This window comes from Hoeflea prorocentri (genome assembly GCF_027944115.1).
In the GTDB taxonomy this organism is placed as follows: Bacteria; Pseudomonadota; Alphaproteobacteria; order Rhizobiales; family Rhizobiaceae; genus Hoeflea_A; species Hoeflea_A prorocentri.
Genome location: NZ_JAPJZI010000001.1, coordinates 628,147 through 685,242 on the forward strand (window position 1 = coordinate 628,147; position 57,096 = coordinate 685,242).

General features: G+C 57.9%; 54 protein-coding genes and 1 pseudogene (2 of these 55 cut by a window edge). 33 read left to right on the plus strand and 22 right to left on the minus strand.

The features are described 5' to 3' along the window. Positions 1-333, minus strand: the beginning of a protein-coding gene (locus OQ273_RS02865) for a long-chain-fatty-acid--CoA ligase (protein ID WP_267988966.1). It extends 1,248 nt beyond the left edge of the window; 333 of the gene's 1,581 nt are visible here — the first part of the coding sequence; its start codon is at positions 331-333; its stop codon lies off the left edge, out of view. Further along, positions 330-1,484: an acyl-CoA dehydrogenase family protein gene (locus OQ273_RS02870; RefSeq protein WP_267988967.1), complete on the minus strand. Its 1,155-nt coding sequence runs from the start codon at positions 1,482-1,484 to the stop codon at positions 330-332. The genes OQ273_RS02865 and OQ273_RS02870 overlap by 4 nt, the downstream gene beginning before the upstream one ends. Positions 1,485-1,601: 117 nt before the next feature. On the opposite strand from OQ273_RS02870, the gene OQ273_RS02875 reads away from it, so the two are divergent. From OQ273_RS02875 to OQ273_RS02905, 7 genes are all read left to right on the plus strand, one after another. Beyond that, a complete protein-coding gene (locus OQ273_RS02875) occupies positions 1,602-2,504 on the plus strand; it encodes an SDR family NAD(P)-dependent oxidoreductase (protein WP_267988968.1) in 903 nt (300 codons plus the stop codon). Between the two features lie 89 nt (positions 2,505-2,593). Next, positions 2,594-3,043, plus strand: coding sequence for a MarR family winged helix-turn-helix transcriptional regulator (locus tag OQ273_RS02880; RefSeq protein WP_267988969.1), 450 nt, complete (start codon positions 2,594-2,596; stop codon positions 3,041-3,043). A 29-nt stretch (positions 3,044-3,072) separates the two neighbouring features. Then, positions 3,073-4,248, plus strand: coding sequence for a CaiB/BaiF CoA transferase family protein (locus OQ273_RS02885; RefSeq protein WP_267988970.1), 1,176 nt, complete (start codon positions 3,073-3,075; stop codon positions 4,246-4,248). Next, positions 4,245-5,222 (plus strand): NAD(P)H-dependent flavin oxidoreductase, encoded by a 978-nt coding sequence (locus OQ273_RS02890; protein WP_267988971.1) that lies wholly within the window; start codon positions 4,245-4,247, stop codon positions 5,220-5,222. The genes OQ273_RS02885 and OQ273_RS02890 overlap by 4 nt, the downstream gene beginning before the upstream one ends. 120 nt (positions 5,223-5,342) lie before the next feature. Further along, entirely contained in the window at positions 5,343-6,401 is a 1,059-nt protein-coding gene (gene dctP / locus OQ273_RS02895) for a TRAP transporter substrate-binding protein DctP (protein WP_267988972.1), read from the plus strand. A 61-nt stretch (positions 6,402-6,462) separates the two neighbouring features. Further along, entirely contained in the window at positions 6,463-6,957 is a 495-nt protein-coding gene (locus OQ273_RS02900; protein ID WP_267988973.1) for a TRAP transporter small permease, read from the plus strand. Positions 6,958-6,971: 14 nt separating this feature from the next. Then, positions 6,972-8,309: a TRAP transporter large permease gene (locus tag OQ273_RS02905; RefSeq protein ID WP_267988974.1), complete on the plus strand. Its 1,338-nt coding sequence runs from the start codon at positions 6,972-6,974 to the stop codon at positions 8,307-8,309. 22 nt (positions 8,310-8,331) lie between these two features. Here the strand turns inward: OQ273_RS02905 and OQ273_RS02910 are convergent, their stop codons facing one another. Then, positions 8,332-9,351, minus strand: coding sequence for a LacI family DNA-binding transcriptional regulator (locus OQ273_RS02910; protein WP_267988975.1), 1,020 nt, complete (start codon positions 9,349-9,351; stop codon positions 8,332-8,334). Between the two features lie 12 nt (positions 9,352-9,363). After that, positions 9,364-10,404 (minus strand): LacI family DNA-binding transcriptional regulator, encoded by a 1,041-nt coding sequence (locus tag OQ273_RS02915; RefSeq protein ID WP_267988976.1) that lies wholly within the window; start codon positions 10,402-10,404, stop codon positions 9,364-9,366. A gap of 118 nt (positions 10,405-10,522) precedes the next feature. On the opposite strand from OQ273_RS02915, the gene OQ273_RS02920 reads away from it, so the two are divergent. The 5 genes from OQ273_RS02920 (at position 10,523) to OQ273_RS02940 (ending at position 15,635) form a co-directional block, all read left to right on the plus strand. Continuing rightward, on the plus strand, positions 10,523-11,605 hold the full coding sequence (locus tag OQ273_RS02920) for an ABC transporter ATP-binding protein (RefSeq protein ID WP_267988977.1): 1,083 nt from the start codon (positions 10,523-10,525) through the stop codon (positions 11,603-11,605). A gap of 27 nt (positions 11,606-11,632) precedes the next feature. Continuing rightward, positions 11,633-12,961 carry an extracellular solute-binding protein gene (locus OQ273_RS02925; protein WP_267988978.1) on the plus strand — a complete coding sequence of 443 codons (1,329 nt, stop codon included), beginning with the start codon at positions 11,633-11,635 and terminating at the stop codon, positions 12,959-12,961. Between the two features lie 78 nt (positions 12,962-13,039). Further along, a complete protein-coding gene (locus OQ273_RS02930; RefSeq protein WP_267988979.1) occupies positions 13,040-13,951 on the plus strand; it encodes a carbohydrate ABC transporter permease in 912 nt (303 codons plus the stop codon). 3 nt (positions 13,952-13,954) lie between these two features. Continuing rightward, positions 13,955-14,893 carry a carbohydrate ABC transporter permease gene (locus OQ273_RS02935; RefSeq protein WP_267988980.1) on the plus strand — a complete coding sequence of 313 codons (939 nt, stop codon included), beginning with the start codon at positions 13,955-13,957 and terminating at the stop codon, positions 14,891-14,893. A gap of 4 nt (positions 14,894-14,897) precedes the next feature. Continuing rightward, positions 14,898-15,635 carry a cytochrome b561 domain-containing protein gene (locus tag OQ273_RS02940; protein ID WP_267988981.1) on the plus strand — a complete coding sequence of 246 codons (738 nt, stop codon included), beginning with the start codon at positions 14,898-14,900 and terminating at the stop codon, positions 15,633-15,635. Here the strand turns inward: OQ273_RS02940 and OQ273_RS02945 are convergent. From OQ273_RS02945 to OQ273_RS02960, 4 genes and pseudogenes are all read right to left on the minus strand, one after another. Further along, complete coding sequence (locus OQ273_RS02945) at positions 15,627-15,959, minus strand: antibiotic biosynthesis monooxygenase (RefSeq protein ID WP_267988982.1); 333 nt, start codon at positions 15,957-15,959, stop codon at positions 15,627-15,629. The two genes, OQ273_RS02940 and OQ273_RS02945, sit on opposite strands and share 9 nt — an antisense overlap. Continuing rightward, positions 15,956-16,861 (minus strand): annotated as a pseudogene (locus tag OQ273_RS02950) (NAD(P)-dependent oxidoreductase); the annotation flags it as partial. The gene OQ273_RS02945 and the pseudogene OQ273_RS02950, both read right to left, overlap by 4 nt. After that, a complete protein-coding gene (locus OQ273_RS02955; RefSeq protein ID WP_333781678.1) occupies positions 16,840-17,343 on the minus strand; it encodes a gluconokinase in 504 nt (167 codons plus the stop codon). The pseudogene OQ273_RS02950 and the gene OQ273_RS02955, both read right to left, overlap by 22 nt. Further along, positions 17,340-18,092: an SDR family oxidoreductase gene (locus OQ273_RS02960; protein WP_267988984.1), complete on the minus strand. Its 753-nt coding sequence runs from the start codon at positions 18,090-18,092 to the stop codon at positions 17,340-17,342. Before OQ273_RS02960 ends, OQ273_RS02955 begins: the two co-directional genes overlap by 4 nt. 87 nt (positions 18,093-18,179) lie before the next feature. Here OQ273_RS02960 and OQ273_RS02965 point away from each other — a divergent pair, with 87 nt between their 5' ends. Both OQ273_RS02965 and OQ273_RS02970 read left to right on the plus strand, forming a co-directional pair. Next, positions 18,180-19,127, plus strand: a complete 948-nt coding sequence (locus OQ273_RS02965; protein WP_267988985.1) for a 2-hydroxyacid dehydrogenase — start codon at positions 18,180-18,182, stop codon at positions 19,125-19,127. A gap of 9 nt (positions 19,128-19,136) precedes the next feature. Further along, positions 19,137-20,165: an L-idonate 5-dehydrogenase gene (locus OQ273_RS02970; RefSeq protein WP_267988986.1), complete on the plus strand. Its 1,029-nt coding sequence runs from the start codon at positions 19,137-19,139 to the stop codon at positions 20,163-20,165. Between the two features lie 58 nt (positions 20,166-20,223). Here OQ273_RS02970 and OQ273_RS02975 read toward each other — a convergent pair whose 3' ends face one another. Further along, positions 20,224-20,646, minus strand: coding sequence for a GlcG/HbpS family heme-binding protein (locus tag OQ273_RS02975; protein ID WP_267988987.1), 423 nt, complete (start codon positions 20,644-20,646; stop codon positions 20,224-20,226). A 65-nt stretch (positions 20,647-20,711) separates the two neighbouring features. Between OQ273_RS02975 and OQ273_RS02980 the strand changes: the two genes are divergently transcribed. Beyond that, positions 20,712-21,611 carry an SMP-30/gluconolactonase/LRE family protein gene (locus tag OQ273_RS02980; protein ID WP_267988988.1) on the plus strand — a complete coding sequence of 300 codons (900 nt, stop codon included), beginning with the start codon at positions 20,712-20,714 and terminating at the stop codon, positions 21,609-21,611. A gap of 66 nt (positions 21,612-21,677) precedes the next feature. On the opposite strand, the gene OQ273_RS02985 is transcribed toward OQ273_RS02980, so the two are convergent. Further along, positions 21,678-22,691 carry a LacI family DNA-binding transcriptional regulator gene (locus OQ273_RS02985; protein WP_267988989.1) on the minus strand — a complete coding sequence of 338 codons (1,014 nt, stop codon included), beginning with the start codon at positions 22,689-22,691 and terminating at the stop codon, positions 21,678-21,680. Between the two features lie 124 nt (positions 22,692-22,815). Between OQ273_RS02985 and OQ273_RS02990 the strand changes: the two genes are divergently transcribed. The 6 genes from OQ273_RS02990 (at position 22,816) to OQ273_RS03015 (ending at position 29,676) form a co-directional block, all read left to right on the plus strand. Beyond that, positions 22,816-24,348: a sugar ABC transporter ATP-binding protein gene (locus OQ273_RS02990; protein ID WP_267988990.1), complete on the plus strand. Its 1,533-nt coding sequence runs from the start codon at positions 22,816-22,818 to the stop codon at positions 24,346-24,348. Further along, complete coding sequence (locus OQ273_RS02995) at positions 24,335-25,357, plus strand: ABC transporter permease (protein WP_267988991.1); 1,023 nt, start codon at positions 24,335-24,337, stop codon at positions 25,355-25,357. Before OQ273_RS02990 ends, OQ273_RS02995 begins: the two co-directional genes overlap by 14 nt. A gap of 70 nt (positions 25,358-25,427) precedes the next feature. Continuing rightward, positions 25,428-26,438: a substrate-binding domain-containing protein gene (locus OQ273_RS03000; protein ID WP_267993014.1), complete on the plus strand. Its 1,011-nt coding sequence runs from the start codon at positions 25,428-25,430 to the stop codon at positions 26,436-26,438. A gap of 142 nt (positions 26,439-26,580) precedes the next feature. After that, positions 26,581-27,336: an ATP-binding cassette domain-containing protein gene (locus tag OQ273_RS03005; protein ID WP_267988992.1), complete on the plus strand. Its 756-nt coding sequence runs from the start codon at positions 26,581-26,583 to the stop codon at positions 27,334-27,336. Further along, positions 27,336-28,454, plus strand: a complete 1,119-nt coding sequence (locus OQ273_RS03010) for an ABC transporter permease (protein WP_267988993.1) — start codon at positions 27,336-27,338, stop codon at positions 28,452-28,454. The genes OQ273_RS03005 and OQ273_RS03010 overlap by 1 nt, the downstream gene beginning before the upstream one ends. 82 nt (positions 28,455-28,536) lie before the next feature. Then, complete coding sequence (locus OQ273_RS03015) at positions 28,537-29,676, plus strand: substrate-binding domain-containing protein (RefSeq protein WP_267988994.1); 1,140 nt, start codon at positions 28,537-28,539, stop codon at positions 29,674-29,676. Positions 29,677-29,786: 110 nt separating this feature from the next. Here OQ273_RS03015 and iolB read toward each other — a convergent pair whose 3' ends face one another. Beyond that, on the minus strand, positions 29,787-30,596 hold the full coding sequence (iolB, locus tag OQ273_RS03020) for a 5-deoxy-glucuronate isomerase (RefSeq protein WP_267988995.1): 810 nt from the start codon (positions 30,594-30,596) through the stop codon (positions 29,787-29,789). A gap of 170 nt (positions 30,597-30,766) precedes the next feature. Next, the gene (locus tag OQ273_RS03025; RefSeq protein ID WP_267988996.1) at positions 30,767-31,879 is read right to left on the minus strand and encodes a Gfo/Idh/MocA family protein; all 1,113 of its coding nucleotides are present in this window, start codon (positions 31,877-31,879) and stop codon (positions 30,767-30,769) included. A gap of 114 nt (positions 31,880-31,993) precedes the next feature. Here OQ273_RS03025 and OQ273_RS03030 point away from each other — a divergent pair, with 114 nt between their 5' ends. After that, positions 31,994-32,956, plus strand: a complete 963-nt coding sequence (locus OQ273_RS03030) for a sugar phosphate isomerase/epimerase family protein (RefSeq protein WP_267988997.1) — start codon at positions 31,994-31,996, stop codon at positions 32,954-32,956. A gap of 41 nt (positions 32,957-32,997) precedes the next feature. Here the strand turns inward: OQ273_RS03030 and iolD are convergent, their stop codons facing one another. Beyond that, the gene (gene iolD / locus OQ273_RS03035; RefSeq protein WP_267988998.1) at positions 32,998-34,887 is read right to left on the minus strand and encodes a 3D-(3,5/4)-trihydroxycyclohexane-1,2-dione acylhydrolase (decyclizing); all 1,890 of its coding nucleotides are present in this window, start codon (positions 34,885-34,887) and stop codon (positions 32,998-33,000) included. Positions 34,888-35,113: 226 nt separating this feature from the next. On the opposite strand from iolD, the gene iolC reads away from it, so the two are divergent. After that, entirely contained in the window at positions 35,114-37,006 is a 1,893-nt protein-coding gene (iolC, locus tag OQ273_RS03040) for a 5-dehydro-2-deoxygluconokinase (protein WP_267988999.1), read from the plus strand. An 80-nt stretch (positions 37,007-37,086) separates the two neighbouring features. On the opposite strand, the gene iolG is transcribed toward iolC, so the two are convergent. Continuing rightward, entirely contained in the window at positions 37,087-38,073 is a 987-nt protein-coding gene (gene iolG, locus OQ273_RS03045) for an inositol 2-dehydrogenase (protein ID WP_267989000.1), read from the minus strand. Between the two features lie 212 nt (positions 38,074-38,285). Here iolG and OQ273_RS03050 point away from each other — a divergent pair, with 212 nt between their 5' ends. Beyond that, positions 38,286-39,092, plus strand: coding sequence for an SDR family oxidoreductase (locus OQ273_RS03050; protein ID WP_267989001.1), 807 nt, complete (start codon positions 38,286-38,288; stop codon positions 39,090-39,092). A gap of 10 nt (positions 39,093-39,102) precedes the next feature. Here OQ273_RS03050 and OQ273_RS03055 read toward each other — a convergent pair whose 3' ends face one another. The 5 genes from OQ273_RS03055 to OQ273_RS03075 form a co-directional block, all read right to left on the minus strand. Continuing rightward, positions 39,103-40,134, minus strand: coding sequence for a LacI family DNA-binding transcriptional regulator (locus OQ273_RS03055; RefSeq protein WP_267989002.1), 1,032 nt, complete (start codon positions 40,132-40,134; stop codon positions 39,103-39,105). Positions 40,135-40,475: 341 nt separating this feature from the next. Next, positions 40,476-41,393, minus strand: coding sequence for a sugar ABC transporter substrate-binding protein (locus tag OQ273_RS03060; protein WP_267989003.1), 918 nt, complete (start codon positions 41,391-41,393; stop codon positions 40,476-40,478). Between the two features lie 45 nt (positions 41,394-41,438). Continuing rightward, the gene (locus tag OQ273_RS03065) at positions 41,439-42,461 is read right to left on the minus strand and encodes an ABC transporter permease (protein ID WP_267989004.1); all 1,023 of its coding nucleotides are present in this window, start codon (positions 42,459-42,461) and stop codon (positions 41,439-41,441) included. Then, complete coding sequence (locus OQ273_RS03070) at positions 42,448-43,230, minus strand: ATP-binding cassette domain-containing protein (protein ID WP_267989005.1); 783 nt, start codon at positions 43,228-43,230, stop codon at positions 42,448-42,450. Before OQ273_RS03070 ends, OQ273_RS03065 begins: the two co-directional genes overlap by 14 nt. Before the next feature lie 245 nt (positions 43,231-43,475). Continuing rightward, entirely contained in the window at positions 43,476-44,651 is a 1,176-nt protein-coding gene (locus tag OQ273_RS03075; protein ID WP_267989006.1) for a Gfo/Idh/MocA family protein, read from the minus strand. A 130-nt stretch (positions 44,652-44,781) separates the two neighbouring features. Between OQ273_RS03075 and OQ273_RS03080 the strand changes: the two genes are divergently transcribed. Further along, positions 44,782-45,969 carry a phytanoyl-CoA dioxygenase family protein gene (locus OQ273_RS03080; RefSeq protein ID WP_267989007.1) on the plus strand — a complete coding sequence of 396 codons (1,188 nt, stop codon included), beginning with the start codon at positions 44,782-44,784 and terminating at the stop codon, positions 45,967-45,969. Between the two features lie 65 nt (positions 45,970-46,034). Continuing rightward, entirely contained in the window at positions 46,035-46,997 is a 963-nt protein-coding gene (locus OQ273_RS03085; protein ID WP_267989008.1) for a Gfo/Idh/MocA family protein, read from the plus strand. Positions 46,998-47,063: 66 nt separating this feature from the next. On the opposite strand, the gene OQ273_RS03090 is transcribed toward OQ273_RS03085, so the two are convergent. After that, positions 47,064-48,026 (minus strand): aldo/keto reductase, encoded by a 963-nt coding sequence (locus OQ273_RS03090; protein WP_267989009.1) that lies wholly within the window; start codon positions 48,024-48,026, stop codon positions 47,064-47,066. A 481-nt stretch (positions 48,027-48,507) separates the two neighbouring features. Here OQ273_RS03090 and OQ273_RS03095 point away from each other — a divergent pair, with 481 nt between their 5' ends. Then, positions 48,508-49,635 carry an aminotransferase class V-fold PLP-dependent enzyme gene (locus tag OQ273_RS03095; RefSeq protein WP_267989010.1) on the plus strand — a complete coding sequence of 376 codons (1,128 nt, stop codon included), beginning with the start codon at positions 48,508-48,510 and terminating at the stop codon, positions 49,633-49,635. Here the strand turns inward: OQ273_RS03095 and OQ273_RS03100 are convergent. Further along, positions 49,628-49,807, minus strand: a complete 180-nt coding sequence (locus OQ273_RS03100) for a hypothetical protein (protein ID WP_484496882.1) — start codon at positions 49,805-49,807, stop codon at positions 49,628-49,630. The genes OQ273_RS03095 and OQ273_RS03100 overlap by 8 nt on opposite strands. Positions 49,808-50,057: 250 nt before the next feature. On the opposite strand from OQ273_RS03100, the gene OQ273_RS03105 reads away from it, so the two are divergent. Genes OQ273_RS03105 through OQ273_RS03130 form a run of 6 tightly spaced genes read left to right on the plus strand, consistent with a single transcriptional unit; the run spans position 50,058 to position 56,630 of the window. Beyond that, a complete protein-coding gene (locus OQ273_RS03105) occupies positions 50,058-50,927 on the plus strand; it encodes an alpha/beta fold hydrolase (RefSeq protein WP_267989012.1) in 870 nt (289 codons plus the stop codon). Continuing rightward, positions 50,920-51,828 carry a VOC family protein gene (locus tag OQ273_RS03110; protein ID WP_267989013.1) on the plus strand — a complete coding sequence of 303 codons (909 nt, stop codon included), beginning with the start codon at positions 50,920-50,922 and terminating at the stop codon, positions 51,826-51,828. The genes OQ273_RS03105 and OQ273_RS03110 overlap by 8 nt, the downstream gene beginning before the upstream one ends. 4 nt (positions 51,829-51,832) lie before the next feature. Next, complete coding sequence (locus OQ273_RS03115) at positions 51,833-52,624, plus strand: SDR family oxidoreductase (protein WP_267989014.1); 792 nt, start codon at positions 51,833-51,835, stop codon at positions 52,622-52,624. 24 nt (positions 52,625-52,648) lie between these two features. Continuing rightward, positions 52,649-54,301: a thiamine pyrophosphate-binding protein gene (locus OQ273_RS03120; protein WP_267989015.1), complete on the plus strand. Its 1,653-nt coding sequence runs from the start codon at positions 52,649-52,651 to the stop codon at positions 54,299-54,301. Beyond that, a complete protein-coding gene (locus OQ273_RS03125; RefSeq protein WP_267989016.1) occupies positions 54,298-55,128 on the plus strand; it encodes an aspartate dehydrogenase in 831 nt (276 codons plus the stop codon). Before OQ273_RS03120 ends, OQ273_RS03125 begins: the two co-directional genes overlap by 4 nt. An 8-nt stretch (positions 55,129-55,136) precedes the next feature. Continuing rightward, positions 55,137-56,630, plus strand: a complete 1,494-nt coding sequence (locus tag OQ273_RS03130) for an aldehyde dehydrogenase (RefSeq protein ID WP_267989017.1) — start codon at positions 55,137-55,139, stop codon at positions 56,628-56,630. Here OQ273_RS03130 and OQ273_RS03135 read toward each other — a convergent pair. Then, positions 56,627-57,096, minus strand: the 3' portion of a protein-coding gene (locus OQ273_RS03135; protein WP_267989018.1) for an IclR family transcriptional regulator. Its footprint extends 340 nt past the window's final position; the window shows 470 of its 810 coding nt (coding positions 341-810); its start codon lies beyond the right edge, outside the window — the gene reads right to left on this strand; its stop codon occupies positions 56,627-56,629. The genes OQ273_RS03130 and OQ273_RS03135 overlap by 4 nt on opposite strands.

Genomic DNA, 57,096 nt, shown 5'->3' on the forward strand with positions numbered 1-57,096 from the left:
CTCCTGAAAATGCCGGTCAACAATCAGGATTTGCGGCGTGCAATCATCGATCGTTTCAGCCATCTCGTCCTCAGAAAGCCGGTAATTGATCGGAACACAGAGCGCCCCGATCATGCTGGGCACCAGATACATCTCGACGAGCCAGTGCGAATTCATGCCCAGAAATGCGACCCGGTCGCCGGGGCCGACGCCAAGATCCTGCAGCGCCTTGGCCGCGCCGTGCATGCGAGCGCTGAACTGCGCCCAGCTATGGGCACGTCCCTCGAAATAGGTCGCCATCTTGTCCGGTGTGTGAAAGGCGTATTTCCGCACCAGGTCCGGAAGACGTATCATCGGCTGCCTCCAAGGATCGAACGCCCTATGATTTCACGCATGATTTCGCCGGTGCCCCCTGCGATTCGGCCCACGCGCGCATCGGCCCATGCTCGCGCTATGGGATATTCCCACATATATCCATAGCCGCCATGCAATTGCAGCAGGTCGTCCAACCGCTGGCACAACATCTCGGAGGTCAGCATCTTGCCCATGGCTGCATCGACCGAATCGAGTTCTCCGGCAAGATGCATCTCCAGGCATTTGTCGACAAAGACGCGCAGCATCACGGCTTCCGCCTTGACCTCTGCCAGTTTGAAGCGCGTATTCTGGAAGTCGGCGATCGTCCTGCCAAATGCCTTTCGCTCCCTGACATGCTCGATTGTCCATTCAAGCGCGGCCTCAAGGTTGGCAACCGCCCGCACGCACTGCAGCAGGCGTTCCTGCGGCAGTTGCTCCATCATCTGGTAAAAGCCGCGGCCGTCCTGCCCAAGCAGATTTGTGATCGGCACACGAACGTTGTCAAAAAACAACTCGGCGGTATCCTGCGCCTTCCAGCCGACTTTTTCGAGCAGCTTATTGCCCTTGCGGAAGCCGGGCGTGTCGGACGGGACAAGGATCAAGGATGTGCCCTTTGCACCTTCAGCCGGGTCGGTCTTGCATGCCAGAACGATCAGATCGCAGTTGCCGCCATTGGTGATGAAGACCTTCTGGCCATTGATTACGAAGTCGTCCCCATCGCGAATGGCGGTCGTCTTGATGCCTTGTACGTCCGAGCCTGCGCCCGGCTCCGTCATGCCCAGAGCTCCGATCGCCTCCCCGCGTGCCATCTTTGGCAGCCATTCCTTTTTGAGCTCCTCCGTACCGTAATAAAGAAGGTAGGGCGCCACGATATCGGAATGCAGACTGAAACCCGGCCCCATGGCCCCGGCGCGGGCGAGTTCCTCCATGACAACCATGGAAAACAGGAAATCGGCTCCCGCGCCGCCATACTCTTCGGGCATGGCCGCGCACAGCAGTCCGTTCTCACCCGCCTTGAGCCAGGCCTGTCGGCTAACGCGACCGTCCTTTTCCCATTGATCGTGGTAGGGTCTGATTTCTTCTTCAACAAAACGGCGAACCTGGTCGCGGAACATCTCATGCTCGTCGCTGAATACGGTGCGTTTGAACATTCCGCCATCCTCCCTGGGGTCCTGTGCGTTGATCCCTCTTTACATTTTTCTATTTAGCTTGCAAATAATAATCAAGCTAATTAAAATTCAGCACGAGATCTTTTGGAGGAATTGCATATGCTTGATGGCAAGGTCGTGATTGTAACCGGTGCCGGACGCGGCATTGGACGCGATATCGCGCTGATGATGGCATCTCATGGCGGCCGTGTCATCGTGAATGATCTCGGTGGCAGCGCGGAGGGCGATGGCGCCGATGCCGTGCCGGCAGAGGACGTCGTGTCTGAAATCAAGGCCAACGGCGGCGTGGCTATCGCGAATTTCGGAAATGTGGCGAGCCCGGCTGATGCACGGGGAATGTATGAACAGGCGATGGATGTTTTCGGCGCCATAGATGTGGTGGTGAACAATGCCGGTATCCTGCGCGACGCCATCTTTCACAAGATGAGCGAAGTGCAGTGGGACGCGGTGATCGACGTTCACCTGAAGGGCAGTTTCAACGTCGCCAAGGCCGTCGCGCCGCAGTTCCGGTCGCAGGAATCGGGCTGTTTCGTCAACTTTACTTCGACGTCCGGTCTTATCGGAAATTACGGGCAGGCGAATTACTCGGCAGCCAAGATGGGGATTGTCGGCCTTTCCAAGTCGATTGCCCTGGATATGTCCCGGTTCAATGTGCGTTCGAATTGCATTGCACCCTTTGCATGGTCGCGCCTGATCGGAACAATTCCTGCCAGTACAGAAGCCGAGAAAGCACGGGTCGAGCGTATCAAGGAAATGACGCCGGCCAAGATCGCTCCCCTTTGCGTGGCGCTCGCGGCGCCGGATTGTGATGTAACGGGACAGATTTTCTGCATTCGCAACAACGAGATTTTCCTGATGAGTCAGCCGCGTCCCATCCGTTCTGTGCATCGCGGCGAAGGCTGGACGCCTGAAAGTGTACGAGACCATGCGATCCCGGCATTAAAGCAGGATTTTTATGATCTTGACCGGTCCGGTGACATCTTTACCTGGGATCCGATTTGAGCGCGCCGGCACAACACCAACTTGCCATCATGCAGGATAATTCCGTAAACCGTTCCAAGTCTTCCGACGTACAAACGGATTCATCCAGCATGGCAAAACAATCTTCGCTAACCGACGACCAGAAGCCGGTATTCCAGGAAATAGCGCGGTTTCGCGGGATTATATTTGACGCAAAACTGAAACCCTACGATATCACGATGAGCCAAGGCTGGGTGCTTGTGCATCTTTGGTACAAGGACGGGCAGCGGCAGTCCGAACTCGCCGACTGCATGGATGTTGCGACGGTCACAGTCTCAAAATTGATCGATCGGCTTGAAGCCCATGGTTTTGTCGAGCGTCGCGCGGACAAGGGGGACCGCCGCTCGAACCGGGTTTTCGCCACAAAACGTGGACGGGAAATCGTGAAGATCATGACGCGAATCGTCTTTGAGGTCGATGACATTGCCAATCAGGGCATTACGGAAGAGGAGTTGGCGAGTACGTTGAAAGTGCTGAGTCGAATGCGGGACAATCTGAAATACAAAATCGCATCCGGCTAGTTTTTGACGCTGCTTGGCCGTACGGGTATTTGGCCAAAGACATTCAACACGGTGAAGGGCCGCTGAGCGGTCTGAGGATAATCGAGTTTGCCGGTATCGGTCCCGGTCCGTTCGCGGCCATGATGCTATCGGACATGGGGGCCGACGTCATTCGCATCGACCGTTTAAACGCCGGCGAAACGCATCCAAACGACTTCACACTGCGGGGCCGGCAATCGGTTGCGATGAACCTTAAAATGCCGGCAGCAGTGGAAAGCGCCTTGAAGCTGATCGAAACCGCGGACGGGTTGATCGAAGGCTTTCGCCCGGGTGTGATGGAGCGTCTGGGGCTGGGACCCGAGATCTGTCATGCCATCAACCCACGTCTCGTTTATGGCCGCATGACGGGCTGGGGACAGGCCGGGCCTCTGGCGCAAGCTGCCGGACATGATCTCAACTACATTTCGTTGACGGGCGGGCTTTGGGCGACCGGCGAGGCGGATCGTTCACCGACCTTTGCAATGAACCTTCTGGGCGATTATGGCGGTGGCGGAATGTACCTGGCTTTCGGCATGGTCTCCGGCCTCCTGCAAGCACAACGCACCGGGCAGGGCGACATTGTCGATGCAGCGATCTGCGACGGCGTCAACAGTCTCATGACTTTCATTCATTCGCGCCGCGCCATGGGCATGTGGCGGGACGAGCGTGCTGCAAATCCTCTTGATGGCGGCAGACCCTGGTACGGTGTCTATGAATGCGCCGACGGCAATTGGATCAGCATTGGGGCGATTGAACCCCAGTTCTGGGCATGTCTGTTACAGAAGCTCGGCCTTGATTCCAGCGCGATCGGGGATCGTCAGGACCCGAACAACTGGCCGAGTATCCGGAAAACCCTGGAGGAGAGGTTCCTCAGTCAGCCACGCGATCACTGGGATGCGCTTCTTTCGGGCACCGATGCCTGTTTTGCGCCGGTTCTGAGCCCGGCGGAGGCACGCGAATACCCGCATCTTGCCGCAAGGACAGCATTTGCGGAGAAGGGTGCTGCGCAACCGATGCCGGCACCACGTTTTTCCCGCGCCGGAGCAAAATCGCCGCAATCACCACGCGATGCGGGAGCCGACACTTTGGCCGTCTTGACTGAAGCCGGCTTTACCGACACGCAAATCGCCAATCTCATCGACCAAGGGGCTATCGCCCAAGCAAACACCAAGGAAAACACCAAGTGACCCTTCCGAAAGCTCTACAAGGTCTGCGCCTGCCATTGATCGGCGCTCCTCTCTTCATCATTTCGCGTCCTGAGCTGGTGATCGCACAATGCAAGGCCGGGATCGTTGGATGCTTTCCCGCGCTCAACGCGCGTGAAAAGGACGGCCAGAGCCTCGACGAGTGGCTGACCAGGATCAGGGAGGAACTTGACCGCCATAACCAGGCCAATCCAGATCGGCCGGCTGCGCCCTTTGCGGTGAACCAGATCGTTCATCGCTCCAATGCACGGCTCGAGAGCGACGTGGAGATATGTGCAAGGCATGAAGTTCCGATTTGGGTCACTTCGCTTGGCGCACGGCCGGAGGTCTATGATGCGGCCCATTCGGGCGGCGGCGTTGTCCTTCATGATGTGATCAACAACAAGTTTGCCAAGAAGGCCATCGAGAAGGGCGCAGACGGCCTTGTGGCGGTCGCGGCAGGGGCGGGTGGGCACGCCGGTGCACAGTCGCCCCTGGCGCTGATCCAGGAAATCAGAAGCTGGTTTGACGGCCCGCTATATCTGTCGGGTGCCATCGCCAGGGGCGAATCGATTCTTGCGGCGCTGGCGATGGGGGCTGATGGCGGCTATGCGGGCACAGCATTTATCGCCACTGAGGAGGCCCATGCGGTCGAGGGCTACAAGCGCATGATTGCCGAACACAGTGCAGAGGACATCGTCTATACGAACCTGTTTACCGGCGTGCATGGGAATTATCTCAAGCCCTCCATTGCCGCTGCCGGAATGGATCCGGAAAATCTCGAATTCTCCGATCCATCCAAAATGAACTTCGCCGAGGACCGCAAAAAGCCGAAAAGCTGGAAGGAGATATGGGGCTCGGGACAGGGGATCGGTGCGATCGACAAGGTGGTTTCGACCGCAGAGCTGGTCGACCGGTTTGAGCGCGAATTCAATGAGGCGCGGGCGCGATTGAACAGGAAGCTTGAAGCCTATTGAGGTTGCGACAGAGAGCGACACATTTCAGCGAAATAGATTGCTAGATAATTATTATCATGCTACCTAATATGACTTAAGATGTGACCGTCACAACGACGAACCGCATTGGGAGGAGCGAATATGAAACGCATACTGAAAGTGGCGGCGCTTGCCGCATCCATGTCGGCAATCGGCCTCGCGGCTTCAGCCGAAACAGTTTTGATCGCCAATGACCCCGGCCCGAACCGCGGCGTCCGGTCTGTCGCGGTGAATTACCTGTCGGATGAGATTGCGAAGCGTTCAGGCGACACCGTCAAGATTCAGAACAACTGGGGCGGTGCCCTGTTCAAAACGACCGCCGCGCTGGAATCCCTCGGAACCGGTGTTGCCGACTTGGGCGTTGTCGTCGGTGCCTACGCCCAGTCCGAATTGCCGGAACTGAATATCGGTGCCTTGGTCATGCCGCAAGCAGGACCCTGGGTAATGATGAAGTCGCTGCACGAACTCTTCACGACAAATGAGACGATCAAGCAGCGTTTGGCCGACAAGAACATTGTTTACATTAACCACTACGCCCTGCCTCCCGCACTGGTGGGTTGTCAGGGAAAAGGTATTGCCAGCGCGAAAGATGCTGATGGTGTCAAGATGAGTGACACAGGCGGGATGAGTGGCCTCTTCAAGGATCTGGGCGGCAATATGGTTCGCATGCCGGTCTATGAAGTCTATCAGGCAATGGAAACCGGATTGATCGATTGTACCGTCACCTACTCATATTTTGCGGTGGCAACCAAGCTGGATGAGCTTCTGACCTCCGTCACACCGATGGACTTTGCGGCCGTGACGGTCGTGATCACAGTAATGAACAAGGACTCCTTCGACAGCCTGAGCGCAGAGCAGCAGGCCGCCATTCTTGAAACGGGCGAGCATATGGCGGACTACTACGGAGAAGCGCTTGCGGCCGCCGACAAGTCTGCAATGGACAAGATGACAACCCGGGAAACCCCGGTCGTCATCAATGCCTTTAGCGAAGAGGACTATGACGCCTTTCGTGAAGCAAGCAAAACGGTGACGGGCAAGTGGCTGGCCGATGCCGAAGCGACCGGACTTGACGGTCAGGCCACGCTCGATGAGTTTCTTGGCCTGCAGGCAAAGTGGAAAGCGGTTGCTGAAACCGAAGGATTGCCCTGGGAGCGCAACTGAGTGATACCGGTTCGGCCGCACAGGTGAATGTGCGGCCGGATGTTTCCTGGGATTTGTGATCATGATCAAACGCATAGAGCATGTGCTCGACACGCTCGGAGCCCTGGCAATCATTGCTCTGTGCCTCCTGATCGTATTTTCCGTTGTTGGCCGTGAGCTTATCGGCTCCGGTGTTCCTGACAGTATTATCCTGGTGCGCGAGTTAATGGTTCCAGCTATTTTATTCCCGTTGAGTACGGCGACGGCGAGACGCGCCCACATATCGATTGAAGTCATCGCAAATCACTTTCCCGCCAGTCTGAACAGATGGGTTGCGGTACTGGCTGCAATCGTCGGAATGGTGATTGTGGGAACCCTGATAGCGGCATCCTGGGTCCAGCTTGCCAAAACTTTCTCGGAGGCCTCCCACTATGGAGGTGATTTCGCGATCCCCAAATGGCCTTCGCGTGCCGCTTATTTTGTGGCGTTCCTGTTTGTCGGGCTGCGTTTGATTCAGATCTTCTGGGTTGATTTGCGCGCAGCCATCCGCGGCCAAGACGCGCCGGCGACGTTGTAGCGGGAGAACGGGCAATGGATGTCACGCTAATCGGCTACCTCGCCTGCGTTGCGGTCATACTCCTGTTGGCCGTTCGCGTTCCAATTGCATTTGCGATTGGCGGCGTTGCGGTGACCGCACTTTTTCTGGTCTTCTCGATGCGCACCGGCACGTTCATGCCCGAAAGAGCGTTTTTTCGCACGCTCTCGATCGCGTTTTCCAGCAGCTTCGAACTGATTCACTCATACAACCTGTCAATGATTCCGCTTTTCATAGCGCTTGGTCACGTTGCGTCCATTACCGGGATCACGACCGGAATATATGAAGCCGCAAGGGTGTGGCTGGTGCGGTTGCCTGGTGGAATTGCCATTGCATCAATCGCCGGTTGTGGCGGGTTTTCCGCCATTTCCGGCTCGTCTCTGGCCTGTGCCTCAACAATGGGGAAGATATGCACGCCTGAGATGCTGAAGATGAAATATGACGAACGGCTTGCGACGGCCAGTGTTGCGGCCGGCGGAACCCTCGGTTCTCTCATACCGCCTTCGATCCTTTTCATCGTCTATGGCATCTTCACGGAAACCTCAATCGGACAGCTCTTTCTGGCCGGTTTCCTGCCTGGGCTTTTGTCCCTGATCGGGTATGCGCTCGTGGTCTGGATTTGGGTGAAGAGATCGCCTGAAATCGCGCCGGCCTCAACGGATACTTTTACAAGACAAGATCGCCTGAACGTCATGTGGGGCGTGTGGCCGGCGTTTGTGCTCTTCCTCATCGTCATCGGCGGTATCTATGGCGGAGTGTTCACGGCAACCGAAGCTGCCGCGATCTCCCTGTTTTTTGCTGTTGTTCTCGGCATCTGGCGTGGCAGTATCAAATTCAGCCAGATCGTTCCCCTTATCCGTGATGTGACAGTAACGACCGGGGCAATTTTCTTCATTGCGGCCTGTGCGAAGATTTTTGTCACGCTCATTGCATTGACCGGTCTGTCCAACAGCATGCTGACCGGCCTTGAGGCAGCCAATATCGAGGGATGGCAGTTCATCGTGATGGTGTGCCTGATCTACCTCGTACTCGGCATGTTCCTGGATCCGGTCGGCATCATGATATTGACGCTGCCGCTGATGATCCCGATGGTTGAAAGCTACGGCTACAATCTCATCTGGTTCGGCGTTATCATCGTGAAACTCCTTGAGATCGGTCTGATTACGCCACCGGTCGGGCTGAACGTCTTTGTTTTGGCGGCAGCGATCGAGGGCAAAGTTCAGATCGGCAGGATTTTTGCCGGAATCTGGCGCTTTTTGGTTAGCGATATCATCGTTCTGGCCCTGCTGGTTGCCTTCCCGATCATTTCTTTGATTATTCCGCTATCGATGTAGCGCGGCCGGCCCGCCCTGAGATCTATGTGGAATGCCTGACAACCAATGACGGTTCGATGGATACATGGCTGCCGCTGCCGGAACCTGCCGTTCCTGCCAGTAGTGCGGCAATCAACCGGCCTGCGCCTTCGCCGATAGCGTAGCCTTTTGGATCTATTGTCGTAATGTCGGGAAGGGAGAACGCGCCGACATCAAAGGCTCCAAAGCCGGCGACCGCGATATCATCAGGAATACGCATGCCGCTGCGCTGGAACTCCGTCATTGCACCAAAAGCAGCTGAATCGGCCACGCACATAATAGCGTCCGTATCTGGAAACCGTTCCAGCAAAAGCTGGGCGCCCCTCGCGCCCTGGGCCATGCCGACCGGTGGCGGGCCAACCGATATGATGCGGTCGTGCGGCAGGCCGTGTTCTCGCAGGCGCTCTGTGAACCCGCGCTGGCGATCCGTTCCCCTTGTGTCGGTTTGTGTATGCCCGCCGATAAACCCGATCCTCTTGTAGCCGCGTTCGACAAGGTGGTCCGCCACCATCGAACCTGCTGCTGCCCCTGAATATCCGACCGAGTATCCAACAGGATTATGCGGCTCATCCCAGCATTCGACGACCGGTATGCCGGACCTCTTCAGACGTGAACGCGTTTTATCGGTGTGGGTGCTGCCGGTAACGACCATCGCTTCGGGCTTTCGGCGCAGCAACTGCTTGATGATCTGCTCTTCCTGATCGATGTGGTAGTTCGTGTAGCCGAGCAGGGCCTCAAGGCCGCTTTCCGCCAGGCTGTCGGTCAGGCCGCGGACCGTGTCGGCAAAGTTCGAGTTGTTGATGGAGGGAACCGTGACAGCGACAAAGCCGGTGCGCTTGGTACGCAGTTCGGATGCGCTTTTGTCGAAAATATAACCCATCTCATCGGCGATCCTCAAAATCTCCGAACGGCGCTTTTCATTGACCGAGGCGTCCTGCTTGAACGCACGCGAAACCGTCATCGTCGAAACGCCGGCCGCTTTCGCCACATCGGACATGCGCGGTTGGGTTGGTTTGCTTCTCATTCTCTGGCTCGCTTAATCCGCTTTCAAAGGACGTCTGGTTGTATCGCCAAACACGATTTTGGCCGGCAGGCGAAGAGACAGGTCGGTCTTGATCCCGTTGATACGGGCGATCAGGTTTCTGGCGCCGCGTGCGCCCATCTCGCGCCTGGGTGTGATCACTGTGGTGAGCTTTTTGGACAGAACGCCGTTGATGGACAGGTTGTTGAAGCCGACAATGCCGATGTCCTCGGGAACGCTCAGGCCCAGTTCCTCGCAGGCGACAAGGCCTGCGAAGGCGAAGTGGTCGGAAAGAAAGAACACGATGTCCGGCCGATCTTGCGTGTCTCGGGCGACGGACATCAGGCCATCGTAACCGCTGCGGTACCCGTCACCGGTCCCATGTCGGGCAGTGCGCACTTCACCGAACCCTGCATCTGAAAATGCAGTACGGATGCCGAGCAGCCGTTTTTCGGCCCGCAGGTCGTGACCGGGCTCAAATCCGACATATGCGGGCTTGCGATATCCAAGCGCGATCATTTCCTTTGCAACCTGCCGCCCTGCTTCGACATGATCGATGCCGACGCTGATATCAATCGGGTCGTCATTGTACTCCCAGGTCTCAAGGGTCGGGATGAGATCGCGCCTCAGGATGCGGCGGACCTTGTCGTCATGATCGGTACCGGTCAGCACGAGAGCGGCCGGTCGCCAAGGCCGCACAGTGTTGACCCAGTTCAATTCGCGCTCCCGGTCGTATTCGGTGGTCGTGACGATTGTGGTCAAGCCCGCGCTTTCCAGAGCCGGGCGCATGCCGTCCAGCATCTCTGCGAAAACATCGTTGAACAGTGTTGGAAACGAAATTCCGACAAGGCTTGATTGGACCCCGACAAGCGATCTTGCATTCAGATTGGGTTGATACCGGAGCCGCTCGGCGATGTCGAATATTTCAGCCCGCTTTCCCTCCGATACACCTTCCACACCACGCAGTGCCCGGGAGACTGTCATGATGGAAACGTTTGCCTCGCGGGCGACGTCGTCAATTTTCACCGTCTTTCCAGTGCGTTGTCGTCGTTTCATTCGAGGTTTCCGGCTTACGTTAGCGCTAACGTAGTTTCCCTTTTCATCGCCTTTTCAGTCACCGCACTCCTATGGCAGTGTTATCGATAACATGATGCTGCCGCGTTTGGGAGGGGGTATGCCTCAGATAGTCTTCGACAAAGTCGAGAAGCACTTCGGGACCCTGCAGGTTCTGCCGCCGCTTGATTTGTCCCTTGATGACGGCGAGTTCACAGTGCTTGTCGGCCCGTCCGGATGCGGCAAATCCACGACGCTGAGAATTCTTGCAGGGCTGGAAACCCTTTCGGCTGGGGAGATCTATTTTGACGGCAGCCCCATAAGCAATCTTGAGCCCAAGGATCGCGATATCGCGATGGTGTTTCAGGATTATGCACTCTACCCGCACATGAATATCGCCAGGAACATGTCCTTTGCCCTGCGGCTGCAGCGCGTGGCGAAAGCGGAAATTGACACAAAGGTGCAGAAGGTGGCGGAGATGCTCAACATCGCCCATCTCCTGCACCGCAAGCCGGCTGAGCTTTCGGGCGGGCAGCGCCAGCGCGTGGCCATGGGGCGGGCTCTTGTACGGGACGCCGGGACGTTCCTTTTCGACGAACCGTTGTCCAATCTTGATGCCAAGCTGCGCGCGAAGATGCGCACGGAGCTGGCGGAAATGCGCGATTCGATCGACAAGAACATGGTCTATGTCACCCATGATCAAGTCGAGGCGATGACGCTCGGTGACCGTATTGTGGTGATGAACAACGGCGTTATCCAGCAACAGGGCACGCCGGAGGAACTGTTCAAACAGCCCGTCAACAAGTTCGTCGCCGGCTTTATCGGCAGCCCCACAATGAATTTTCTGAATGGAGAACTGGCGTCGGAGGATGGACGCCTGGCCGTCAGGGGAGATGGGTTCAACCTGCCGCTTGGCGATGCCCTTGCCAGCCGTGCCGAAAAACATGGCGACAAACCGGTGATCGTCGGTGTCAGGCCGTCCTCTTTCGAGGTCGGATTGAACGGAGAGGCGCCCATGCAATTGCACGTCGCGGTGTCGGAATATCTCGGCTCCACCTCTGTTCTGGTGACCCATTGCGGTGACGCCGAACTGCTTGTGGAAACACCCAGCGACTCGCCCATCAAGGCAGGCATAAAAGCCGATTTCCACGTGAAGACAGACGAGATCATGCTCTTCGACCGGCACAGTGAAGAGCGCATCTGAAGACCACAGCTAAAGGGAGGAACAGACATGTTGTCTAAGCTGAAAACCATTGCAGGGGCCGCATTGGGCTCTGCGCTTTTGGTGAGCACCGCGCTTGCCAATCCGTACAAGGACTATGAAGGCACCACGCTTATCGTGAATTTCCCGGCGCATCCCCACTACGATGCGGTGATGCGGATCCTGCCGGAATTCACAAAGGAAACGGGCATTGAGGTCGAGGTGGATCAACTGCCCTATCTGAAAATGCGCGAACGTCAGACGCTGGAACTTGCACAGGATGAGGGTGACTACGACCTGATCGCCTATGTGGTCTTCTCCAAGGCGGATTACGTGTTCGCGGATCAGTTGGAGAACCTTGCCAGATACTTCATGAACCCGAAGCTGGCCGACCCGGGCTATGACTCCAACGATCTCATCGACGGCTATGTCTACAATATCGGATTTGCCGGCGGCGATAAGGGTTATCTGGAAGGCAAGACCGGATCGCTTTTCGGAATCCCTTACGGTTCGGAAACATCGATCTTGGGATACCGGAAAGACATCTTCGAAAAACACGGTCTCAAAGTGCCGGAAACCTATGACGAGATGCTGGAACTTGCCTGCAAGATCCCGGAACTCGAGCCCGGCATGGGCGGTGTTGCATCCCGCGCCGCGTCCGGTCACCATGCCGCGCATGCCTTCCTGCTGCATCTTGCGCCGCTCGGTGGGCGTGTTTTCGACGACCAGTGGAAACCGATCGTCAACAATGAAGCCGGAGTCCAGGCTGCCGAAGCGCTGAAAAAGATCGTCGATTGCGGTCCCGAAGGTGCATCTTCCTTCGGTTTCGGCGAAGCGCTTGGCGCATTCCTCAATGGCGATACGGCAATGTTCCTCGACACCACAGTTGTTGCGGGTCAGATCGACGATCCCAACAAATCGCAGGTTGTCGGCAAGGTCGACTGGGCGCTGCATCCGATGGGCGTTCGCCGTGGCTCGCAGACAGGCGGATTCGGCATTGGCATTCCGAAGAATGCCGAGAACAAGGAAGCCGCCTTCCTGCTGATGCAGTGGCTGACCTCCAAGAAGGGCGACAAGCTGGTTGCGCTTGCCGGCGGCAACCCTTCGCGCTTTTCCACGCATGCCGACGCGGACGTGAACGCCAAATTCCCGCATATGGCGACCTTCGGCGAGGCGCTGAAACACGCCGATCCTGATTGGCGCCCGATCATTCCGGTCTGGGGCAAGATCAACGCCGACCTCGGCACCACCCTGTCGAAGGTTCTGACCGAGGATCTGGATGTTCAGGAAGCGCTGAACGGCGTGGCTGAGCGGACTGAGGCCGTGATGGATGAGGCCGGTTACTACACCTGGCAGTAACCCTCCCAAGCCGGTGCGGGCGTTTTTGACGCCCGCACCGACACAAACCAAGGCACCAAACAAGGAAACCCGGCAGCCATGAAGACGGCGGCGATCAACAGACTGGCACCTTATGTGTTCATTGCTCCTGCTGCAGTGACCATGCTGATCGCGCTGGTCTATCCGCTCGGATACATGATTTACGGCAGTTTCCGGTCCTGGGACCCCAGCCAGAAGCTCGGGGAAACCGAGTTCATAGGCCTCGGCAATTACATTCAGTTGGCGAACGATCCGGCCTTTCTGGAGAGCCTCGGCGTGACGTTGAAATTTGCCCTGGTGGTGGTTTCCATCGAGATGCTGCTTGGTGTCGGCCTGGCTTTGTTACTCGACCGCAGCATTCGGGGCATGTCCGTCCTGCGGACCCTTTTTATCCTACCGATGATGATTGCGCCCGTCGTGGTCGGACTGATGTGGCGGTACATGTACCATCCGACCGTCGGCACATTTAACCGGTCGCTCAAGGCCGTTGGTCTGGACGGTGTCGACTGGCTTGGCGAATATGCGCTCATGTCGGTGATCATTGCCGATATCTGGCAGTGGACACCGTTCATCTTCATCCTGAGCCTTGCTGCGCTTCAATCCCTGCCGCAATCGGCGCTTGAAGCCTCGCGTATCGATGGCGCATCGCCCTGGCAGCAGATCATCCACATCAAGCTGCCGCTGATGATGCCTGTTCTCATCGTGACCTGCCTGCTGCGACTGATCGATGCCTTCAAGGTGCTTGAAGTTATTCTGGTGATGACTGAGGGCGGCCCGGGGCTTTCGACCGAAATCATGGCGCTGCGGATCTCGCGTACGGCGACGGAGTTCCGTGAGCTGGGCGTTGCGGCGGCCATGTCGAATTATCTTTTAATGATGCTGATGCTTTTGACGGTCGGCATGTTTGCCTTCACCCGCTGGCAGGAACTGCGCGCCGCGCGCCAGCGCAAGATGATCGAAGAGGAGGCGTAGCCCATGTCTTCCGCGACCCATCAAAAACAGAACCCGGCCTTCTACGCGCTGCTTGTTCTGCTGGTTTTCATGGCGATCGGGCCGGTCCTGCTGATGCTGGCGAACTCATTCAAGCTTGATGTGGATATCATCTCCGGCGCGACCGGGCTGATCTTTCTGCCCACTATCCAGAATTACGAGACGGCTTTGTGCGACATCATCTGGTATGAGCCCGATCACCTTGATTTCTGCGCTCTGAAATTCGGCGGTTCATTCATCAACTCGATCATTATCGCGCTGTTTTCCACGGCGCTCACGCTGGTGATCGGATGCATGGCCGCCTATGCGCTGGTTCGTTTCCGTTTCATGGGGCGCGATACGGTATCGATCTCCACCCTGTTGGTGCGCATGGCCCCGCCGGCCGTTCTGCTGGTGCCGGTCTTCGGTCTTTGGAACAACGAGTTCTGCATCGACAAGAACACGATGGTCGGCGAATGGATCCGCGACACTTTCGGTGGCCGGGGCGATGTGTGCCTGGCGGGAACCCATTCCGGCATTATCATTATCTACGTCGCCATGAACCTGCCCTTCGTGATCTGGATTTTGCAGAGCTTTATCGTCCAGGTGCCGCGGCCGCTCGAAGAGGCGGCAAGGGTTGATGGCGCCGGACCGTTTCAGGTTTTTTTCCTGGTTGTTTTGCCGCTTATCAAACCAGGTCTGGCAGCGGCGGCCATCTTCACATTCCGGGTTGCGTGGAACGAATATCTGCTTGCCAGCGCGCTTTCAGACCGTGACACCAAAACGGTGCCGATCCTGATCGTCAACAACATGTCGGAATTCAATGTCGAGTGGGGTGTTATCATGGCCACTGGCATGTTGCTGGCGGTTCCGCCGATCATATTCACGCTGCTTGCATCACGACAGATCATCACCGGCATGACAGCCGGGGCGGTCAAGGGATAGCAGCATGTTTGAGTGGCTTGCCGCACCTCTTGACGCCACACGTGTGCACGATGTCGGCTTTCATCTGTCCTGGCATGCACGCCTGATGGTGATCGCCTGGGGCGTTCTGGTGCCTGTCGGCGTCCTTGCGGCCCGCTATTTCAAGATCCTGCCAGGCCAGCCCTGGCCGCAGGAAATGGATAACCGGACCTGGTGGAATGCCCATCGATTTTGTCAGTATTCAGCGGTCGGTCTGACAGCCGCAGCAATCGCGCTCATCAAGCTATCCCCTGATGTGAGCTGGGCATCGGGCATCCATTATCTGGCCGGCTGGGCCGTTGCCGCACTTGCCGCCGTTCAGGTCGGGGGAGGTATTTTTCGCGGCACCAAGGGTGGGCCGACAGAGCCTGCACCTGATGGATCCTGGCGGGGCGATCACTATGACATGACCAAGCGCCGGATCATCTTCGAATATACACACAAGACGCTCGGCTACGTGGCCATGCTTGTAGCCGCCGTCGCAATGATTTCCGGGTTGTGGCAGGCCAATGCGCCAAGATGGATGCCGCTGGCGATCGGTGCCTGGTGGGTATTTCTATTGGTTCTGGCTGTCCATTTGCAGCGATTGGGAATGTGTGTCGATACCTATCAGGCGCATTGGGGGACCGACAACATCCATCCGGGTAACAACCGGGAAAGGCCGATCGGGTTCCGTATCAGGCGCATGGAACATCCCCAGCCCGGGGATGAGGTTTCAAACTGAGAATAGGTTCGCTTCGGTGACGTGGTGATGAATGCGGCCGTCGAAGAACTCGGCCACGATTTCGCCCGTCACGTCGCGCGATTGGGATCGGGCCGGTGAGGAGAGGGCGCTGTCCATGGCTGCGCGGTCGGCATAGCTGATTGCCAGAATAAGCGGGAATTCGGGCGCGCCCTCATCACGCTCTTCGGAGAACATGACGCGGACTTCCAGCGCACCGGGAAACTGTTTCCACAGGGGAACCAACCGCTCCAGCACAGCGTCGCGAAAGGCCTGTGTCTGTCCGTCGTGAACCTGCCCTTCGAACAGGGCGTAGCGGGTTATCATGAGAATTGATCCTTGGTTGGGCCCTTGAAATATTCCATCACGGCGGCCTGATCCTCGCCGCCAAGGCCCGCTGCGGTCAGCATCTTGTGTATTTCCATACACAGCGCGGTCATGGGCATGGATGTCCCGGTCTGCATCGAGAGTTCTTGCGCAAAGGTGAGATCCTTGACCATGTTGTCGATGCGCCCGGTCCGGCGATAATCCCGTGTCGCGAAGCGGGGCATGTATTCCTGCAGCAGGGCGCTGTCGGCCCGTCCGCCCTTCAAGGCAACCGGAATTTTCTCAGCATCCACGCCGGCGTCGAGCGCCAGTTGCGTTGCTTCAGCCACCGCGAGGAAGCCGAGGCCGCACAGAACCTGATTGATGATCTTGGTGGTCTGGCCGGCACCGCTCGGGCCCATATGGGTGTAGTTCCTGGCGACGTGCTTCAGGCACTCATGCGCTTTTTCGACATCGGCTTCATCACCGCCGGCCATTAAAGTCAGTTCGCCGATCAATGCCTTTGGCGCGCCTCCGGACAGGGGAGAGTCGACCCAGGCGAGCCCTTTGGCTTTCGCCTGTTCAGAAAACCCGCGTGTACTTTCAGGGTCGATCGACGACATATCGATAAAAACCGTGCCGGGCTTTGAACCTTCCGCCGCGCCGCTTTCTCCGAAAGCTGCAAGCCCTACGATTTTGGCTGAGTTGAGGGAGAAGATCACAAAATCCGATCGGCTCGCCGCCTCGGCGGCCGTGGCGGATGCGTTGGCTCCCTTTTCGACAAGTTCGTCGACACGTGCCTGGTCCAGATCGAACACGTGAACCGTATTGCCGGTTTGCAGGAGGCGTGTCCCGATGGCGCCGCCCATTGCGCCGGCGCCTATCAATGCAACTGTGTTGGTCATGTTTTGTGTGCCTCCAGTTTTTTGCGGATATCGGAGACGATCGAATCCAGATCGCCACTGATATCGATGTCGACAAAGAGCTCGTCATGTGTTGGTGGTTCAAGCGCGTCGAATTGGCTGTCGAGTAACGACAGCGGCATGAAATGACCGGTGCGGGCTGCCATGCGCGTTTCAATCAGCTCTCGCGAGCCGTTGAGGAAAATGAAGCAGACATCGCCGCCGGCAGTCATTCTGATGATATCGCGATAGCCGCGTTTAAGCGCCGAGCAGCCGATGGCGACCGGCTCGGCATGATCCCTCATGGTTTCGCCGATTTGCATGAGCCATGGCAGGCGGTCTTCGTCGGTCAGCGGCTCACCTGCCGCCATCTTGTCAATGTTGCGTTGCGGGTGCAGTGCATCTCCGTCGATAAACGCCCATCCATATTGGGTGATGAGCGCCTCGCCAACACTTGTCTTGCCACATCCGGCAACACCCATAATGATGAATTTTCCGCTCACAGGGATGCCGTGATGCCGCCGTCAACGTAAATGGTCTGGCCGTTGACGAAGCTTGAGGCATCCGAGGCGAGGAAGATGCAGGCGCCCCGCAATTCTTCGACATCTCCCCAGCGTCCGGCCGGTGTGCGCTTTTCGAGCCAGGCGGAAAATTCGGCGTCTGCGACAAGGGCCGCATTGAGCGGGGTGTCGAAATAACCGGGTGCAATCGCATTGCATTGCAGTCCGTACTTTGCCCAGTCCGTCGCCATGCCCTTTGTCAGGTTTGCGACGGCACCCTTGGTGGCCGTGTACGGCGCAATAGACGGTCTTGCCAGGCTCGATTGCACCGACGCAATGTTGATGATCTTGCCTGCCTTGCGGTCAATCATATGACGGGCGGCCGCCTGGCCGACATGAAACACTGAGGCAATGTTGGTCTGCAGCAGTTTTTCGAATGCCGAAGCCTCAAACTCTTCCAGCGGTGCGCGGTGCTGCATGCCGGCATTGTTGACCAGGATGTCGATCGCACCGGATGATTTCTCATAGGTGTCGATAGCGGCGCGGACAGCATCATGATCCGTCACATCAAAGGCTAAGACGCTGCAATCATTGTCGAATTTTGATGTCGCATCTTTCAACTTTGTTTCGTCACGGCCATTCAGGATGACATGCGCCCCTGCTTCGGCAAGGCCTTTTGCCAGTGCGAAACCAATCCCCTGAGAAGAGCCGGTGATCAAGGCGGTGCGGCCCGACAGGTCAAACATTTTCATAAGAAGCTAATCCTTATTTTGCCCTCGACATTCAAAATTATGCGTATATGTTATCGATAACATTTTCAAGCCGTGGAGTGTGATTTCGTGTCCAAACCCGAAATTTTGCAGATGGGTCCATACCCGTCCTGGGACGAGGCCCCCCTGTCGGAGGCCTTTGTGTTGCATCGTTATTTTGAAGCTGAGGACAAGCCGGCGCTGCTGCGCGACCACGCCGCCGGTATTCGCGGCATCGCGACGCGCGGCGAGATCGGCGCCGATCGTGCAACGATTGAAGCACTCCCCAACCTTGAGGTGATTTCCGTCTACGGTGTCGGCTACGACGCAGTGGACCTTGATGCCTGCGCTGAGCGCGGGATCAAGGTCACCAACACACCCGATGTGCTGACACAGGATGTTGCCGATCTTGGCGTGGCGATGATGCTCTGCCACTCGCGCGGGATGATCGGGGCGGAACAGTGGGTGCGTGACGGCAGCTGGGTGCGTGAGGGGCTCTATCCGCTGAAGCGCCGCGTCTTCGGCAAAAAGGCCGGCGTATTGGGATTGGGCCGTATCGGATACGAGGTCGCCAAGCGGCTGGCGGGCTTCGACATGGATATCGCCTATAGCGATGTGGGGAAGAAAGACTATGCGCCGGACTGGACATATTTTGATGATCCCGTGGCGCTGGCGCAGCACGCCGATTTCCTTTTTGTCACGCTCGCAGCTTCGGCTGAGACACGGCATATTGTCGGCACCGACGTGATCAATGCCGTCGGTCCGCAAGGCATGATCGTCAATATCTCCCGAGCATCCAATATCGATGAGGAAGCACTGCTGGCCGCGCTGGCGAGCGGGGCGCTCGGGTCGGCCGCACTTGATGTGTTCGAGGGTGAACCGGCCCTTGATCCACGCTTCCTGGAACTGGACAATGTGCTGTTGCAGCCTCACCACGCATCCGGAACATTTGAAACCCGCAAAGCAATGGGCAAGCTCGTGCGCGACAATCTTATCGCGCATTTTGACGGCAAGCCCTTGCTGACACCGGTCAATTGAGGATCAGATATGAAGGCGATAGTGATCCATGCGGCAAAGGACCTGCGCGTCGAAGACCGCGCAATCGAACAGCCGGGCGAGGGGCAGGTGCGTGTCAAGCTGGCGGCTGGCGGGATCTGCGGATCGGACCTGCATTACTTCAATCATGGCGGTTTCGGCACGGTGCGGCTGAAGGAGCCGATGATCCTTGGTCATGAAGTCGCCGGCCGTATCGATGCGCTGGGTAAAGGTGTGGCCGGACTTCAGATTGGTGATCTTGTCGCCGTTTCGCCGTCACGTCCCTGCCATGCGTGCGAATACTGCGACAAGGGTCTCTACAATCACTGTCTTAATATGCGGTTTTACGGGTCCGCGATGCCGTTTCCCCATATCCAGGGTGCTTTCCGGGAGGTGCTGGTCGCCGATGCGAACCAGTGTGTTCTCGCCAACGGCATAACGCCGGGTGAAGCAGCCATGGCGGAGCCGCTGTCGGTTTGCCTGCACGCCGCGCGCCGGGCAGGCTCGCTTGCCGGCAAGAAGGTGCTTATCACCGGCTCCGGCCCCATTGGCACATTATGTGTGCTTGCCGCAAAGGACGCGGGCGCTGCCGAAATCATCGTAACCGATCTATCGGATGAGCCGCTTGAATATGCATCAACGGTCGGCGCGACACAGGTGATCAATGTGGCAAAGGATGCCAACGCGCTTGGGGCTCATGCTGGGGTCAAGGGTACGTTCGATGTTCTGTTCGAGTGCTCGGGCGCCGCCCCGGCATTGCGTTCCGCCATACCCTTGTTGAGGCCGCGCGGGATCATCATGCAGCTTGGCCTTGGCGGCGATATGGAGCTGCCTGTGATGCAGATTACGGCCAAGGAGCTGGAGCTTCGCGGTTCGTTTCGTTTCCACGGGGAATTTGCGATTGCGGTCGAGAAAATGCAGTCGGGTGCGATTGACGTGAAGCCGCTGATCTCGCACAGCTTCCGCCTCGAAGAAGCGGAAACGGCCTTTCAGACCGCTTCCGACCGGCTGCAATCGATGAAGGCGCAGATTGTTTTCTGACCTGCAGGCTGCCCGGCGGACGAAGCATTCTTCCTGGTCCGCAATGGCTTTCCGTTGGTTACTCGAACGTGTCCGCGCCAATTGCCGATAACATGGCGTTTGCGACTTCGATGTCCTGCTCTCCTGATCCAGAGCCGACACCGACACCGCCCACGCAGGTTCCGTCCAGCATGATCGGAAGACCCCCGGGGAGACCCGTAACGCTGCCGCCCGTGGCTGCGGCGATCAGCGGCCGGAACCCTTCGGGGATATTGGCTGAGGGCGCCCTGTTGGAAGCCGCCGTCACGGCTTTCGCCAGAGCGCTTTTGCGGCTGAGGAACTTGGCTCCGCTCATGCGCAATTCGCCCGATACTTCTCCGCTGGCGTCGACAATGACCAGGCACTGCGGCTGGCCGGTCTGCTCGGCACGTTCGATGCCCGCCTGCAGCATGCGCATCGTGCCTTCATGTGTCAGTGTCTTGGTGGATGTAAAAAAATTCATGTGTCGCCCTTTCGCTAGCATCAAGGTCGGTGTTATCGATAACACACCAGTGGTTGAGGAACGTTATGTCATTTTATGAAGTCAATGATCCGGTGTTTGAAACCTATGTTTTGGGCAATGCTCCGGTCAAGCAGATAGCGACCGGTTTCGACTGGGTGGAAGGTCCGGTGTGGTTCGGCGATGCCAATTGTCTGTTGTTCTCCGACATACCCAACAACCGCATCATGCGCTGGTCCCCGGTTGATGGTGTCAGTGTCTATCGGGAGCCTTCGAATTTTGCCAACGGTCACACGCGCGACCGGGCAGGCCGGCTGATCTCCTGTGAACATGGTGGGCGGCGGGTCACGCGTACCGAACATGACGGCACAATCACGACCATCGCAGACCGGTTCGACGGAAAACCTCTCAATTCCCCCAATGATGTTGTGGTCAAGTCGGATGGGACAATCTGGTTTTCAGATCCCCATTACGGCATCATGACCAATTATGAGGGGCACCGGTCGGAGCAGGAAAATGCCTGTGTCGTTTACCGTGCCGATCCTGAGAGCGGTTCCCTGGACCAGGTGGTCACCGACCTGCATTGCCCCAACGGGCTCGCCTTTTCGCCCGACGAAAGCACCCTTTACGTCGCCGATACGGGCCGCATGTTCGGGTCGGACCCTCAGCAGATTTACGCCTACACAATGGGGCAGGACGGCAGGCCCCAGGACGGACGGGCCTTCCACAAGATCAAACCTGGCGTTTCCGACGGATTCCGGGTCGATACGGACGGCAATATCTGGTCATCGGCCGGTGACGGAGTTCACTGCATTGCCCCGGGCGGGCGGCTGCTTGGCAAGGTTCTTGTGCCGGAGCTTGTGTCGAATGTCTGTTTCGGCGGACGCGCGAAGCATCAACTGTTCATTACAGCCACGACAAGCGTCTACACCATTCATCTGAACCGGCAGGGTATTCAGCACCCCTGACTGCCGAACGGCGAGATCGAGGCGGCGCGCCAGGCGCGCCGTCAGGACGATTACGTCGTCACACCGTCACACCGTCGCGCCGGGCGCAAGCCGGGTGCCGGAGATGACAACATCATCAACCGGTTCGCCGCGTATACGTGCAACAAGGGACTGAGCCGCCGCCTTGCCAAGCGCCTGTGTGCTGACGACGGTGGTTGTCAGCCTCTGCGGCAGGACGGAGGCTATCTCCATCGAACCCCAGCCGGCGATGGCGATGTCCTGCGGAACACGCAGGTCTTTGGACTTGCAGTAGAAATATCCGCCGATTGCCATGGCGTCATCCTGAAAATAGATGCAGTCGAGATTTCGGTTCCGGTTCAAAATTGTCTCGGTGCCGTAGAATCCGGCATAGAAGCTGGAACGGTCGCTCAGGATTTCCTCGCTTGCGAAGGTCATGTTCGATGCTTCAAGCGCGGCGATAAATCCCTTTCGGCGAAGTGCGCCGAGGCCGGGGGCAAGGGCATCGGCGCCCACATATCCTATGCGCCTGTATCCTTTCGACAGAATGTAAAGCGCCATTTCATGGCCGCAGTCATAGTGGTTGAAGCCCACCGACAGGTCGATCGGACTGGTGTTGAGATTCCAGATCTCGGCAACGGGGATGCCGTGATTGCGCAGCAGATCGCGCGTTGCCTTCGAATGTCTGGGTGCGCTCAGGATGAGGCCGGCGGGCCGCCAAGAGAGGATGTTCTTCACCCATGTTTCTTCGGTCTCGGAGCTGTTTTCATGGGCCCCGATCATGGTCTGATAACCGAACTTCGCCAGCGCGCCGTTGGTTGAGTCCAACACGGCGCCAAACAGGCTGCTTGAAAGGAAGGGGACGCTGACACCGATAATCGTCGAGGTCTGTTCGGAGCCGAAAGCGGCGGCAATCCGGTTCGGAACGTAGCCAAGCCGCTCGACCTCGCGCAACACACGCTGGCGGGTCTCTTCGGAAAAGCCGCTGGCGTTCCGCAGCACGCGCGATGCGGTCATTTTTGAAACGCCGGCTGCCTTTGCGACCTCGGAAAGGTTGACCTTTGCCTTGTTTTCCCTCGCCAAATCCAGAACTCCAGACGGTTTATGTTACCGATAACATTTTTCTTGACTCCTTGCAAAAGTCGATGTCTATTACGTTACCGGTAACTCAGTTCATAAACCGTTCCGATCTTGGGAGGAAGAGGAAATGGCGGCTGTGGGAGACGGCCTTTTCTTCGACAAAATCGTCAAGAGTTTTGGCGGGACACATGCCTTGCGTGGCGTGTCACTCCACGTCAGCCGTGGCGAAATTGTCGCCTTGCTCGGCGAGAACGGTGCCGGAAAGTCGACCTTGATCAAGGTTCTTGGCGGTATTCACACGGCCGACTCCGGCGAGGTGCGTATTGATGGCCAGCCCTATGCCCACAAGCCGGGCAGCGTGAACCACAAACAGGCGGTTGCATTCATCCACCAGGACCTCGGACTGATCGAATGGATGAGCGTTGCCGAAAACATGGCTCTGGCTCAGGGCTTTGCGCGCAAGGGCGGTTTGATCGACTGGGGTTCGGCTGCCAGGACTGCGGAACACGCTCTGGCCAAGGTCGGTTGCGATTTTGACCCGACGATGCGTATTTCCGATTTGAGCCGCACGGAAAAATCCCTGGTTGCGATTGCGCGCGCCCTTGCCGTGGAGTGCGATTTTCTCGTGCTTGACGAGCCGACGGCCAGTCTGCCCGCCGATGAGGTCGAGCGTTTGTTTGAGGCCCTGCGGCCGCTGCGGGACAAGGGTGTCGGCATGATTTATGTCAGTCACCGCCTCGACGAGATATTCAAGATCGCCGATCGCGTGTCGGTGCTGCGGGACGGCCAGATGGTCGGGCTGCGCGACGTCGAACACACGACGCCCGAAGAGCTGGTGAACCTTATTGTCGGTCGTAAAACCCGCGATATCGAAAGGCCGGACGTCGGTTCCGGACGCACTTTGCTGTCCGTCAGCAATATGCATACCGGTGGTGTCGGGCCGGTCGATTTTGAGATGTCGCAGGGCGAGGTCGTCGGAATTGTCGGATTGCGCGGGGCAGGTCATGAAGCCGTTGGCCGCGCCTTGTTCGGCGAAGGCGGATATGAAGGCACCATTCTCCTGGAGGACAGCGAACCGGATCTGTCCTCACCGCGCGCGGCGATGAAGTCCGGCATCGGACTTGTGGCGCGCGACAGGGTTGTCGAATCGATCGCGCCGACATTGTCGATTTGCGAAAACGCTTATCTCAATCCCGAGGCAACGGGCCGGGCGCCACTCTCCTTCAAGACCACTGCGTCGGAGGAAGAGGCTGCCCAGAAAATGGGCGCGGAGCTGGGCCTTTCGCCGAACGATCCGACGCTGGCCATCGAAGCTCTTTCCGGCGGCAATCAGCAAAAAGTGATTGTAGGCCGCTGGCTGGCGACCAAGCGGAAACTGCTGATTGCAGAAGATCCGACCGCCGGCGTCGACGTTGGCGCCAAGGCGGAAATCTACGCGCTTCTATTTGAAGCCCTGTCGCGCGGGATGGGTGTCCTCGTTGTATCGACGGATTTCGAGGAAGTGGCCAATATCTGCCATCGCGCGATCGTATTCAGCCGTGGCAGCGTGGTCGATGAGCTCGAAGGCGTGGGCCTGTCGACCGAAACGCTGATCCAGGCTGCCTCTGCGGGCGAAGCACAAGTCATCAAGCACAAAGAAGACAGTCATGCAGTCCATTGAATCCAATGCTCTTGAGCCGACAAAAGCAGAGCTCCGCGACCTGACGCTGGCTCAGAAGCTTATTCGTCTTGCCCCGACCTATGGTCTGGTGATCCTGACTGTCTTTCTCCTTGTACTCTTCTCGATCCTGCTTCCGAATACGTTCCCGACCCTGCTCAACCTGCGTGCGATTATCTCTGACAAGGCGATCATCGCGATCCTGAGCCTTGCCGCGATGATACCCATGGCGGCCGGACGCATCGATCTGACGGTCGGCTACGGCATCGTGCTTTGGCACATACTCGCCATATCGCTGCAGACGCTTTACGGCATTCCCTGGCCCGTCGCGGTGGTGATTGTCCTCCTGCTCGGTTGTTTTGTCGGATTTTTGAACGGTTTGCTGGTCGAGATCGCCAAGATCGATGCGTTCATTGCAACGCTCGGAACCGGTACCGTGCTTTACGCCCTGGCTCTTGCCCATACCGGAGGGCGCCAGATGGTGGGCGTTTTACCGGACGGGTTTTACGCGATCAACGGAACCTTTGTTTTCGGTCTGCCGATAACCGGGTTTTACGTCATGGCCATCGTCGTGGCGCTGTGGCTGGTGCTCGAGTACACGCCGATCGGCAGATATCTTTATGCCATCGGAGCCAATCCGCGCGCCGCCGAACTCAACGGCATTCCGACACGTAAATATGTCATCGGCGCCTTTGTCACATCGGGTGTGATGACCGCGCTTGCCGGTGTTCTGCTGGCGTCAAAACTGCGTATCGGCCAGGCCAGCGTCGGCCTTGAATTCTTGCTGCCGGCGCTTGTCGGTGCCTTTCTCGGTTCGACGACCATCAAACCGGGCCGTGTGAATGTCTGGGGCACCATGGTCGGGGTTGCGATTCTGGCCATCGGAATTTCCGGCATCCAGCAATTTGGCGGCTCGTTCTGGGTCGAACCCATGTTCAACGGCGTTACGCTGCTCGTTGCAATCGGCATTGCCGGCTATGCGCAACGTCGCAAAGGCGCCGCGAAGAAATGAATGCTTATCAGCACTTAGGGAGGAATTCATGCTGAAAAGAACCTTTTTGAAAGCCGCTTTTGCGGGAACAATGCTGACCGGGCTTGGCCTGACAATCGCCTTTGCTGAAATGGCATTCGACGGCCCAAGCGCCGGACCAAAGGCGGCGGAGGGTAAAACCATTGTGGTGCTTGCGGCCGACCTGAAAAACGGCGGCATCCTTGGCGTGACCAATGGTGTCGAGGAAGCGGCCGAGAAGATCGGCTGGACCGTTCGCGTGCTTGATGGCGGCGGGTCTGTTCAGGGCCGCACGGCCGCTTTCGGTCAGGCCATCGCTCTTCAGCCGGACGGCATCGTTATCAATGGTTTTGACGCTGTCGAACAGCAGGCGGCTCTTGATCAGGTGGCCGCCGCAAAAATCCCGATGGTGTCCTGGCATTCCGGTCCGAAGATCGGCTGTGACGCCCCTGGCGGTATTTTTGCAAATGTCTCCACCGATGCGATGACGGTTTCGGAAGAGGCGGCCAAGTGGGCCGTTGGCGATGCGGGCGGCAAGCCGGGTGTCGTCATCTTTACCGACTCCACCTACCAGATCGCCATCGACAAGGCCGACCGCATCAAGGAAACCATCGAGGAGATGGGCGGCACGGTGCTTGAATATGTCGATACGCCGATCGCCGACACGTCGAACCGTATGGGCCCGCTGACGACCAACCTGCTGCAGAAATATGGTGACCAGTGGACGCACGCCCTTGCGATCAATGATATCTATTTCGATTTCATGGGCCCGGCTCTTGCCGCCGCCGGCATCAAGGGTGACGGCTCGCCAAAGGCAGTCGCCGCCGGCGATGGATCGGAATCAGCCTTTCAGCGCATCGCGACCGGGCAATATCAGTCCATCACCGTTGCCGAGCCGCTGAACCTGCAGGGATGGCAACTGGTTGATGAGCTGAACCGCGCTGTTCAGGGCGAGGCCTGTTCGGGCTATGTCACGGCGCCGGCGGTGGTGAATATGGAAGGGGCGAAGGCGATGGGCGACAGCCCCATCTTCGATCCGGACAATGGCTACCGTGCAGCCTACGGAAAAATCTGGGGCAAGTAACACTCCCCATGGCGTCACGCCCTCGGGGGCGTGACGCCATAGGTGCCCAAAAGGCTATTGTATTTGAAGTTTTGCACTCTGCCCGACCCGGTGACGGTCGGGCCGGACGGGCGGATATTTGTTGATGAAAGGGAGGCCTGCAATGCAAAGACCTCTTGTTGAAATGCGAGGCATAACCAAGCGGTTCGGCGGCGTGACGGCCTTGTCGAATGTCGATCTTGATGCCTATGCCGGCGAGGTTCTGGCTATTGTCGGCGACAATGGTGCAGGCAAATCCACACTGATCAAGATCCTGACCGGTGTTTATCAGCCGAGTTCGGGAACGATCAGCCTTGACGGCAAGCAGATGGTTTTCTCGAGCCATGCCGAGGCGATCGAGCAGGGGATTGATGCGGTTTACCAGACCTTGGCGCTGGCGGACCATCTGAGCCCGCCCGCCAACATGTTTCTCGGCAATGAGCTGACGACCCAGTTTCTCGGGCTGACGGTTCTGGATAACAAGCGGATGAAATCGGAAACTGAACGTGTGCTGATGGAGCGGCTCGGTGTGCGGCTGAAATCGCTGAGTGTTCCGACCGAAAGCCTCTCGGGCGGTCAGCGTCAGGCGCTCGCCATCGCCCGTGCGGTTTATCACGAAGGCCTGCGTGTCCTTGTCATGGATGAGCCGACGGCCGCGCTTGGTCCGCAGGAAACCGCCAGAACGCTGAAGCTGATCGAAACGCTGAAGGCCCAGGGCCTTGCCGTCATTTTGATCAGCCACTCGCTTGACGATGTATTCCAGGTATCCGACCGCATCCATGTTCAGCGGCGCGGGCAATGCGTGGGTGTCGTCAAGACCGCGGAAAGCAGCAATCAGGATGTGCTTGGCCTGATTGTGGGCGCAGAGGAGGCGGCCTGATGCCTACGATCGAAGCTCAAAAATCATTCGGCGACCGGCTGGAGCCCTATGTCGCGATCATCGGCCCCATGGTGATGATCCTTGCCATTTTGCTCTTCATGGGCGTTGCCGAGCCGGCGCGTTATTTCCGCTTCAGTAATCTCAATCTGATCCTTCTGGATGCGGCGCTCTATATGCCCATGGCGATGGCAATGACATTTGTCATCACCCAAAGGGGCATTGATCTTTCGATTGGCTCGATTGCTGCGCTGTCGGCCATCATTATGGCCTTTCTGATCAAGCAGTTCGGCTTTTCCGTCTACATTGCGGTTCCGATCGCGATTGCGCTGGGTGCGTTGATGGGGCTGATCAACGGTCTTGTGATCACCCGCTTTAATGTGCCTGATCTTATCGGTACTTTGGCGATGGATCTTGTTTATCGCGGGTTTGCGCTGGTGCTTGCAAAGGGCCTTGTTCTGGCGCGGTTCCCGGAATTCCTGACGGAGATCGGCCGGGGGCAGATCCCGGGTTTTGTGCCGATACCGGTGCTGATCGGCATTGCCACCATGATCGGCGGATATCTCTTGCTGACAAGAACCTATTTCGGCCGCTACACCATTGCCATCGGCTCCAATCCGGAAGCCGCGCAACTGACCGGCATCTCTGTCAACCGCCACAAGGTCTATGCCTATGTGCTTTGCGGCGCCAGTGCGGCACTGGCCGGTGTGATGCTGACAGGCAAGCTGAATGCCATCCAGGCGACTTCGGCGCCGTATTTCAATCTTCACGTTATTGCGGCTGTTGTTGTCGGCGGCACGTCGTTGTTTGGCGGCCGTGCGTCGATGCTCGGCTCCTTTGCGGGCGTGCTGCTCCTTTCGATGATGATCAACGCGCTTGTCACCTTGAGGATCGAGTTCTTCTGGCAGTCCGTGGCATCCGGTGTCGTCATTGTCAGTTCCGTCGCGCTCTATGCGTGGATGCAAAAGAAAGATCGCGATGGAACAGGCGGCTGGCTGGCGGGCCTTTTCACACCTGACGGAAAGAAAATGTTTCGCTTCAGTGCCGCAATTATCGGCGTGCTTCTCGTCCTGTTGGCGTTTGGTGCGTTCACCGCGGGTGATCCCAGACCAAGTGGGTAACCCGAAAACCGCGGGGTGGCCGGGCGGGGGTGCAGCCCCGACACCGGCCGTGGCTCCGCTCTCATGCAAGGGAGGAACCAAGATGAGACTATTGTTAACCTCAAGCCTTATGGCAACAGCTGTTCTGACAGGTGCCGCGCTGGCGGATGGACATCTGCCATTGAAAGAACTGCCCGATATCGCCGACCGGGACTACTGGGTTCCCGAGGAGGTGAATGCGGAAGGCAAACTGCCGGCGCTGCAAAAGGTTGTCGGCTCGGATGCGGTGGCGTTTTCCGGTACTTTGGAAAAGCCGGTCCAGATCGCTCTGATCTATCCCTCGGCCGACACATCCGACTTCTGGGCCCGCAATTTTCTCGCCCTGACCAAGCGTCTCGACGAGCTGGGCATCAAATATGAGACGACCGAATTTGCCTCACGGCAGATCGAGCACTCGTTGCAATCGACCTATGCCAACCAGGTGGAGCAGGATTCCGATCTCTACGACTACGTGATCTTCGGTCCATCCGAACTGGCGATCCAGGCCGACAATATCGACAAGCTTGCCGGCAATGATGGCTTCACGACCTATGTCTGGGCCTTTCACACGCCGCTGAAGGATCTGAAAAACCAGCCCGATGTGTGGTTTGATTTCTCATCGGCAGCCGGTGCGCTGGTCATGTGCGACTATATGCTCGATCGGTTGGGCAAGGATGTCACGATGGCCATGAACAGGGGCATTCCCGGTATCACCGACAATCAACGGTCCGGTGACTTCAAGGCCTGCGTTGAGGAAAAGGGCGGATGGAAAACCGCCTATGAGCACTATGGCGAATATCAGCGGGAAGGCGGCTTCGAGGGCACCACGCTGATCATGCAGTCCTATCCGGAAGCGACCGTCATCCATAACGCCAATACGGCGATGGCCATGGGGTCTGTTGAAGCCCAGGTCGCGCTCGACAAGTCCAAGGAGATTTTCTCCACCGGATGGGGCGGTACCGGCCTGGAACTCGATGCCATCCGCCGCGGCGAGCTCGATGCGACGCCGATGCGCATGGGCGACGATGTGGGGGCTGCGACCGCCGAAGCCATCAAGGCAGATCTTGAAGGCAGAGCCGAAGAGCTTCCGCTGGTATTCCTCGGACGTATCACCGTCGCGCATGACCAGATGAAGCCCGAGGAGCTTGATGCCCTGCAAAACGAGGCCTTCCGCTTCTCAGGTGTCGGTGCGCTCAGCCGTTGATTGCTGCCGGCTCGTTTGACGAGCGTTGAACGTGAACGCCCGCAATATCCACGAAGGTTATTGCGGGCGTCTCTTTGCTTTCATCCGGCCTGACACCTGTTGGTGGAGTGTCAGGTGCTCAGCCAGAGAAAGTCCGGGTGCACCGTGGTTTTCCAGACCCTTTTCGGTCCTGCCATGGCGTTGAGATAATAGAGTTCGCAGCCGTGAGGGGCGCAGACGGGGTGATACCCTTCGGGCACGATGATCAGATCCCCGTCTCCGGGTGTCATGGCCACGTCGAGGTCGCCCGAAGCATTGTAGACCCGTTGAAAGGCGAAGCCACTATCGGGCTCGATATGGTAGTAATAGGTTTCTTCCAGCCGGCTTTCTTCAGGCAGGTTGTCCTTATCGTGCTTGTGGGGCGGATAGCTTGAGGAGTTTCCCTCCGGCGTTATGGCCTCCAGAACGAGAAGACGATCGGCGATATCCTTTTCGGCAGGCATGAGATCGATCACATGGCGCACATTGCTGCCCGTGCCGCGCGTTTCAACGGCGACATCATCAGGTTTGACCATAAAAGGTTTGCGTTGATTTTGCGCGGGAGCAGAACAGACGGCTATCTCTGAATCTGCTTCCGCGGTCACACGCCAGCTCGATTTACAGGAAGCGTAGAAGGCCCAGGGTCTGCGATCAAACGGCGACGCCCGATAGTCGGTTTGTCCGACCGGCACACCGTCGCAGGCAAAGCCTATCTTCCCGGAAATCAGAACGATACACGTTTCCGTTGTATCGTTTGTGCTGTGCAGTTCCTCACCTTGCTTGAGCAGGTGAACGTCAAAGCCGAGATACTCCAACATACCTTCGGCGGGTGCGATACTTATAAGCTTTCCGGAGGATTTACCGGGGTCCGGGCATATATGCAGGGACTCTTTTGTCCACATGAAGCACCTTCAGGCTGTCGACGAAATGCGGAGACTAGGAACAGACGGCGCATTCGGTCATTTGCAAGCTAATCGGGTATAAACTGTATGTGCGCGCCTGAAATTTTGCAAGGCCTTGCAAATGTGTTTGTGATGACCCTTCCGCCACTTCAGGTGTTTTTCCGAGGCAATCACACCGGCGTCCATGCGCCGCCCTGCTTTGCCGATCTGGCGGCGGTGTCGATTACGCGAACCATGGCCGCACCGTCTTCGACGGTCGGGAAGTCGCCCGTTGCCGGACCAGGGCCCGCGATGGTCTCATGAAGCGAACGGTAGATGTTGCCGAATGCGCCGAACATGCCTTCAGCGTGTCCAATGGCGATACGACTTGCGGCCCTGGCCTTCGGGTAGAGTGCTTCGGACCCTCTTTCCAGGATCCGGGTAGGGCCATTGAGCGGCGTAAAATGAAGCTGATTTGGAAACTCCTGATGCCAGCTCAGTCCGCCTTTCGAGCCGAATACCCGGATACCGAAGCCGTGTACCTGGCCAATGGCTATGGCACTGGTCCACAGCCGCCCGACGGATCCGTTCCCGAAACGCAGGGCCAGTAGAGCGTCATCCTCCAGGGCCCGCCCGTCAACGCAATGATCAAATTGCGCCGACACTTCAGTAATCCTCTGGCAGGTGATGAACTCGGCCATGTGCAAGGCGTGAACCCCACAATCCGCGGTGATCGATGAAACGCCGGTCTGCTCGGGATCGTATCGCCACCGAATCCTCGGATTGTCGTTGTCGCTCTCGTCGGCATGAAACCCGTGTGCAAATTCCGAGAAAACAACCCGTATGTCCCCCAAATCGCCATTGCGGACCATTTCCCGGGCCTGGATGGCCATCGGATATCCGGAATAACCGAAATTTGTTGCGCAGATTTTGCCGGATTTCTCGGCGACGCGAACGAGGTCTTCGGCATCCCTGACCGTCATGGTCAACGGCTTTTCGCACAGTACGTTGAAGCCGGCGGAGAGAAACGCGCTGGCGATCTCGAAATGGGTGTGATTGGGCGTTGCAATGGTGACAAGATCGATCCGATCCTCGCGCCCGCTTTCGCTCTTCAGCATGTCTTGCCAGGTTCCATAGGCGCGGCTTTCGTCAATGCCGAGTTCCGTGCCATACGCCCGGCCCTTTTCCGGATCGATGTCGAGTGCGCCGGCGGCAAGTCGCCAGTGTCCATCCAATTGCGCGGCAATCCGGTGCGCGCCACCGATCTGACTTGCCTTACCTCCGCCGACGAGACCCCAGTTCATATCAATCTTCCTTTATCTGTGTCGTCAGGGTAGCCTTGCTTGCAAGGCCTTGCAAATCAAAAAACGGACATATATCAATTGATTGCAGCCCGTTACCGGAAAGGGGAGAGCGAGATGAAGTTGAGTCTGGTGTCTGACAGTCTGTCAGACCTTTCCCTTCACGGTCTGCTGGAAACCGCGACGCAATGCGGGCTTCAGGGCATCGAGTTTACCACCGGCAATTGGTCAACGGCCCCTCACTTTGATCTTGAAAAGCTTCTTGAATCGGCTGCGGCGCGGGACGCACTTGTGGCCAGCCTGTCCGATCGCGGTCTGGAGATTTCGGCGCTGAACTGCAACGGCAATCAGCTGCACCCGATTTCGGGGGATGCACATGACCGGGTGGTGAAGGACACAATCCGCCTGTCCGGCCTTTTGGGACTGGATACGGTTGTTTTGATGTCAGGCCTGCCGGCCGCCCATCCCGATGACAAAGTTCCCAACTGGATCACCTCGTCATGGCCGCCGGAAAATCAGAGCATGCTGGCTTGGCAATGGACCGAGAAACTCCTGCCCTATTGGCGCGGCCTGGTGCGGTTTGCAGAAGATCATGGCGTCAAATGTCTTGCCGTTGAAATGCATGGTGCTCAGCTTGTCTATTCACCTGCGACGCTGATGCAGCTCAGGCAGGAGATTGGTGATACCGTATGTGCCAATCTGGACCCCAGCCATCTGATGTGGATGGGCGCTGATGCGATCGCCGCGGCGGACTATCTGGGTTCCGCCATCGCTCATGTCCATGGCAAGGATACCTTCATCAACAAACCGCAGGCTGCCATTCGTTCACTTATGGAGAATGGGCCATTGGATTCTGCGGCGGGCAGAAGCTGGACGCACGCGACAATCGGTGTCGGCCATGACCAGAAATGGTGGACCGACTTCTTTTATCGCCTTGCGCTGAACGGCTATGACGGATGGATCAGCATCGAGCACGAGGATGCGACGATGTCGCGCAAGGAGGGGCTGCGGCGCGCTGTTGCCATGCTCAATGAAACGGCGCTGTTTGAAGCGCCAGACTATGTGGTTCAGTCGATCTGAGGCAGCGATTGGCGCTGCCTCAGGCGGCTTGATTTTGTAGCCTATTCGTCGCTTTCCGCAGGAAGCATAAGATATCGCTGGCGCGGCTTGTTGGCGAGATACTCTTCCCGCGCCTCATCGGTGCCGGGCGTCTCGGCCACCTGTGCGGTCGCCATATCCCACCATGAGCTTGAATATCCGGGAATACGCTCATGCCAGTCCGTGCGGACGTAGATCAGCGTTGATGTTGCGCTCTGCCGCGCGTCTGCGAGCGCTGCCCGCAGTTCGTCGCGTGTTTCGGCAACACGTGTGTCCATGCCCACGCCTTCTGCGATCTTGTAGAGATCCATGGTGATCGGCTGCCCGTCATATTGTCCCGATTGCGTGCGATAGCGATAATGACAACCGAAACCTTCCGAGCCGACTTGCTCGGAAACCCTGCCAACGGAAGAAAATCCCTGGTTGTCGATCAGGATGAAGATGACCTTGAGGCGTTCCTGGGTGGCAACGGATAGATCGGCCGGGTTCATCAGGAACGTGCCGTCTCCGACCATGCAGTAGACCTCGCGATCCGGGGCGGCCATCTTGGCGCCAATGGCGCCCGGTATCTCGTAACCCATGACCGAATAGCCGTACTCCACCTGGTAAGACAGGGTATCGCGGCAGCGCCAGACCTTCTGCAGATCGCCGGGCAGGGATCCGGCGGAGGTGACAACGATGTCCTTGTCGTCGGTCGATGCTTCGACTTCGCCGATGACGGCCGATTGTGCGATCGGCTCCATTTCCATTGCATAAAGGCGGGAGACTTCCTTGTCCCACCATGTGTTGTGATCGGCGATTTCCTTCCTGTAGTCCGACCCCGTGTCGAAACCTCTGAGCAATGGGAGGAGTTCTTCGAGCGTTGCCTTTGCGTCGCCAACCAGGGGTACAGCGGCGTGTTTGTAGGCATCCATCTCGAAGGTGTTGATGTTGACAAACCTGACGGAGGGATTTGCGAAGATCGACTTCGAGCCGGTGGAAAAGTCGGTCAGTCTGGTTCCGATACATATGACCAGATCCGCATCCGTCGCGACTTCGTTTGCGCCCTTTGTGCCGGCCACCCCGGCTGCGCCGAGGCTGAGCGGATCGTCATACAAAAGCGATCCCTTGCCGGCATGGGTTTCCGCCACGGGGATGCCTGTCTCTGCGGCAAAATCCCTCAATACGCCTTCCGCGCCGGAATACCGCACGCCTCCACCGGCAAGGATCAACGGCCGTTTAGAGTCCTTGATCCAGGACGCTGCTTTCTCAAGCAGGCCGACATCGGGACGGTTGCGCGGAATGCGCCAGATCCGTTTGTGGAACAACTCCACCGGATAATCATAGGCATAGGTTCCGACATCCTGCGGAATGCCAAGGAAGGCAGCACCCGTATCAGCGGGGGAAGTCAAAATGCGCATCACCTCAGGGAGCGCGGTGATGGCCTGTTCCGGACGTGTGAGCCTGTCGAAATAGCGCACAACCGGACGAAATGTGTCATTCGCGGTCACTTCCTGGGAGTGTTCTGTCTCAAGTTGCTGCAGCACCGGCGCCTGTACGCGTTCGGCGAATGTATCGCCGGCCAGCAACAGAACCGGGACGCGGTTGATCGTTGCGGTCGCGGCGCCGGTTACCATGTTGGTCGCGCCGGGTCCGATTGAAGACAGGACGGCCATGCATCGCCGCCGGTTTTTCAGCTTCGCATAACCAACGGCGGAGTGAACCATGCTCTGTTCATTGCGCCCGAGATAATAGGGCAGGTCGTCGGAATATTGCTGAAGCGCCTGGGCGACGCCACCGATATTTCCATGCCCGAAAATGCCCCACATGCCGGCGAAAAACTGCTCCTTTACGCCGTCGACTTCGACATACTGGTTGATCATGAATTTGACGATGGCCTGCCCCAGGGTCAGACGGATCGTTTCGCCAGGCATATGTGTCCTCCCATGTATGGAACAATCTGAAAACTGCTCTGTTCGGCGAGAGCTTATGCGCGTGAAAGATCAATTGCAATGCCTTGCATTTGATCGGGCGTATTTTCTGGTATGGTCATCAAGCTTTCGGTGAGTTTTCCGGCTTTACAGTCACTTGCATGGTCGAATTTGGCCTGATACATCTTTGCAAGGCCTTGCAAAATAATGTTTACCGAGGGTGATGTTTATGCGTGACTTGGATGTCGTAACGATTGGGCGGTCATCGATCGATCTGTATGGTGCCGAGCTTGGGGTCGAGCTGGCGGACGTTTCCAATTTTGTCAAATCCGTCGGCGGCAGCCCGACGAACATCGCTGTCGGCGCCTCCCGCCTGGGATTGAGGAGCGCGCTTGTGACCCGTGTTGGTGACGAGCAAATGGGCGCGTCGGTCCTGGAAACGCTGGAGCAGGAAGGGGTTTATACCGGCGCCATCAAACGTGATCCGGACAATCTGACAGCATTGGTGCTTCTTGCCGTAAAGGATCGCGCTCACGCGCCGCATATCTTCTATCGGCGCGAATGCGCGGACATGAACCTGTCGGCCGATGATATCGATCCCGAGCTGATCAAGCGGACCAAGGCAATTGTTGTGACCGGCACGCATTTTTCGACCGATCGCGTCGCTGGTGCAAGCTGGCGGGCAATGCGGCTTGCGCGTGAGGCGGGTGCAAAAATCGTCCTCGATATCGATTTCCGCCCGTCGCTTTGGGGGCTCGTCAAGGATGCGAAGGGGGCCGAACGCCTGGGATTTGAGCCACGTATCGCGCAGATCTACGAAGAAGTTATCGCGATGTGCGATGTTGTAGTCGGGACCGAAGAGGAGTTCTGCTCGGCGCTTAATGTCCCTGATATCGACGACGCGCTCGTCAAAGCTCACGCTCTGACCCGAGGCGTTCTGGTGTGCAAGCGCGGGCAAGCCGGCTGTGATGTTTATGAAGGCGTCGATGAATGGAGGCTCGGCACTCCGGTATCGGGCATGACGTTTAATGTCGATGTCGTCAACACGATCGGGGCGGGGGATGCCTTTATGGCCGGCTTTCTGTCCGGGTATTTGCGCGGCGAAAGCATGGAATTGTGTGCAACGCGGGCAAATGCCTGCGGTGCAATTGCCGTTTCGCGTCTCCTGTGTTCGCAGGATTATGCAACAGCCTCGGAACTGGAGCAGTTCTTGAGCCTTGCGCGCAAAAGCAAGGGGGCGGTACTGAGGCCAAGTGTGCCTCGGCGGATTCAGGCTCGCAAAAAGCTGGACGGCAATCTGTTCCTGCTTGCCTGCGACCACCGAACTCAGTTTCGAGACATCGCCGCTCAGCTGGGCAAGGATGAAAGCCGCTTTTCCCAATTCAAACGGCTGGCGGTATCCGCGGCTGCCGCGGAAGCGTCGGCCAAGTGGAATGCTGGTGTTATCATTGATGCAGAATATGGCACGGATGCGCTTTATGATGCCGGCAATGCGGGTCTTTGGACCGCCCGGCCGATCGAAGTGGCCGGCTCGCGCCCGGTAGAGTTCAACACCGGGCCCGACATCGGATCGAAGCTTTTGATGTGGCCGCGCAGCCAGACCATCAAATGTCTTATCCACTATGATGTGCACGATCCGGACACTGTACGTGTGCATCAGGAAGAAAGTCTTGTGCGCCTTGCCGATGCCTGTAACGCCTTGGGGCGGGAACTGCTACTGGAAATCATCCCGCCAAAGCAGCGTGAAGACCGGGGTGCCGCCGTCGCGGAGGCCGTTGAACGGGTCTACGAAATGGGCGTAAAGCCGGACTGGTGGAAGCTTGAGCCGCTGACCGATGCTGATGATTGGAAACGGGTTGCCGGACTTGTCGATGTCCATGACGACGATTGCCACGGTATCGTGATGCTTGGGCAGACCGCATCGGTCTCGGCACTTCAAGAGGCCATGTCGGCAGCGTCGGGCATAGACCGGATCAGGGGCTTTGCAATCGGACGCGGCATCGTGGCCAAGCCGTTTGAGGCATGGCTGAAAGAAGAAATCGGAGATGATGAAGCCGTGTCAATGATGCGTCAGTCTTATCGCCTGTTCATTGATTCCTGGATGCCCGCGCAGACCGTGTAGTCCGCGAGGGCCAGTTCCGATTGGAATGGACGCTTGACGTAACCCGCGGGTGATGCGGTTACGGCAGATATACAGGTCGGTCAGAGCTTCACGATCTCGCCGGTACGGATTGATCGGTTTGCTGCCTCGGCGATGCGCAGGGCCTGCAGTCCGTCGTCAAAGGTGACGCCTGGCTCATCGCCCGCATCAAGGCGAGCGAAGAAGTCGACCCAGGCTTCGTCGTAACTCTCGCCGTACCGTTCCAAAAAAAAGTCCATCGGCCGAGCGCGCGCCGCAGAGCGTTCCGGCGTGTATTTAACTGTCGCGTCCAGCAGTATATTGTCGACCTGCATCATGCCGTTTGAGCAGACCGCTTCAATTCGCTGGTCAAAGCCGTAAGCGGCGCGCCGGGAGTTTAAGATCTGAACCAGTTGGCCGGATGCGCTGCGCATTACCACCGTCGTGGTGTCCATGTCACCGATTTCCCCGATCTCGGGATCGATCAGAACGGAACCGGTGGCAAAGATCTCGGCCGGGTTTCCGCCGAGAATAAAGCGGGCGATGTCGAAATCATGGATTGTCATGTCCCTGAAGATGCCGCCTGACACCTTGAAATATTCAATGGGCGCAGGAGCCGGATCGCGGCTGATGATCGTCAGGTTCTCCAGTTTGCCGAGTTCGCCGGACTTCACCGCCTCGGCCAATCCGCGAATATGCCTGTCGTAGCGCCGGTTGAAGCCGATATGGATGAACGGGTTGGAAGACTTGATTGTCTCCCAGCAATTTTCAGCGACCTCAACAGATAGATCGATCGGTTTTTCACAGAAAATCCGTTTTCCGGCCCTGGCGCAGGCAATGATGTAATCCGAATGGGTGTTGGTTGATGTTCCAATCACCACGGCTTCGATCGACGGGTCGCCGAGCGCGTCCTCCGGTGAAGCAAATGCAGCGCAACCGTATTGGGTCGCAAGGGCATTGGCCGGCTCAGGGCGAATGTCATAAATACCCGCAACTTCGTGCCCGGCACGAATGATGCCTTTGACATGAACTTCAGCAATCCGTCCGGCTCCAAATACGGCAACTTTCAACGCATTCACCTCCCATCGTTGAGCAGCAATTGCAAAGCCTTGCATTTATTTTGAAAAATCTGCTGCAAATGTGTCCTCTTCAAAGTATAGGCCACTTGCCGTTTTTGTCCATCAATGACCAGTTTTATTGATCAAGCGGCTAGTGAAATTGTAGAATGAGTGATAGAGTTTTTGTCGCAAGGCCTTGCAAAATCAAGAGAGAAATCTGAAAGATGACCCAGCAATCCTCTACCCGCCATTCCGATACTTTTGCAGTGGTTACCGGAGGCACACAGGGCCTTGGAATGGCAATTGCAAAACGGCTTGCTCAAGACGGCGCAGCCGGCATTGTCGTGAGCGGCCGAGACCCTGAAAAGGGCAGGGCGGCCGCAAAGGACATATCGTCCCTGGGAACCGATTGCCGTTTCATCAAGGCGGATGTCAGTCGTGTCGACGAGTGCGAACTGCTTATTCAAAAGTCCATCGATGCCTTCGGAAGGGTCAACGCGCTGGTGAATTCAGCGGCCCTTCCCAGCAGGGGCACTCTGCTGGAAACAACGCCAGAGCTTTGGGAGGCGCACATGAACACCAATGCGCGCGGCCCGATGCTGACGATGAAAGCGCTGGTGTCGCATCTGAAGGAAACAGGCAGGCCCGGATCGATCGTCAATATCATTTCAATGGCTGCCCATTGCGGCCAGCCCTTTCTGACCGCCTATTCTACTTCCAAGGGCGCGCTGGTGACGCTGAGCAGGAACGTTGCAAATGCATATGCAGCCGACCATATCCGCTGCAACGGAATCATGACAGGCTGGATGGACACGCCCGGAGAGAACCAGACCCAACAGGACTTTCATGATGCGCCTGACGATTGGCTTGTCGAGGCAGAGAAGGGGCAGCCGATGGGGCAACTCGTAAAGCCCGATGAGGTTGCCGGGCTGGCTTCGTTCCTCTTAAGTCCCGAATCCGGCGTCATTACTGGATCCATCATTGACTTTGACCAGGTTGTTCGCGGGGCCTACCCGACGTCGGGACGCTGAAGGCATCGGTTCAGTTTTTGCGAGGTCTCAAGGAGTCCCGCTCAATAAATTTGCAGCTTACGATACGCTGTTCGCCGGGCCGTTCCTTGTCGACAATACGCGTCTCAAGCATGTCGATCGCGTTCAGGACGACCTGCCCGGTGTGGGCGCGGAATGTGGATAGCGAATGGCTTGGCCATCCTGCCGCATCGATATCGTTAAAGCCGATGACCCCGATTTCTCCGGCATCTTTGCCCAGATCAAAGTGCAGCGCATCGAGAGCTCCCAGGGCGAGCAAGTCGTCTGCGCAAAACAGTGAATCGAGATCGGGATTGTCCGCCATGAGTTTTTGCGCGGCCTCTCGTCCGAATTGGTGAGAGTATCCGTCGGTCCTGATAATCTGAGGCCTGATATCAGCTTCCAGCAGCACCTGTTGAAATCCGCTCAGCCGGTCACGGGTGGTCGAGACGCTGTCGGCGGCTCCGATAAAGCCCGGTCTCTTATAGTCTCGGGCCAGCAGTTCCGCCGCTGCGGATTTTCCGCCCTCGATATTGTTGACGAAGACCGAATCCATAAGCCGGTCCCCATAGTAGCGGCCAAAGGCCTGAACCGTGGGGAATTGTGCGTCCACGACGCGATCGATAAATGCCTGATCGAGCGTTGAGGAAGCAATCACAACGCCGTCGATCTGGTACTGAAGCATCAGGTTGATGGTGTCTTTCCAATCGAAGTCGCCCTTCAGATTGAAGGCAAGCGGGCGCAGATTGCGTGATTGCAGTTCCGTCGTGAAAACGTCGACGACGCGATTGATAAACGGATTTGCGAATGCATTTGTCACCAGGGCGATCAGTGCCGTTCGCCCGGTCATCAGACTTCTTGCCAGCGCATTGGGCTGGAACCCGATTTCGGCCGCTGCCTTCAGGACACGCTGTCTGGTTTTTTTTGATACGGAACCGCCGCTTGTAAAGGTCCGCGATACGGCAGATGGGGACACCTTGGCCAGCCGGGCAACATCTGCAAGCGTTGCACGTCGCCTGCTGGGTCCATCACGGTCTGCCGGCACCACAAATCCTTCTCTTTCGGTCTCGCTTAAAAATGAGATTCTTTATCTCAACCGGGCGCAGTTTTTGCAAGGTGCGCAAATGTTCTGAAGCTGCCGGGTTTCGCGGTCATTGGACATAAGCAGCGCCTCTGGCCATGTTGTCGTTCGACACCGACCAATCAGGAGATGTCGGAACGGTCCCGGTCTTCATGCGGCGTGAACGGTTTAGAGCGATGCCGCAATCCCGTGAAACCGGCGGCCACATGTTCGGGATGCCCGTGCTGCCGGCAAACAAAAGCGTCTGGTCCGGTTTTTGACCAGCGGTGGACACGGCGCATCAGCGCCGTGTCCTGCCGTGCGGGTTACTTGAACTCCTCGGCATTTTCCGTGGTCACAAGAATTGCCCCGGTATCGTACTCGGGATCAAGTGATCCGCCTTTGGAGAGTTCAAGTGTCAGCTCGACACCCATCTGGCCCATCGTGTACGGGCGCTGGGCGACCGAAGCATCCAGATCGCCGGCCAGGATCGCTTCGGCGGCATTCGGGTTGCCATCGAAGCCGACGATGAACAGGTCATCGAGCTTGCCGGCATTGCGCGCGGCTTCCACAACACCGAGCGCCATGTTGTCATTGGAAGCAAAGATCGCTTTCAGGTTCGGGTTACCGGCCAGGATGTTTTCGGTCACCGACAACGCCTTGGCTGTATCCCAGTCCGCAGGCTGTTCGGCAACGATGTTGAGGCCGCATGCGGAAAGCCCTTCATTGGCGCCTTGCGCACGATGTTGGCCGGTCGAACCGGTGATGATGCCCTGGATGATGGCGACGTCACTGCCTTCAGGGACATTGTCGCAGACATGCTTTGCCCCGACCTTGGCCGCAGGAACGTTGTTTGTGCCGATATAGGTGCCGGGCATATCTGCCCGCTTGTCGACAAAGACAACGGCGATGCCGCGCTGACGCGCCTGTTCCAGAACCGGCACCAGCGCCGCTGTGTCAGCCGGCGAGATCGCGATGCCTGTCACGCCGCGTGCGATCTGGTCCTCCACCAGCGCGATTTGACCGGCCACATCTGTCTCTCCTCCGGGCGGGCCGACGGTGACCACCTCGATGCCAAGCTCTTTACCCTTGTCCTTGGCGCCTTGTTCTACCGCGCCCCAAAACGGATTGGCCGAACCGAGGCTCGACATAATGAGTGCGATCTTGTCCTCCGCGCTTGCCACGGACGCCGAGGCAAGGAGCGCAGTGAGTGCCACGGCACCGGTTAGTTTTTTCAGAAGCATTGTCTTCCTCCCTGGTTTTGGACTTTCTGAAATTCGGATGTTCTATCACTGGTCCGAGCCAGCTCTCCTTCGCAGAACATCCACGTAAACAGCGCCGACAACGATCATTCCTATGAGCGTTTGCTGCCAGAACGCGCTGACATTCATGATATTGAGGCCATTCCTGAGAAGGCCCATGACAAGGACGCCGGCGAACACACCCAACACGGTGCCGCGCCCGCCGAAGAAACTCGCGCCACCGATGATGACAGCGGCAATGGCATCGAGTTCGGCGCCAATGCCGGCATTGGGAAAGCCGGAGCCGGTTCTTCCCGCCATGAGAAGAGCTGCGAGGCCGGCAAAAAAGCCGGATATGCCGTAAACGACCAGAAGCACACGGTTGACATTGATGCCGCTGACGCGTGCCGCCTGTGGATTGCCGCCGACCGCAACGATGTGCCGGCCGAGTGAAACCTTGTTCAGGAAAAAAGCCACGCCGACATAGCTGGCAAGAACAACGAAGGCGCTCACCGGCAAGGAGCCGTATTCACCCAGAAAGGGCATGGGTATTTCACCGGAGCCGAGAAAGCGCACTTCCGGCGATACACCCGAAATCGGACGGCCGGAGGAGACCAGATTTGTCAGGCCACGAAGCGTATATAGCGTTCCAAGCGTCATGATGAACGGGTGAGGCAGGCGCAGAACTGTCAGGCCCATTCCGTTTACAAGCCCGCAGGCGACACCGACCAAGGGGCCGACCAGAATTGCCAACGGCCACGGGAAAAATCCGGACGTGTCGGCCATTGCCAGAAGCATCGTGGCAAAAGCCATGATCGAGCCCACCGAAAGGTCGATGCCGGCAGTCAGGATCACCACGTACAAACCCAGGGCCAAAAGCGCGTTCATAGCGATTTGGCGAAGAATATTGGTCAGGTTCTGGGTGGTCGGGAAGACGTCCGGCTGCAGGATGGTCAGGACCACCATCATGACGACCACCATGGCGAAGACGCCGTAACGCTCCAGAAATTGCATCCTGCGCGCTGCGGCTGACCCCAATTCGTCCTGGATACGTTCTTCAGATGCGGTCATGAGCAAGATCTTCCGTGTGGCCTTTTGTGCCCATAATCCAACCGATTACTTCGTTGCGGTTGGTATTGCCAATCGTGGCTTCGTCAAAATTGCGGCCATGGAACAGCGCCATGACGCGATCGCAGACGAAAAAAACGTCGTCCATGCGGTGGCTGATGAGGATGACGCTTGTTCCGTGATCCTTGAGACGCTTGATGAGATCGAGAACCTTGCCAACTTCCTTGATGGCCAGCGCAGCCGTGGGTTCGTCCATGATCACAATACGGGCGTCGAATGCCGTTGCCCTGGCAATGGCGACGGCCTGCGCCTGTCCGCCAGACAATTGTTCGACTTTCTGATCAACCGATTTCAAGCTGATGTGGAGCCGCTCAAGATGGGCTTTTGCCATATCGCGGGACTTCTTCTGGTCCACGATGGTGAATCCGAGCCTCTCGCGGCCCGGCTCGCGTCCAAGATAAATATTCTCGTGAACCGGCAGGTTCCCGGCGAGTGCGAGGTCCTGGTAGACCATTTCGATCCCCACATCCCGGGCATCCTTGGGAGAGTGCATGGTGATCGGTTGGCCCGCTAGAAGGATTTCGCCTTCGGTCGGATGATAAAGACCTGAAAGGACCTTCATCAGGGTCGACTTGCCGGCTCCATTGTCGCCGACAACACCCAACACCTCGCCCGGAGATAATGTCAGGTCCACGTGGTCCAGCGCAGTGATGGCACCGAACTTCTTGGTGATCGCCTTCATTTCCAGAAGATGCGGTGACGATGACGTCATTCGGAACCTTCCCTCCCAGGCCTTGTACCTCTCCTGTGATGGTCCGCTCCGGCAATCAGTGCGAAGACAGAACGTCACGCAGGTTCGTCAAGTCTGTTTTCTTGGAGCCTATAACAACAGCTCTGTGCATTGCAAGGCCTTGCAATTTTTTGCCCAATTCCGGGCATGTAACCGGTGACTATTGCATGATGTTGAACGCTGGTCCATCAACCAGCGATCGTGCGTGGCAGGACCTGAGCGCGCGGTCAGTCCTCAGGAAGGTCGACCCAGCTGCCGCTCTGTGCGGATTCAAGGCAGGCCGACACCATCTTGGTGATTTCGAGGCCATCACGGAAATTCGGCCAGCTTGATCTGCCCGTTGCTGCCGATTCAAGCACTTGGGCGATCTCGATCGTCTTGAATTCGTTAAAGCCCAGTCCGAAATTCGGCACGGGCAGGAAAGCGCCGTAATTTGCCCGATCGGGGCCGCAATCGATATCGCGCCATTGGGCGGCGCCATCAGGTGCTTCCGACATGAGGGCGACCCTCAACCGGTTCACATTGTCATAGTCGAAGGCAATTGCGCCGCGATTGCCGTATATTTCATAGGTCTGGTGAAAGCGTCGGCCATGGGCCACGCGGCTGACGTCTATCAGCCCCTTGCCGCCATTGGGAAACTTGCAAAGCAGGGTGACCATGTCCGAATTCGTCACCTTGCGGCGCGGTGCGTCCGCATCCATGACGGGAGCGCTCACATAGCCTGACCCTTCAACCACGGGCCGCTCAGCGGTGGTTGTCGCGACCTCGGCGACAAGGCTATCGACCTTGCCAAGCAGGTAATTCACGTAGCTGAAGATGTGGGAGGCAATATCGCCTACCGTGCCTGTTGGCGACAGCTCGCCATCGCACCGCCACATGAAGGGCGCTTCAGGCGCGGCAAGCGCGTCGACATGCATGGATGCCTTGAACAGGACAAGATCGCCGATCGCGCCGTTCTCAATGAGCTCGCGGGTAATCTCATGTACAGGATTGATCGGGAAATTGTGACCCACCCGGCAGGCGAGATTTCTTTCCTCGGCCAATTGAGCAAGCTCCCTGGCCTGGTCGACTGTTTCGGTGAACGGTTTTTCGCAATAGACGTGTTTACCGGCAAGCAACGCCGCCTTTGCGACCTCATAGTGTAGATTGTCCGGCAGGCAGATATCGACCAGATCCACGGCGGGGTCGTCCAGGGCTTCCTGCCAGGTGGGCGAGAAGCGGGCGCCGTCATAGTGTGGCCGAAGCGCGCTTAGAACATCGGGCGAGGCGTCGACGACCCAGATGATATCCGGGGCGACATCCTTTTCAGGGAAGAGTTGCGGAACGTTTCTGTATCCCAGCGTGTGGCACTTGCCCATCCAGCCACCCGCACCAAGCAATGCTACACGAACTTTTCTTGTCACAGTCTGTTGCTCCCGATTCCGCATCAAGTCGAGCGACATGATAGCACATGGGCAATCTTGGCTATCGACTCATAATGAGAGCGCTGCTATTTTGCAAGGCCTTGCAACATCGGTTTCGTCGGAGGAATGTATGAACCGCATTGACAGCGACCAGTATCCTGTGTGGCTGAACGCAGACATGTTCGGGATTGAGGAATTCAAGGCGCAGCAACAGCGACAAACGACGAAAGATGATTGTCCGTTGGCGACTGATATTCATGCCAATGTGCCGATCTATGACGGGGCGGCTTTGTCCGATCCGCAATTGCCGGAAGCAACATGGCGTTCCATCATGGCGGAATGGAACCGCGTGATGCGAAGCGGCGCGGGTATCATTGCGATCAAGGGTGCGATCGGCGATATCGAGATGCTCGACAAGGTCACGGATGTCCTGAACCGGATCATTCGCCAGGAAGAGGCGGCCGGGGACGGGCCGAGTGACCATTTTGCCGAGCTTGGCGCCAATAGCCGGCTTTGGAATTCGCACGAAAAACTCTGTCAGGAGGCAACGGAACTTTTCATCCGCTACAACGCGAATGAAGTTCTTCATCGGGCCAGTGAAGCCTGGCTGGGGTACGGGTATCAGATCACCGCCCAGACCAACATCGTAAGGCCGGGCGGCAAGGCGCAGACCGCGCATCGCGACTTTCATATGGGTATTCAGCCTGAGGAGATCCTGGAGCGATATCCTGCGGATCAGCATCAGGTTGCGGCTCATTTGACGCTTCAGGGCGCGGTTGCCCATACGGATATGCCGATCGAATCCGGGCCGACAAAGTTACTGCCCTTTTCCCAGACTTTTGTACCCGGCTATATCTCAATCCTGCATTCCGAGTTTCGCGACTATTTCGAGGAAAACTATATCCAGATGCCGCTTCAAAAGGGTGACATGCTGTTTTTCAATCCAAGCGTTTTCCACGCGGCGGGTGACAATGTGACGACGGACATGCAGCGCTTTGCAAATCTCATTCAGGTCAATTCGGCCTACGGGCGCCCGATGGAAATCGTCGATCGCGCCAGGATTTGCAAAAAGGTCTTTCCGCTTTTGCTCGGCATGAAAGGTGACGGCTTGCTGACCGACCGGGAGATCGAGAATGTCCTGGCCGCATCCGCTGACGCATATCCGTTCCCGATCAATCTGGACCTCGATTCCCCGAAGGGTGAACTTGCACCTCCAAGTCAACGGGCCGTCATGCGGCGGGCACTGGATGAACATTGGAGCCCGGCAGAATTTGCCGCAGATCTTGACGGCCAGGTATCAAGACGCCGGTCGCATTGATCCAATGACGGATCAATAGCGGTTCAGGCGAATTTTATGCGGTTTCAGACAGTGGGAGCTTCATCATGGGAATAGCCATATTGGGTACAGGGCGTGTGGCGGAAATCCACGCGGAGGCCTTAACGGAAATGTATCCGGATGCTCTGGTTGGCGGCTGGAACCGGACGTTTGAGCGGGCAGAAATGTTTTGCCGGCGCTTTGGCGGGTCGGCTTTTCGCGATCTCAACGACGCTTTGAACAACAGTGACGTTGAGGCCGTGATTGTCACGACAAAGACCGAAACCCACTTTGAGATAGCGAAACAGGCACTCGAATGCGGAAAGCACGTGTTGCTTGAAAAACCACTTTGCACGACAGCCGAAGAGATCGGAGCGCTGGCGGATATTGCCCGCAAGAACGCGCTGATCTGCATGCCGTCTCACAATTACATCTACGCGCCGATCATGCGCCGTATGCGTGCGAGGGTGGAGCGGGGAGACCTCGGAAAAATCGGCAGCTACTGGGCTTTGTTCAACAATGTTCATCCGGCCGATGTGGGCCAGCCGGACCTCGTGATGCGTGAGTTGATGATCCATCACGTCTACAGCATGCTTTTTTTCCTGGGGCGGCCTTCAACCGTGACCGCAACCGCGACGAACACGCATTTTGAAAACAGGAATGCTGATGATCAGATCATGATCACGGCACAATATCCAGGCGGAACGATTGCAAATCTTTGGGGAAGTTTCTCCACCGATGATGCGACGCGGGAGCCATGGTCCGTCTATTTCAAGCTTTTGGGCACGAAGGGCGGCGCAATGTCCGCCTGGGACCAGATCAAGTTCGGGCCGGAGCCCGAACCGCTTTGGGACGATGCATCTTACCGCGACAGTTTCCTGCACGCCCATGAGTTTTTCCTGGAGCATTGCCTGGCTAAAGGCACCCCTCCGCTTTCAAGTCTTGAAGATGCGCAGGACTGCCTGCGCATTCTTGATGCTGCGCGCATGTCCGTCAAAAGCGGTGAAAAGACTGCCATAGATTACAGCTGATCGGGCAATCCGGCGCTTCGGGCCAAACCACTCCGCCGTCCGCGACTTTTGAATCGCCCGGTCGCGCTATCCTGGCGTATAGTCCCGGTTTGCCTCTGGATCTTCAGTGGAATAGGGCAGCCCAGCCAGTTCCTGGCGGGCCGCGTCCGGTATTGTTTGCGTTGCCCACTCAATGGTCTGAGCAACCCGTTCGGGTTTTGAAACACCTACGATCGTTGAGGTGATGCGGGGATCGCTCATCGAGAAGTCCAACGCGGCAACCCCCGGAGCAAGGCCGTGCCTGGCACAGGCGGCCTCGACCAGACGCACCGGCTCAAGGGCTTCATGGCTTGCATCCTGGTATGTCAGTTTGGGCATTTGGACACTGCCCTTCGCCAGTACGCCGCCTGCATAAGGCGCGGCGTTCAAAATCGCGATGCCGGCCTCATGGGCATAGTCGTACATCTCGTCGGCCTGACGGTTCAAAAGTGTAAAGCGGTTGTGATTGATGAGCACGTCGAACGGGCGGTCGCGCAGAAGCGGGAACATGATGTCGATGCGACCCATTGCGAGGCCGACCGCGTCTGCCAGACCCTCTTCCTTGATCTTGAAGAGTTCATCCAGTGCGCCGCCCGGTCCGGTAATCTCCTCCAGGCTCGCGGAGTGCTCCGGATCGTGAAGGTGCAGGACCTGAACCCGGTCGAGCGACAGTGCCTCAAGACTTTCTTCAAATGACTGCCGTGCACAGGACGCATCGAAACGGTTGGTTTCCATGTTTCTGTCAAGCTTGGTCGACAGCACAAAACCGTCCGGCAATCCGCCTCGTTCGCGAATGACCGCACCAATGCGTTCTTCGGCGCGGCCAAAGCCATAATTTCGCGATGTATCGAGGAAATTCACCGGGCTATCAAAAATGGCACGCACTGTGGCCCGGGCCCGTTCTTCGTCGACGCCGTAGCCATAGGTATCGGGCATGTCCGCAAGGGGCGATGTTCCAAAACACAGTTCGGTGACTTCCAGACCCGTGTTGCCTATGGCGCGGCGTTTCATGTTTGCATCCTTATCATTTCTTTAGTCGGCTGATCTCACCCGTTATCTCAGCACACATGGGCGCGTGCTGCAAACCTTCCGGAAAGATCCTTTTTTCAGAACTCATTCAGGTTTGCGCAGAGCCCTGACAGCTAAGCAAGACCATCCAAAACCTGCCGTCCTGGCGTGCGGCGGCAAAAGATCCGAGGGCGGCACGGCCGCTGATAACGCCATGGCGCGAGCACTTTTCATCAGCGGACAGGACGAGAGGATCAAGCTGACCATATCCTGTCCGATCACCACCGGGCTGTTTTCATGCCGCGCGTGTGTTCTGGCTGCTCGAAACTCTCGGACACCGCGATCGGGAATCTGACAACAGTTTCTACGGCAACTGGTCATGCCGCCGGCCTTGCAACACCTGCAGCCATATGAAATCAATGCTGTGCACGGTCCGCAACCGGCAGATGATCATCCCCACACCAGCGCAGCAGGTATATCCGCTATGAGCCAGCTCCCTTCATCCGTTGATCCCGGTGGCCTTCTCGAATATTCGGTCGTTTTCACCGATCGCTCTCTGAACCATATGTCGAAACGCTTCCAGGGCGTGATGCGCGATATCTCCTCTTTGCTGGGGGAGGTCTACAACGCGGATGGAGTCGTGGTCGTGCCCGGCGGCGGAACCTATGCAATGGAGGCGGTCGCGCGCCAGTTCGCGACCGGCAAAAACTGCCTCGTCATTCGTGATGGCTGGTTTTCCTTCCGCTGGTCGCAGATTTTCGAGGCCGGTGATATTCCGGCCTCCACGACGGTCCTCAAGGCACAGCGCGTGTCGGATGATCTGCAAGCGCCCTTTGCGCCTCCGCCCGTTGAAGACGTGGTGGCCGCCATTGCCCGGGAAAAGCCCGATCTGGTCTTCGCGCCCCATGTCGAGACGTCCGCCGGCATCATGCTTCCCGACGCCTATATCCGGTCCGTTGCCGAGGCGGTGCGCGAGGTTGGCGGCCTGTTCGTGCTCGACTGCATCGCCTCCGGGGCGATGTGGGTCGATATGCGCGAAAGCGGTGTTGATGTCCTGATCAGCGCCCCGCAAAAGGGCTGGAGTTCTTCACCTTCGAGCGGCCTTGTGATGCTGGGCGAGCGGGCTCTTGAGCGGCTCCCCGACACGGCCAGCACCAGTTTCGCCTGCGATCTGAAGAAATGGCATCAGATCATGCAGGCCTATGAAAATGGCGGACACGCCTATCATGCCACGATGCCGACCGATGCACTGGCCGGCTTTCGCGATTCAATGGCCGAGACGAAGGCCCTGGGCTTCGATGAGCTTCGCGCCGGGCAACTGGAGCTGGGCTCCAGGGTCAGGACCCTGCTGGCGGAACGGGGCTTCAAGAGTGTTGCGGCGCCCGGTTTCGAGGCGCCCGGCGTTGTGGTCGTTTACACCGACGATGCCGACAAGCACAATGGCAGCAAATTCGCCGCCCAAGGCATGCAGATCGCCGCCGGCGTTCCGCTGCAATGCGACGAACCGGAGGGGTTTCAAACCTTCCGGCTGGGCCTGTTCGGGCTCGACAAGCTGCATGATATCGACCGCACGGTGGATCGGCTGAAGACGGTTCTAGACCGTATCAACTAACGAACACGCCGATCCTTTCGAATTTCATCAGGTCGAACGGCCCGCTGTTGGAAACTCTGATTTCCGGGATCACTGACAGTGCAAGCAGCGCGTTGTGCATATCGGCATTGTTGAGTGTGTCGTCGCATGGCCGCATGGTCTCAACCATGCTGGCCGCTTTCGTGCCGACAATTTCGAGCGTCGCCGATTGAAGCCGGTAGCTGAATTGCCAAGATCAGCTGCCGCTTTGATCGCATCGGCAATGTGGATTTTGGCGTTCGTCTAGTCATCCGACCGGATCTGCTTGACTTGTTGTTCCCATAGGACCATTCTTTGTATTGTGAACACTAAGTTCACATTTGAACGATTTGCAAAGGACAGGTGTGATAAAGGTTCGGGAACCAGTCGAATAATGCGCATAGTGCAGAAAAGGCGCCAGCAAGATGCCTGAAATGGTCGAGCGCCGGGAAAACGGCATAGCCTATATCGAACGACCGGGGCCGGGGCCGGTGGTCGTGCTTCTGCACGGCATCGGCTCCAACGCTTCGTCTTTCATGCCGCTGATTGAATGCCTGCCGGATCACCTGCACCTCATCTTGTGGAATGCTCCCGGTTACATGGGATCAAAACCGCTTGCCGAAGCCTGGCCCCTGCCAAGCGATTATGCGAGGGCGCTCGCCGGCCTGCTTGACGATATCGGCATATCCACCGTCCATTTGTTCGGACATTCGCTTGGCACGTTGATCGCGGCCGAGTTTGCCAGACAACACCCTAACCGGGTCGACCGGCTTGTTCTGGCGTCGGCGGCAAATGGCTACGGTATCTCACAAGGCGATCCTCTGCCTGAAAAAGCCGCCGGCCGAATTGAAGAACTTGAACGTCTTGGCCCGGAGGTATTTGCCCGCTCAAGGGCGGCTAATCTCGTGCATGAACCGGCCGGGCATCCGGATGTTGTCGCGCATGTCGAAGAGGCGATGGCACAGGTGCGCCTGCCAGGATACGGGCAAGCAGTGCATATGCTGGCGTCCGGAGACCTTGCCGCGATGATCGGAACCGTTCCGGTCTGTCCGGGCTTTATCATCGGTGCACAGGACCGGATTACACCGATGGACCAGACGCAAAAAGCCGCCGGAGCCTGGGCCGCTGTGCACGGGCATGCTCCGGCTCTTATTGCAATCGAGGAGGCTGGACACGCGGCCTATGTCCAAAGGCCGCAGCGCTTTGCCTCCGCTTTACTGGAACTTCTCGGGGAACCAGCGACGAGGAGCGCTTACTGCATGGCGCGAAAATCAAACGGAGAAAACCATGTCTGATGATCCAAGGGTCGGCCATTTGCGGGGCATCGTTATGCGGGCTCCGGGTATAACGGCGACGACCAATTTCTATACGGAAAACTGGGGTTTGCACGTTTCTCATGAAGAAGACGGCATGACCTATCTTCGCGGTTCGGGCAGCGAACCTTTCATATACGGCCTGAAAGATGATGATGTTTATGGCATCGAATATGTCCATTTCGGCATGCCCGACCGCAGCTCAGTCGACGCCATTCATGCCCGGTTGGTTGAGATGGGAGCGAAGTTGCTCAGCGCCCCCGCCGAGCTTGATGGGCCTTTCGGCGGTTACGGTTTTGAACTTCTGGACCCGGATGGCAGACGATTGCGGATTACATCGGACCTGCAGATGCGCGCGCCGGAGAAGGTGCACGCCTTTCCCCACAAGGTCAGCCATGTTGTTTTGAACACGCCGGATCTGGAGGCGACCCAGAAATGGTACGAGGATATGCTCGGCTTCCGGACCAGCGACTATTCGGCCGACCAGATGATTTTCCTGCGCTGTGGAAGCGATCATCACGCCATCGCACTTGTGCGTGCGCAGTACCCTTCAGTTAATCATGTGGCTTTTGAAATGCCGGGCATCGATAGTTTCATGCGTGGCATCGGCCGTATGAAACAAAAAGGACAAGCGCCGAGCTGGGGGCCGGGACGACACGGTCCGGGTAACAATCCCTTTGCCTATTTCGTCTCGCCTTCGGGCTATGTCATCGAGTTTACCGCGGACGTTCAGCAGATCGACGAGGCGACGCACGAACCGAAAGTCTGGTCACGCACAGATCCCGAGGCGATGGATCAGTGGATGACGGCAGGTCCGCCAACGCCGGCGCAACGCGCTGTGATGGCCGGTCGCCCGGACCCAGGTTTCTCGGCGGGCGGTTAGGCTTATGGATATTGGACTTAAGGGCAAGACCGTCGTCGTTACAGGCGGTTCTTCAGGGATCGGACTTGCCGCCGTGCGGGTGTTCCTCGAGGAGGGCGCGCGTGTTGCTTTGTGCGCGCGTGGTGCCGACCGTCTGGCAGATGCGGAAGCGGAGCTTGCAGGAACTTTTGGAGCGGACAATGTCTTTGCCCGGGCTCTTTCAGTGCTGGACAAGGACGCCGTTGCCAGCTTTGCTCAGGATGTCGGCTCCCGGTTCGGTGATTGCCAGGTCTTGGTAACCAATGCCGGCCAGGGCAGGGTTTCGACCTTTGCCGATACCGGTGATGAGGATTGGCGTGATGAATTGGAGTTGAAATTCTTCAGCCAGCTTCACCCGATCCGGGCCTTCGAGACGATGCTTCGCACGTCCGGTGCCGGTTCGATCGTTGCGGTCAACTCGCTTCTCGCCTATCAGCCGGAGCCGCATATGGTCTGTACGTCGGCCGCGCGGGCGGGGGTGCAGAACCTGCTGAAGTCGCTGGCGACGGAATTTGCACCCGATATCCGTGTGAACTCCATCTTGCTGGGTCTCGTCGACAGCCAGCAATGGCAGCGCCGTTTCGATGCGCGTGAGGATCAGAGCCAGTCGCGTGACGACTGGTATGATGCGCTCGCGCGACAAAAGAAGATCCCCCTTGGCCGTCTCGGGGACCCGCATGAGGCCGCGCGGGCCATCGCCTTTCTTGCATCACCGGCAGCCAGTTACATCACCGGAGCAAGACTTGAAGTCTCCGGTGGTGTCTCGCGTTTTGTCTAACAATAATAAAGGGAGCCAAACCTTATGGCACAGACTGTCGGGTACAGAATCGCCGAAGCACTTGCAGATGCAGGCGTGACGACGATGTTCGGCGTCATTTCAATTCACAATATGCCGATCCTTGACGCTGTTGCCGAACAGGGGCGGATCCGGTTTATCCCGGCGCGCGGCGAAGCCGGAGCCATGAACATGGCCGACGCCTTCAGCAGGGTTTCCGGTGAGCTGGGCGTTGCCCTGACCTCGACCGGCACGGCGGCCGGCAACGCGGCGGGTGCACAGGCCGAAGCCCTGACCGCCGGCAGCCGTGTCCTGCACATTACATCGACGGTCGATCGGGCGCTGATGGACCGCGATCGCGCTGCCATTCATGATGTGCCGAAACAGCCGGAGATGTTGCGGGGGATTTCCAAGGCCCTGTTTCGCATTTGGGATGAGAAAGGGGTGCAGGGGACGATTTCAGCGGCAATCCGCGCCGCGCTCACGCCGCCGACCGGTCCCGTCAGTCTTGAAGTCCCGATCGATGTGCAGCGTGCGCAAGCTGTTGCGGGCGAAAAACTGCGGGTGCCCGTGCCAGCCCTTCCTCAGCACGATACCGCGGCGCTGGATGCGCTGGCGGCGCGCATTTTGGCTGCCCGGCGCCCCATGCTCTGGCTCGGCGGCGGCGCAAGGGGTGCGGCACAGGAAGCCACGGAGCTGGTGAAGCGTGGCTTTGGTGCGGTGAGTTCGACACAAGGGCGTGGTGTTGTGCCGGAAAGTCACAGTGCAAGCCTTGGTGCATTTAACATGACCCCAGAGGCGGAAGAGATTTACGCCTCATGCGATCTGATGATCGTTGTCGGCTCGCGCCTTCGCGGCAACGAGACCCGCAACAACAAGATGGCTCTGCCGTCCCCGCTCTTCCAGATCGATGCTGAGCCGACGCAGTGGGGCCGGAACTATCCGGTCGACGGTTTCATCTGCGGTGATGCGGCGCTGACATTGAGAGCGTTGCTCGACCGGCTGCCCGAAAGCCTCGAGACCGATCCACAGTTTCATTATGACATTGCCGTGGCCAGGGCGAAGTCCGAGGGCGCATTGCGTACCCGGCTCGGTCCCTATCAGGTCGTCGCCGATCATCTGCTGTCGACGGTTTCCTCCGGGCCTCATCCCTGGGTCAGGGACGTAACGATCTCCAATTCCACATTCGGCAATCGCTATGTGCAGGTAGCCGCCCCGAACCTTGGTGTCCACGCGCTGGGCGGCGGCATCGGGCAGGGCATTGCGATGGCCGTTGGCGCTGCCGTTGCCGCGCCGGGTGTGCGGACATACACTCTGCTTGGCGACGGGGGTGCACAGCTTGGGCTTGCCGAATTGATCACCGCTGTTGATCAAGAACTGCCGATCACCTTTGTCCTCATGAATGATGCGGCCTACGGCGTGATCGAAAACATACAGGATGCGCAATATGGCGGGCGCAGGCACTATTCCAAGCTCAAAACGCCGGATTTCGGCCTGCTTTGTTCTGCAATCGATATGCCCCATACCCGTGTGGAAAGGATCGAGGACTTTGTTGCGGCGGTGGATGGCGCGGCGGACCGCTCCGGTCCGGTGATGGTCGAGGTCGACATGATTTCCATCGGGCCCTTCGCGGAAGCCTTTGCAGGTCCGCCGGCAGGGGCCGCCGGGAGCCAGGTATGAGCCTGGGCCATGTTGCAATCATCGGCTATGGCGCGATTGCTCAGGATCTTGTCGGCATTTTGAGCGGTGCAGGCGAAGGGGCGCCGACGTGTATCTCCCTGCTGGTGCGGCAGGAGCGCGTCAGTCAGACCCACGAGGCTGTCCGCTCGCTTTATGCGTCCGCGAGCGTTCTGCAGATAACATCTGACGTCGACGACATTTTGGGGGCTGCGCCGGATGTGGTCGCGGAATGCGCCGGGCACGAGGCTGTCGGCAAGCTGGCTCCGGCAGTTCTTGCCGGTGGGGTCGATCTCGTCGTGTCTTCAGTAGGCGCTCTTGCCGATGAGGCAGTGATGTTTGAAATACAGTCAGCCGCACGGGGCTCCGGTGCCCAGTGCCTTGTTCCGGCGGGTGCCATTGGCGGTATCGACGCGCTTGCCGCTGCCCGGCTGTCAGGGTTGCAATCGGTCAGCTATACGGGCCGCAAACCACCATCGGCCTGGGCGGGGACGCCTGCGGAGACGCTGATAGATCTTTCCGCACTCACCGAAGAAAGCGTGTTCTTTGCCGGCTCGGCGCGTGATGCTGCGCAATCCTATCCAAAAAACGCCAATGTCGCAGCGACCGTCGCACTGGCCGGAACCGGTATGGATGAGACGCAAGTCCGTCTCATTGCCGACCCCTCGATAAACGAGAATGTGCACGAAATCACGGTGGCGTCCGATGCCAGCGATTTTTCCATGCGTTTCGTGGCGAAGCCGTCGAAACGAAATCCGAAGACCTCACGCTCAACCGTCTACAGCATCGCTCGTGCGGTTTTGAACCGTGGCGCGGCACTTGTGATTTGAGACAGCCGATGACAGAGACGTTTCGTGAAGATCTGATTTTCATCGGCGGTCAATGGCGGCAGGGGCGCGGGGCGCCCATTACATCGCTTTTTGCCGCAGAAGGTGTCGACAACACCACGATTTCGGGCGCCTCTTCAGAGGATGTTGAAGAGGCGATCGCCGTTGCGTGCCGCGCGCAGTCGGATCCGGCGTGGCAAAATCTCAAGGCTCATGAACGCGCATCGTTCCTTTACAGGATTTCTCAAGGCATCTCCGAGAACATCGAGCGCATTGCCTGGGTGCAAAGCCGCGATACGTCCAAGACGCTAACCGAGACAAGGGCCCTGGCTGCATCGGCGGCAGGCACGTTCCGCTATTTTGCAGCGGTGCTTGAAACTGCAGACGACCTTCTGACCGTGCCTCGCGGTGATTACCTGACGGCGTCTGTTCACGAATCCATGGGGCCGGTTGCGGCGATTACGCCCTGGAACTCGCCGATTGCCTCCGATGCGCAGAAGGTTGCGCCGGCGCTTGCGGCCGGAAACGCGGTTTTGCTGAAGCCGTCGAGCTGGTCGCCGCTCGTCAGTCTAGAACTTGCCCGTATTATCGAAGAGGCGGGTCTGCCGGCCGGTCTTTTTTCGGTCCTGCCGGGATCGGGGCGCGAGGTCGGCAATCTTCTGGTTGAACATCCCGACATACAAAAGGTTTCCTTCACCGGTGGAACGGTAACCGGCAAGCGGATTGCCCATAGCGCGGCGGAAAAGCTGATGCCGGTATCGCTTGAGCTCGGCGGAAAATCTCCGACGATCGTTTTTGAAGATTGCGATGTGGACCTGGCAATCGCCGGCATTCTGTTCGGCATCTTTTCGTCCACCGGCCAAAGCTGCATCGCCGGCTCGCGCCTTTTTGTGCATGAAAGCATCTTTGACCGCTTTGTCTCCCGGTTGGTGGAGGCGACACGGGCGCTGAGTGTCGGTCATCCCTTTGATGCCGATACCCAGGTTTCCTCAATGGTCCACCTGGAACACCGCCAGAGCGTGGAGGCCTATGTGGAACTGGCGCGGCAGGAGGGCGGCACGATCCTCACTGGAGGTCGGCGGCCCGATAGCAAGACGCTGGCCGGCGGCGCCTATTACATGCCGACGATCATCTCGGGTCTCGACAATGCGGCGCAGGTCTGCCGGGAAGAGATATTCGGCCCGGTCCTTGTTGTCATGCCGTTCAGCGATGAGGCGGATGTCATCGCGCAGGCGAACGACAACCACTATGGCCTTGCCTGCGGAATCTGGTCACGCGATCATCCCAAATGCTGGCGCGTGGCGCGTGCGATCCGCGCGGGAACCGTGTGGGTCAACACCTACAAGCAATTCTCGATTTCAACACCCTTTGGCGGCGATGGCGCCAGCGGCATGGGCCGTGAGAAGGGGCGGGCGGGCCTCAGAGCCTATCAGAGACAGAAGTCGATTTACGAGGATATGTCCGGACGGCCCCACCCATGGGCGCGCTGGCCGGGTGATGATTAGTTGACCTGCTCGCTACGGGTGACGAAGCCGAGCTCGGACGAGGCTCTTTGCGCTGCCTCCAGAACGGCGTCCCGGATCTGATCGCTTCGCGATTGGTTGCCGCCGGAAAACCGGCTTTCCGGTCCCGAGACATTCAAGCCACCGACCGGGCGGCCCGTGTGGTCGAATATCGCAGCGGCGCAGGATCCGATGCCCGGTTCGAAATTCCCTTCGCTCCAGGCATAGCCGGCGGATTTATCGAGGCGCGCCTGTTCGACAATGGCGTCGACGGTGGACGGGGTTTTCTCGGTTGTGGTTTTCAGCGGTTCGCCGGAGAAAAGCTGTCGCACGCTGTCCTCGGTCATCTCGGCCAGAATTGCCCGCCCGATCGACGAGGCGTGTGCGAGAAGGCGTGAGCCGGCGCGCACATTGCTGACCAAAGGGGAGTTCGGGGCCTCGCGGCTCAGATAGATAATGTCGCGCCCAT

Excerpts from the sequence above, each read along its gene's own strand:
- OQ273_RS02995 (WP_267988991.1), top strand. The coding sequence starts at position 24,335 with ATGCAGTCCATTGAATCCAATGCTCTTGAGCCGACAAAAGCAGAGCTC.
- OQ273_RS03050 (WP_267989001.1), top strand. The coding sequence starts at position 38,286 with ATGACCCAGCAATCCTCTACCCGCCATTCCGATACTTTTGCAGTGGTT.
- OQ273_RS03015 (WP_267988994.1), top strand. The coding sequence starts at position 28,537 with ATGAGACTATTGTTAACCTCAAGCCTTATGGCAACAGCTGTTCTGACA.
- OQ273_RS03010 (WP_267988993.1), top strand. The coding sequence starts at position 27,336 with ATGCCTACGATCGAAGCTCAAAAATCATTCGGCGACCGGCTGGAGCCC.
- OQ273_RS03090 (WP_267989009.1), bottom strand. The coding sequence starts at position 48,026 with ATGAAACGCCGCGCCATAGGCAACACGGGTCTGGAAGTCACCGAACTG.
- OQ273_RS02975 (WP_267988987.1), bottom strand. The coding sequence starts at position 20,646 with ATGAATTTTTTTACATCCACCAAGACACTGACACATGAAGGCACGATG.
- OQ273_RS03000 (WP_267993014.1), top strand. The coding sequence starts at position 25,428 with ATGCTGACCGGGCTTGGCCTGACAATCGCCTTTGCTGAAATGGCATTC.
- OQ273_RS02990 (WP_267988990.1), top strand. The coding sequence starts at position 22,816 with ATGGCGGCTGTGGGAGACGGCCTTTTCTTCGACAAAATCGTCAAGAGT.
- OQ273_RS03005 (WP_267988992.1), top strand. The coding sequence starts at position 26,581 with ATGCAAAGACCTCTTGTTGAAATGCGAGGCATAACCAAGCGGTTCGGC.
- OQ273_RS03070 (WP_267989005.1), bottom strand. The coding sequence starts at position 43,230 with ATGACGTCATCGTCACCGCATCTTCTGGAAATGAAGGCGATCACCAAG.
- OQ273_RS02925 (WP_267988978.1), top strand. The coding sequence starts at position 11,633 with ATGTTGTCTAAGCTGAAAACCATTGCAGGGGCCGCATTGGGCTCTGCG.
- OQ273_RS02905 (WP_267988974.1), top strand. The coding sequence starts at position 6,972 with ATGGATGTCACGCTAATCGGCTACCTCGCCTGCGTTGCGGTCATACTC.
- OQ273_RS02940 (WP_267988981.1), top strand. The coding sequence starts at position 14,898 with ATGTTTGAGTGGCTTGCCGCACCTCTTGACGCCACACGTGTGCACGAT.
- OQ273_RS03025 (WP_267988996.1), bottom strand. The coding sequence starts at position 31,879 with ATGAACTGGGGTCTCGTCGGCGGAGGTAAGGCAAGTCAGATCGGTGGC.
- OQ273_RS03120 (WP_267989015.1), top strand. The coding sequence starts at position 52,649 with ATGGCACAGACTGTCGGGTACAGAATCGCCGAAGCACTTGCAGATGCA.
- iolB (WP_267988995.1), bottom strand. The coding sequence starts at position 30,596 with ATGTGGACAAAAGAGTCCCTGCATATATGCCCGGACCCCGGTAAATCC.
- OQ273_RS03110 (WP_267989013.1), top strand. The coding sequence starts at position 50,920 with ATGTCTGATGATCCAAGGGTCGGCCATTTGCGGGGCATCGTTATGCGG.
- OQ273_RS02935 (WP_267988980.1), top strand. The coding sequence starts at position 13,955 with ATGTCTTCCGCGACCCATCAAAAACAGAACCCGGCCTTCTACGCGCTG.
- OQ273_RS03105 (WP_267989012.1), top strand. The coding sequence starts at position 50,058 with ATGCCTGAAATGGTCGAGCGCCGGGAAAACGGCATAGCCTATATCGAA.
- OQ273_RS02930 (WP_267988979.1), top strand. The coding sequence starts at position 13,040 with ATGAAGACGGCGGCGATCAACAGACTGGCACCTTATGTGTTCATTGCT.
- OQ273_RS02960 (WP_267988984.1), bottom strand. The coding sequence starts at position 18,092 with ATGAAAATGTTTGACCTGTCGGGCCGCACCGCCTTGATCACCGGCTCT.
- OQ273_RS02870 (WP_267988967.1), bottom strand. The coding sequence starts at position 1,484 with ATGTTCAAACGCACCGTATTCAGCGACGAGCATGAGATGTTCCGCGAC.
- iolC (WP_267988999.1), top strand. The coding sequence starts at position 35,114 with ATGCGTGACTTGGATGTCGTAACGATTGGGCGGTCATCGATCGATCTG.
- dctP (WP_267988972.1), top strand. The coding sequence starts at position 5,343 with ATGAAACGCATACTGAAAGTGGCGGCGCTTGCCGCATCCATGTCGGCA.
- OQ273_RS02915 (WP_267988976.1), bottom strand. The coding sequence starts at position 10,404 with ATGAAACGACGACAACGCACTGGAAAGACGGTGAAAATTGACGACGTC.
- OQ273_RS02970 (WP_267988986.1), top strand. The coding sequence starts at position 19,137 with ATGAAGGCGATAGTGATCCATGCGGCAAAGGACCTGCGCGTCGAAGAC.
- OQ273_RS03095 (WP_267989010.1), top strand. The coding sequence starts at position 48,508 with ATGAGCCAGCTCCCTTCATCCGTTGATCCCGGTGGCCTTCTCGAATAT.
- OQ273_RS02945 (WP_267988982.1), bottom strand. The coding sequence starts at position 15,959 with ATGATAACCCGCTACGCCCTGTTCGAAGGGCAGGTTCACGACGGACAG.
- iolD (WP_267988998.1), bottom strand. The coding sequence starts at position 34,887 with ATGCCTGGCGAAACGATCCGTCTGACCCTGGGGCAGGCCATCGTCAAA.
- OQ273_RS02920 (WP_267988977.1), top strand. The coding sequence starts at position 10,523 with ATGCCTCAGATAGTCTTCGACAAAGTCGAGAAGCACTTCGGGACCCTG.
- OQ273_RS02910 (WP_267988975.1), bottom strand. The coding sequence starts at position 9,351 with ATGAGAAGCAAACCAACCCAACCGCGCATGTCCGATGTGGCGAAAGCG.
- OQ273_RS03130 (WP_267989017.1), top strand. The coding sequence starts at position 55,137 with ATGACAGAGACGTTTCGTGAAGATCTGATTTTCATCGGCGGTCAATGG.
- OQ273_RS03060 (WP_267989003.1), bottom strand. The coding sequence starts at position 41,393 with ATGCTTCTGAAAAAACTAACCGGTGCCGTGGCACTCACTGCGCTCCTT.
- OQ273_RS03065 (WP_267989004.1), bottom strand. The coding sequence starts at position 42,461 with ATGACCGCATCTGAAGAACGTATCCAGGACGAATTGGGGTCAGCCGCA.
- OQ273_RS03125 (WP_267989016.1), top strand. The coding sequence starts at position 54,298 with ATGAGCCTGGGCCATGTTGCAATCATCGGCTATGGCGCGATTGCTCAG.
- OQ273_RS03085 (WP_267989008.1), top strand. The coding sequence starts at position 46,035 with ATGGGAATAGCCATATTGGGTACAGGGCGTGTGGCGGAAATCCACGCG.
- OQ273_RS02900 (WP_267988973.1), top strand. The coding sequence starts at position 6,463 with ATGATCAAACGCATAGAGCATGTGCTCGACACGCTCGGAGCCCTGGCA.
- OQ273_RS02880 (WP_267988969.1), top strand. The coding sequence starts at position 2,594 with ATGGCAAAACAATCTTCGCTAACCGACGACCAGAAGCCGGTATTCCAG.
- OQ273_RS02980 (WP_267988988.1), top strand. The coding sequence starts at position 20,712 with ATGTCATTTTATGAAGTCAATGATCCGGTGTTTGAAACCTATGTTTTG.
- OQ273_RS03080 (WP_267989007.1), top strand. The coding sequence starts at position 44,782 with ATGAACCGCATTGACAGCGACCAGTATCCTGTGTGGCTGAACGCAGAC.
- OQ273_RS03030 (WP_267988997.1), top strand. The coding sequence starts at position 31,994 with ATGAAGTTGAGTCTGGTGTCTGACAGTCTGTCAGACCTTTCCCTTCAC.
- OQ273_RS02875 (WP_267988968.1), top strand. The coding sequence starts at position 1,602 with ATGCTTGATGGCAAGGTCGTGATTGTAACCGGTGCCGGACGCGGCATT.
- OQ273_RS03115 (WP_267989014.1), top strand. The coding sequence starts at position 51,833 with ATGGATATTGGACTTAAGGGCAAGACCGTCGTCGTTACAGGCGGTTCT.